We start from the raw sequence: 56,644 nt of genomic DNA on the forward strand, positions 1-56,644 counted from the left end.
TTCGGCCGAGGTAATCCCCAGTTTGCCCAACTGGCTGCGCAGGGCAGGCGACAGACCTTTGATTTCGCTCAAGGGACGCATGCGGTCAAGTCAGGCTTACTGGATGCGCTGCTCCACCTGGTTGCCTTTGACGCGGTTGATACGCACGATCTGCTGGATCTTGCGCAGGTTGCGGATCAAGGTAGCCAGATGCACTCGGTTGTGGACCTGCAAGGTAAAGTTGACGTTGGAGTACTGGCTGCCGTCGCTGGTCTCCACACTCACATTGTCAATGTTGGCTTCTGCATTGGAAATGGTGGCCGCAATCTTGGCCAGCATGCCGCGCTCATCCACCACCGTGATACGCAAGTTGACGCTGAACAGTTTTTTCGGATCCGCATCCCATTCCACATCCAGCCATTTTTCCGGATCCAGCCGGAATTTGCGGATGGCGGGGCAATCATGCGTGTGAATGACCAGGCCTTTATCTTTATTGATAAAGCCCAGAATCGGGTCGCCAGGAATCGGGCGGCAGCAGGGCGCAAACTGAACAGCCATCCCCTCGGAGCCGCGGATGGTAATCGTATCGAGTACCTTGCCGGTTTTATCTTCGGTTTCGGCTGGATGGGCCAGCAGCTGGTGCGCTACCATCAGGCTGTTACGTTTGCCGAGGCCGATATCGGTCAGAATGGCCTGGCGCGTTTTGCTGCCATAGTCATTCATGACTTTTTGCCATTGTTTGTCGCTAATGTCGCCCGGCTCGATATGCATGGCGCGTAACGCCACATTAAGCATACGCTCGCCCAGTTGTGCCGACTCTTCCACCTTGACCGTTTTCAGGTAATGGCGGATATGCGAGCGCGCCTTGCCCGTCACCACATAATTGAGCCAGGCCGGATTGGGTTTGGCCAGCGGTGCAGTAATGATTTCCACATGGTCGCCATTGCGCATTTCACTACGTAGCGGTGCCAGCTCATTATTGATCTTGACCGCGACACAGCTATTGCCCACATCAGAGTGGACGGCATAGGCAAAATCCACCGCCGTCGAGCCACGTGGCAAGGCCATGATGTTGCCTTTGGGCGTAAACACATAGACCTCGTCCGGGAACAGGTCGACCTTGAAGTTCTCCAGAAATTCGTGGCTATCGTCGCTTTCGGTCTGGATTTCCACCAAGCGTTGCAGCCACTGGTGGGTTTGTTGTTGCAGCTTGGTCAGGTGGGCATCGGTGGTTTTATACAGCCAGTGCGCGGCCACCCCGGCATCGGCAATGTTGTGCATCTCCTGGCTGCGGATTTGTACCTCAATCGGCGTGCCAAACGGGCCAAACAGGGTGGTGTGCAACGATTGATAACCGTTGGCCTTGGGGATGGCAATATAGTCCTTGAAGCGGCCGGGAATAGGTTTGTAAAGCGCATGCAGCGCCCCTAACGCCAGATAGCAGGCGGCGTTGTCTTTGACGATGACGCGAAAACCGTAAATGTCGTTGATTTGCGACAATTTCATCGATTTTTCGCTCATCTTTTTGTAAATACTGAACAGATGCTTTTCGCGGCCCTGTACATCGTACTCAATGCCGTATTGCAATAGCTGGTTCTGGATGGCCTCCAGGATCTTGCTGATCACTTCTTTACGGTTACCGCGTGCCAGCCGGATGGCTTTGTCGATCACGTGGTAGCGGTTGGGGTATAAATACTTGAGGCTCAGGTCTTCCAGCTCATGGTAAATCGGGTTCAGGCCCAGCCGGTTGGCAATGGGCGCATAAATATCCAGCGTTTCACGGGCGATGCGCTTTTGCTTTTCTGGCCGCATGGCGTCCAGTGTTTGCATGTTATGCAGCCGGTCGGCGAGCTTGACCAGGATCACGCGGACATCCTGGCTCATGGCCAGCAGCATTTTGCGGAAGTTTTCCGCTTGTGCCTGCATGGCAGTTTGCAACTCGACCTTATCCAGCTTGGTCAGGCCGTCTACTAGGTCAGCCACTTGTTTGCCAAAGCGCTCGGCAATGGCGGCACTGTCGACTTCGGTATCCTCAACCACATCATGCAGCAATGCGGCCAGCAGGGTAGGCAGATCCAGGTGCAGTTTAGCCAGAATACAGGTCACCGCCACCGGGTGCGAGATATACGGTTCACCGGTTTTGCGGGTTTGTCCCGCATGCGCCTGGTCGGCATAGCGATACGCTTGCCAGACCAGTTGCACTTCTTCTTCGTTGAGATATTTGCGGATCAGCTGGGTAAGGGGGGAATCCTCACGGTCAGCGGGGAGCAAGTCCGCTTCGCTCAGCGGCGGTTTGGACTTGCGATGGGCATGGTCGCCTTGGGTGTGGGGCATGGCTGCTTAAGCGTGGCCCTTTTTCTCTAAGATCTCTACACCGATTTTACCGGCAGCAATTTCACGCAAGGCAATCACGGTCGGTTTGTCTTTTTGTGAATAACCACTGACGAGTGGATCGGAACCATTGGCCAATTGTCTGGCGCGATAAGCCGCGACCAGCGTCAGTTGAAAACGGTTAGGGATGTTGTCCAAGCAATCATCGACAGTAATACGTGCCATAAAAACCTCTATCTGTGTGAACCTGAAGTGCGGCGTGCGCCGGCTTAGGTAAGGGATTGAATCAATGACGCGTGGCAGGCTACCTGGCGGTTTAACTGCAAGCGCTGGGCGCGAACAATCGCCATCAGATCCTGCAAGGCCACGTCAAAATTATCATTAATTGTAACATAATCAAACTCATGCACGTGACGCATCTCCTCACGCGCGGCGGACAGCCGTTGTGCAATCACGGCTTCACTGTCCTGGCCGCGGCTGTTGAGGCGGTGCGCCAGCGCTTCGATGGAAGGCGGCAGAATAAAAATAGAGGTCGCGTTGGGGAATAAGGTTCTAATCTGCTGTGCGCCTTGCCAGTCGATTTCGAGGATCACATCGCGGCCGGCAGCCAGGGCGCCTTCGACTTCGCTTTGCGCGGTGCCATAGCGGGCGCTGTGCACATGCGCGCTTTCCAGAAAACCGCCGGCGTCTAGAATCTCCAGAAACGCGGGCTCTGAAACAAAATGATAGTGGATGCCGTCTTCTTCACCCGGACGCGGTGCACGCGTGGTGTGCGAAACAGACAGTTTCAGGATCGGGTCTTGCGCCAGCATGGCGCGCACCAGGCTGGTTTTACCGGCGCCAGAGGCGGCAGAGATAATAAATAAATGGCCGTGACTCATCATGCACACCATTCAGGGTCAGGCAATGAAGAGAACACGGCTTTCAGACCCTCGCTCCAGCCTTTACGGATGCTGGCATAACAAGGGTCATCTTCTGTCAGGCGTTGCCGTTTGCCGGCGCTTAAAGTATCAGTTCGGTATATCATCAAATCAATCGGTAAGGCCACAGAAATGTTACTGCGGATGGTGGAGTCAAAAGAAATCAGCACGCATTTTACCGCATCTGCGACATTGGTTTGATGTTTGATCACGCGATCAATGATCGGCTTGCCGTATTTGGTTTCACCAATTTGCAGGTAAGGCGTATCCGGGGTCGCTTCGATAAAATTACCGGCGGCATACACATTAAACAGCCGTGGCTTTTCGCCCTTGATTTGCCCTGCGACCAGTACGCTGGCACTAAAGTCTATGCCGTGCTCCTTGAGTGCTTTGCCGTCACGCTGATGCACGCTGCGCATGGCTGCACCCACCACGCTGGCGGCTTCAAACATCGAGTGCACATTGTGCAGGTTGGCATGGCCTTCTGCCGACTTGAGTTGTTCGCGGCACAGGTTGACCACGGATTGCGTGATCGCCAGATTGCCTGCGGTCAGCAGCACAATCATACGTTCGCCCGGCACTTCAAACACATGCATCTTGGGTGCAATCGCCACCTGGTCCACCCCGGCATTGGTGCGCGTGTCTGAGGCCAATACCAGACCTTGTTCAAGCAGGATTCCTACACAGTAAGTCATCTCAAGTCAGTCATTTATCAAGTTAACAAATATCATAGCATGCGAGTACTTGCTATTGCTGGGCGGCTTGTGCCTGCTCACGTAATTGCTGTAAGTGTGCCTGCCGTTGCGCTTCGCTCAGCGCTGTCTGGCGGTTGACGCTCACCATGCTGGCCATGCCTTCCTGGCCGCCACCCATACGTGAGCCAGTCACCGGACTGGCACTGCGGTAGTCGAGACCGACCGCCAGTTTGACATGGGTTTCATCCACCGGAATACCATTGGAGACATCCAGCCCCAGCCATGTCTCTTGTTGCCAAACTTCTACCCAGGCATGGGTTTGCATCAGGCTGCCATCCTCGGTAAACAGGTAACCACTCACATAACGAGCGGGCCAGCCCAGGCTGCGGCAGCAAGCGATAAAAGCATGCGCATGGTCCTGGCAGACGCCCTTGCCCAGTTCAAAGGCGAGGGCGGCGGGGGTGTTCACTTCGGTGGCGCCCTTGCTGTATTGCATGCGGTCGCGCAAGGCCTGCATCATCTCTTGCGCGGGCGCATGGGCAAAATCTTTCGCAAAGGCCATGATGGCATCATCGGGCTGGGTGAGGGGCGTGTCTCGCAAAAAAACAGTCACTGGCAAGGTTGCCGTGTCTACGATTGTCGCGGCACCTGTGTCGACCTCACCGCTCACCGTGATCAATAAAGCCTGGTGCGGCTGGTCGACGACCAGCGTGTGCGCCAGGTTGCCAAACGCATCTGCAAACGGGGTCAGCTGCCCGGCTGCCTTGATCTCCCAATGTCTGACTTGCTGGCGAGGGTCGGTGCGGGGTGTCAGGCGCAGTTGCTGTATGGTGTATGGCACCATTTCGCTGTACACATATTGGGTTTGATGTTCGATGGTTAACCGCATGTCGCTTCCCAAATAAAAAAGCGCAGTGCTGTCTTAGAGCAATCTGCGCATGAGGGGTTCATGGCAATCGTGTGTCAGGCGTCAGGCCGTGGCGCTTAAAAAATTACGTTGTATTTCTTCGCCCAGTTTGCGGTTGGCCAGAATAAATTCATCCAGAAAATGGTGTACGCCATCTTTTAAAATATCCAGCATGCGGCCGTAATGCAGTCTGGCATGCATCTGGCCAGCCAGTCGTTCAGCTTCGGTGTGGCGGCTGCCAGCGACCTGGCGCAAAATCGGCATGATCTCGGCGTAACAGGCATGCAGAGACCGCGGCATGTCTTCACGCAGAATCAATAATTCAGACACCTTGGTCGGTTCAATGGCATCGCGGTAGACTTTTTGGTAAGCCTGAAATGCCGAGACCGAGCGCAACACCGCACTCCATTCGTAGTAATCCACCGCGCCGTCATTGGCTTCTTGCATGGGCATCAGGTACTCATACTTCACATCCAGCAGGCGGGCAGTATTGTCTGCGCGTTCCATAAAGGTGCCCAGGCGCACAAAGCTAAAGGCCTCGTCACGCAACATGGTGCCAAAACAGACGCCACGGAACAGGTGCGAACGGCTTTTTACCCATTCGCAAAATTCGCTCAAGCCGGATTGGGTCAGGTCCTGTTTGATATATTGCCCAAACTCAATCCACAGTGTGTTCATGTTTTCCCAGGTCTCGGTGGTCATGGCCACACGCACGGCACGGGCGTTTTCACGCGCACTACGCAATGAGCTGTAAATGCTGGACGGGTTCTGGCTATCCATGACCAGATGTTTGATGACGTTGGCGGCCGACAGTTCTTTGTAATTGCTGTCATAAATGTCGCGGATCCCGGCAATTTCAAGCACGGCATCCCAGAGTTCTGCTTCGTTGCTGCTGTCTGAAGGCAACAGGGACATGTTATAAGTCACGTCCAGCACACGGGCCACGTTTTCAGCACGCTCGATATAACGTGCCATCCAATATAAATGATCTGCGGTACGGCTTAACATATGACGGCCTCTTGCGTTGCTTGTTGGGCAGCCATTTGCGACTGCACGGTTTCTGCACTGACATCGTCCCGCTCCAGCACCCAGGTATCCTTGGTGCCGCCCCCTTGCGAGGAGTTCACCACCAGTGACCCTTCTTTGAGCGCTACCCGCGACAGGCCACCCGGCACCACACTGACCGTTTTGCCAGACAGCACAAATGGCCGTAAATCCACATGACGCGGCGCAATGCCCTGGTCGACCAGCGTCGGGCAGGTTGACAGTGCCAGCGTCGGCTGCGCGATGTAGTTAGCGGGTTTGGAGACAATGCGTAAACGGAATTCTTCAATTTCCTGCTTGCTGGCTGTGGGGCCCACCAGCATGCCGTAGCCGCCTGAGCCCTGCACTTCCTTGACGACCAGCTCGGGCAGATGATCCAGCACATAGGCCAGATCATCTTCCTTGCTGAGTTGATACGTAGGCACGTTCTGCAAGATGGGGGATTCACCCAAGTAGAACTTGATCATCTCCGGCACGTAAATATACGTCGCCTTGTCATCGGCCACGCCGGTGCCTACAGCGTTGGCCAATGTGACGCCACCATTGCGGTAAACGGAGAGCAGACCTGGCACGCCCAACAGGGAATCGGGCTTGAACACCAGAGGGTCGAGGAAGTCGTCGTCAATGCGGCGGTAGATCACGTCCACCCTTTGCGGGCCTTGCGTGGTGCGCATATAGACGGCGTTATTACGGACAAACAAATCCTGGCCTTCCACCAGTTCTATGCCCATTTGCTGGGCGAGGAAGGCGTGTTCAAAGTAAGCGCTGTTGTAAGCGCCGGGTGAGAGCAATACCACGGTCGGGTCAGTGACGCCGGTCTGGGCGACCGAGCGCAGGTTGTTCAGCAGTACACTGGGGTAATGTTCCACAGGGGCAATCGGGTATTTTTTAAACAAATCCGGGAACAGCCGCATCATCATCTTGCGGTCTTCGAGCATGTAAGACACGCCGGAAGGGGTACGCAGGTTGTCTTCAAGCACGTAAAACTGTGACTCGCTGGTGCGGACCAGGTCTATCCCTGCCACATGCGCATACACCTGGTTAGGTACAGTCACACCCACCATTTCCGGGCGGTATTGCGAATTGGTCAGGATGCTGTGCGGGACAATGCCGGCCTTGATGATTTCCTGATCATGATAAATATCATGCAGAAACATATTGAGGGCGCGTACGCGCTGGACGGCACCTTTGGACAAATGCGCCCATTCACTGGCCGAAATCATGCGTGGAATCACATCAAACGGAATCAGGCGCTCGGCACCATCTTCTTCACCATACACGTTAAACGTGATGCCGACGCGGCGGAACAGGACTTCCGCTTCTGCGCGTTTGGCCGCCAGTTGCTGGGTAGGCACATTCGCCAACCAGCGGTTATAGGCCTGGTAAATCGCCCTTACATTGCCCCCATAGCCCTGCATTTCATCAAAAAACTGTTTGGCCGTTTGCGTCATCGTGCTGGACCTTTGCCTTACTTGTAAAATTCATTTAAACAAGAGCAAGCCGTGTGCCAGCCTGTAAAACCCATTTAAATCATGAGTTTATGTTTTATATGAGCGGGTTTCAGAAAGAAAGCGCACCTAAATGGTGCACTCTCGAATCACGGTTTTGGTGCAAACCATGTGTTAAATAGGGCTTATTCAATATTCTGAATCTGTTCACGCATCTGTTCGATCAACACTTTCAGTTGCATAGAGACTTGTGTCGTTTCAATCGCCACCGATTTGGAGCCTAGTGTGTTGGCTTCCCGGTTCATTTCCTGCATCAAAAAGTCCAGCTTTTTGCCCATGGTGCCGCCAGCCGTGAGGATGCGGTCCATTTCAACAATGTGGGCATTGAGCCGCGCCAGCTCTTCATCGACATCAATCCGTTGGGCATAGAGCACGATTTCCTGACGTACGCGGTCATCCTCTGCCTGCATGGCTTCACGCAGTTTGGTGGTCAGTTTATCCTGATATTGGCTGATCAGGGCAGGTAACAGCGGTTTGACGATGCTGATCTGCTCACGGACGCCTTGCAGACGGTCGAGCAGCACTTGCTTGAGTTTTTCACCTTCGCGCTGGCGGGCGGCAATCAGTTCATCAATGGCCTGCGACAAGCCATTGAGCAGGCTCTGCGCCATGGCCTCGGTATCGATGCTCTCCGTTTGGCAAACACCGGGCAGCTTGAGCACTTCAACCAGATTGACTGGTTGCGCCTGCGGAAAATGTTGCTGTAACGCGGCCAGGGTTTGCGAGATCTGCCCGACCATTTCAGGGTTGAGCGTCAGGTTAGCCACCGCGGCATCGCTTTTGAGATTGATGCGACATTCCACCTTGCCACGTCCCAGGCGGGACTGCAGCAATTCACGTACTTGCGCCTCAAACTGGCGCAAGTTGTCATCGATTTTGACATTGAGCTCAAGATAACGGTGGTTGACTGCCCGCAGCTCAATCAGCAGCAGCCCGCCAGTAAAGCGGCTTTCGGTGGCCGCAAAGCCGGTCATGCTCAACATCGGTTGGCTAGCGGGGGAATTTTTTATCGTCATCATCTGGCTCCTGGCAAACTCACTGATTGTATCAAATGCGGTATCGTTATGCGAAAATGGTACAAACAAGGCGGCGCGCAGAACAAATCACAACCTCTGCTGATGCCATGCCCTTAATAAAAGCCATGATTGTGACGTTAAAGCGCTAGTGAAGCTCGCTCATAAATACGATTTTGCCTTGCCGGTAGGCACTGTGCTGCATGACTACACCATTACCAAGGTGCTGAGTCTGGGCGGGTTCAGCTTCGTCTATCTGGCGCAAGATGCGCAGAAAACCACGGTTGCTATCAAGGAATACATGCCGGTGACTTTAGCCGAGCGCGAGGGCGACACGCATATCCGCTCTAATGGCAAAAATGAAGCCGCCTACAAACATGGCATGAAGTGCTTTTTTGAAGAAGGTCTGGCGCTGGCCAATATCGAGCACAAAAACATCGTGCGCGTGAAAAACTTCTTCCGCGCCAACAGCACCGTCTATATGGTCATGAAATATGAGCGTGGCAAATCGCTGCAAGACTACATCATGGCGTTAGCGCAGCCTGTGCCCGAGAATTTTCTGATCCGCATGTTCGTTGAGTTGCTCAATGGATTGCGTGAGGTGCACTCACGCAAATTGCTGCACCTTGATATCAAACCGGCCAATATCTATATCCGCCTGGATGGCTCGCCAGTGCTGCTGGACTTCGGTTCGGCGCGCCAGGCTTTGTCCGAGGTGACGCTGGCGCCCACTTACACGCCGGGCTATGCCCCGCCTGAGCAATATATAGACCGCAAACATCTGGGCCCCTGGAGCGATATTTACAGCATAGGCGCCAGTATGTATGCCTGTCTGCACCGGGCCTCGCCGATCGCGGCCAACCAGCGCCTCAAGCACGATACGCTGGTGCCGGCCGTGGAGTTGGGGCAACAGATCTACTCTGAAAAATTGCTGGCGATTATTGATGAGTGCATGCAGCTGGATTATATGCTCAGACCGCAAAGTGTGTTTTCATTGCAGAAAAAAATGATTGGCATCCATGTGGCTGAAGATCCGCGTGGCTCGCTGGTGGATAAAATTATTAAAGTGTTGACCAAGCCACTATGAAATTCATCCTATGAAATTCACCATTGCACAAGGCAGTCGCCAGGGGCCGCGACCCTATAATCAGGACCGGCTGGCTTACTCTTACCATCGGCATGCCATTTTCATGGTATTGGCAGATGGCATGGGCGGGCACCAGCATGGCGATGTGGCGGCCGAAATCGCGGTCAAAACCATGATCGATGCCTTTCAGCGCGAATCAAAGCCTATGATTGCGCAACCCGCGCAATTTTTGCGCGAGCAGATTGCACAGGTGCATGAGGTGATCGAAAACGTCCGCCTGCAAAAGCGTTTGCAAGAGTCGCCGCGTACCACCATCGTCGTGGCTTTGATTCAACACAACAAACTGTTTTGCGCCCATGTCGGCGATTCCCGCGCCTACCTCTACCGTAACGGCCTGGTCGAGTTTCAAACAGAAGATCATTCTGTGGTGCAATCCTTGTTGCGCGAGGGTAAAATCCGCGCTGACGAGGTCAACCATCACCCGCACCGCAATAAAATTTATAATTGCGTCGGCGGGGATCGTGAACCGCAGGTCGAACTGACTGCGCCGATTCCGTTGCGGGAGGGCGATGTGGTGTTGCTGTGCTCGGATGGCGTCTGGAACGTGGTGTCCGAGATCAGTATGGCGCAACACATGCTGGCGGCGGATATCCATGATGGTGTCACGCGTTTGCTCGACGATGCCGATGCCGCCAGTATTACCGTTGGTGATAACATGAGCGCCATTGCGCTGCAGTGGGGCGAACGCATTGTCACCCCGCTGACGATTTCAACGCTGGATTTACCGCTAGACGTCACCACCACCATGATGAATGAAAGCCCGGCCACGCCCAGTCCGTATGCGTTAGATCTGACTGACGAAGAAATCGAAAAGGCGATTGCCGAGATACAAGAAGCGCTGGGCAGAACCCGGCAATTGATTAAATAAGAGAAAGTAACCATGACCAGACCCAGCCAGCGCGCCAACGACCAGTTGCGTGCCATCGAAATCATTCGCCATTACACCAAGCATGCAGAAGGCTCAGTACTGGTTAAATTTGGCGATACCCAGGTGATTTGTACTGCCAGCGTAGAAGAAAAAGTGCCAGGCTTTTTAAAAGGTAAAGGCCAGGGTTGGGTGACGGCAGAATACGGCATGCTGCCACGTTCTACCGGTTCCCGCATGGACCGTGAGGCCGCGCGCGGCAAGCAAACTGGCCGCACGCAAGAGATTCAGCGCCTGATCGGCCGCAGTCTGCGCGCCATCATCGACCTCGAAAAACTCGGTGAACGCACCATCCACTTTGACTGTGATGTGATTCAGGCAGATGGCGGCACCCGCACCGCCAGTATCACCGGCGCCTATGTTGCCATGGTCGATGCCGTGTCAACCTTGCTGCAAAAAGGCCTGTTGACCGAAACACCGATCAAAGACTCTGTGGCCGCCATTTCCGTCGGCGTTTACCAAGGCACACCCGTGCTGGATTTGGACTATATCGAAGACTCTGACTGCGATACAGACATGAACGTGGTCATAACCGGCAACGGTGGCTTTGTCGAGATTCAGGGCACCGCCGAAGGCGAGCCCTTTGCCCGCGAAACCATGAACCAGATGCTGGACCTTGCCGCCAAGGGCATCAGCGAAATTGCCGTGATTCAGCAAACCGCACTGGCCGCTTAATATGGCCTTGCCGTTTGAAAAACTGGTCATTGCCTCTGGCAACAAAGGCAAACTCCGTGAAATTGCACATTTGCTGGCACCACTCAATCTCGCAGTGCTGCCACAATCCGAGTTTAATGTGCCAGAGTGCCCCGAGCCGTATGGCACCTTTATTGAAAACGCCCTCGCCAAGGCGCGCCATGCCAGCCAACACACTGGCTTACCCGCGTTGGCAGATGATTCCGGCCTGTGCGTGGATGCATTGCAAGGCGCACCAGGCGTAATTTCTGCACGCTATGCCGGGCCACAGCCAGCCAAAAGCCTGCTCACACAAGACGAGCGCAATAACGATAAATTGCTCACAGCCATGGAACGCATCGCCAACCGCCGTGCCTATTTTTACAGCGTGGTTGTGCTGGTGCGCCATCCGCAAGATCCGCAACCGATCATTGCCGATGGCCTATGGCGCGGTGAAATCCTGCGTGAGTTCCGCGGTACCGAAGGCTTTGGCTACGACCCACTGTTTCTGGATACGCAGACGGGCAAAACCGTGGCAGAATTACCGCTTGAGATCAAAAGTCAGTTGAGTCACCGTGGGCAAGCGATGGCCAAACTGCTGCAACAACTGAAAACACTGGGTGAGTAAACAAGACCATGAGCAATGAATGGCCAAAATGGGTACGCGATGACGGTTCGGTGGTGTCCTGCACCGAAAAGGTCAAAGTCATGGCCGAAAATTTTGACGAGCTGAAACAAATTGCCCAGGACGCGCTGGAAGACGGCTTGCTGATGGAAGTCAGCGAAGCGCAGATGCGCAAAGCGTTGCACGAGCTTGTTGACGCCTTAGTTAATCCTTATAACAAGATTTAGGGAAGTGCTGAATAATTGAGCGAGCGGGATAAAGTGCAAGGCGCACGGAGCACAGGAACCGAGACAGTACGCGGTGTACGGCTCGGTTGCGAGCACCGCGCAACGCAGCAATTTGCCCGCGCAGTCAATTATTCAGTGCTTCCTTAGGCTTGCCAAATGGCAACCCTCTCACCGCAACAAATCCTCCAAGACGTTTTTGGTTACAACCAGTTTCGCCAGCAGCAACAAGCCATCGTAGAACATGTCATCAGCGGGCAGGATGCGCTGGTGCTCATGCCCACCGGTGGTGGCAAATCGCTTTGCTATCAAATTCCAGCCTTGGCGCGTGATGGGCTGGCGATTGTTGTCTCGCCGCTGATTGCCCTGATGCAAGACCAGGTCGAAGCCCTGCAACAACTGGGCGTCAACGCCGCCTTCCTCAATTCCAGTTTAAGCGCTGAGGATAACGCCCGTATCACCCGCCAGGTGGTCAGCGGCGAAATCAAATTATTATACGTTGCGCCCGAGCGTTTGATGGTCGGCAGCTTTTTAAGCCTGCTTGATGAAGTGCAGCAACATGTCGGCCTTGCCTTGTTTGCGATTGATGAAGCACATTGCGTATCGCAATGGGGGCATGATTTCCGGCCGGAGTATCGTCAGCTGACGATATTGCATAACCGCTTCCCCGAGGTGCCGCGTATCGCACTCACGGCGACCGCCGATGCACCGACCCGTGCCGAGATCATCAGCCAGCTCAACCTCGAAAACGCCCGCCAGTTCGTTTCCAGTTTTGATAGGCCAAATATCCGCTACCACGTCGGCATCAAAAATAATGCCCGCCAGCAACTGCAAGCATTTTTAGAGCGCGAGCATCCGAATGACGCTGGCATTATTTATTGCCTATCCCGCAGAAAGGTGGAAGAAACCGCTGCCTGGCTGGTTGAAAAAGGCTGGTCAGCGTTGCCTTACCACGCCGGTTTGCCCGCACAATTACGTGAGCTGCATCAGCGGCGTTTTTTGCGAGAAGAGGGCATCATTATGGTGGCAACCATCGCATTCGGCATGGGCATCGATAAACCCAATGTACGCTTTGTCGCACATTTAGATTTGCCAAAAAGCATGGAAGGCTACTACCAGGAAACCGGCCGCGCCGGGCGCGATGGCCTGCAAGCCAATGCCTGGATGGTCTACGGCATGGGTGATGTTGTCTCCATGCGGCAAATGCTCGATAGCGGCGAAGCCTCCGAAGAACGCAAACGGCTGGAACGCCTGAAACTGGATGCCTTGCTAGGTTACTGCGAATCCACCACCTGCCGTCACCAAAGCATTCTGCGCTACTTCGGCGAAAGCCATCCTGGCGCCTGCGGCCAATGCGATAACTGCCTGCACCCGGTCGAAACCTGGCAAGCCACCCAGGTCGCCCAAATGGCACTTTCCTGCGTCTACCGCACCGGCCAAAGATTCGGCGTCGGCCATCTAATTGATGTGCTGATAGGTAAAGTCACCCCGCAAGTCGAGCGCTTTAATCACGATAAAGTCAGCACCTTCGGCATAGGTAAAACCCTCAATCAAAACCAATGGAGCGGCGTCTATCGCCAGCTGATTGCGGCGGGATTACTGGAAGCAGACATGGCTGCCTATGGCGGCTTGAAACTAACTGAAGCTGCAAGGCCAGTATTAAAAGGCGAGCAAGAAGTCTGGTTACGCCGCGATGCCGAACCCGAAAAACGCATGAGCAAAGCTGAACGTAGCGCCCGCGCCAAAGAAGCCTTTGAAGGTGCCAATGATGACCCACTCTGGCAAGCGCTTAAAGCCAAACGGCTGGAACTGGCAAGAGAGCAGGGCGTACCACCGTATGTGATTTTTCACGATAGTACACTGCTAGAAATTCACAACCGCAAACCACAAACCTTGGATGAAATGGGGCAGATTAGCGGGATAGGGCAGGCAAAATTGCAGAAATATGGTGATGCTTTTTTGCAGGTGCTTGAAGAAATGGCTTAAAAACCACGGAGTACTGTGAAAAAAGAACGCCTAAATGATATCCAGAAATTTCGACTGAATTTTAGGATTCACCTTCTGACTTTGATGGGTTAAATTGGCTGTCATTGAGATTTCAGCAATCTCAAGCAAGTTTTTATTGATGGAGACGCCATCTTCTATAAACCAGCGCAGTACAGGCTCCAAATGCCAGATACCACCCGCAGAGCTTTGATGAATCGGGTTAGGAAAGCGCTTTTTGGGGTTGGCGATGATTTTTTGAATATTCTGCCGAGAGCAACCAATCACGCTGGCAATTTCAGTAGGGGTTACCAAGTCAGGGGATACTTCAATCAGTTCTGCCTCAGGTATCGCCTTTTTCACATCTGCAATCGCACTTAAAACGGCTTCATCAGCAGAAGCTGCCTCACGCACAAACTCAAGCGCAATCACCCCTGTTTTACCTACGCCTATCGTCGCATCATCACAGCCAGCTTCAAACAGCGTATTTAAATATTGCGAAGCATCTGCGTTTTCATCAGGCAGGGCATATTTTAAAATAAACTCGTATTCCATCATCACTCACCTATTTTTTACCTTTGGGCAGGGTCTTTGAGGCGTCCTCATCCACTTTCCCTACACACTTATCTACCACACGTCGTAAAGCTTTAGCATGATTCTCTGGGCTTCTGGGCGTGCTCCAAATACTGGTCACACAAAATTCACCGCAGCGGCATTCCTCATCATTAAACGGGCAATACATCTTTCCCCAACAATGCCCACCACCAACAGTGATTTTCCATTGTTTTGAAATGGCATATTCAATGGCCGCATTGATTTCTTTGTTTGGATGCTTGAGTGCCATGTTATTCCTGGTGATGTTGGTTGTCAATCGACAACATACGTGTTTTTTGTTAACAATTGTTAATATATCATCACCATGACAATCAAAAAAAGAGTTTAGAATTATTGAAAACTGCAGATAACGATGGCTCGCCGCTCTTACGAACACTTCAAGCCAAAAGGCTGGAACTGGCAAGGTAACAGGGCATGCCGCCGTATGTGATTTTTCACGATAGTCTCTTGTTGGAAATTCATAACCGCAAACCTTGGATGAAATGGGGCAGATTAGCGGGATAGGACAGGCCAAATTGCAGAAGTATGGTGATGTGTTTTTACAGTTATTGTAAGTTATGGTTTAAAAGACTTTTATACCACTATACTTAGAATTAAAGATTTACAATTTCAGGACGCGCTATGGCTATATCAGAAAAATCAATAAAAATACTATGGGCTAGCGCGGCTGGGAGATGCTCGTTTCCGGATTGCACAGAGAGGTTAACTTCGGTACACACAGAAACCTCACCGCATTACACTCTTGGGCAAATGGCGCATATAAAAGGTAATAAGAAAGGATCAAATCGCTATGATCAAAACCAGCCTAACGAAGAGCGAGATCTATACGAAAATTTGATTCTTCTTTGCCCTAATCATCATTCTGAAATTGATAAACCTGAGAATGAAGGAAAATATTCAGTTGAGTGGTTAATAGACGCAAAGAAAAAGCATGAGGAGTACGTGTTAATGGCTCTTACCCCACAAAACATAACTAACCTTGAAGACTTAAAAGATGCAATCGCTGTGCTCTTAGCGGAGAGTTATCAAGTTTGGAAAAAATATGGACCCAATTCTGAATTGGCAATGATGAATCCGCATAGTGATGAGCTATATAGTTTATGGTTGAATGAACGACTGTCGACAATTGTGCCGAACAACAGAGTTATTGCAAATCTACTCACACAATATAGAAAAATGTTTGCTCGAAGTGAGCAAGAGATCATCAGTCAATTTTTGTTACACGTTAATAGTTATGAAAAATGGGTTACTAATGAATTAGCTTATCAAGCTGTTGAGCGTTTCCCTAACAGTTTCAACGGCCTTATTATGGGAGATGGGGATGCCAGCACACAACAGTGAGTTTCCATGGCTAAGTTATTATGGACATTATCAATTTTTTGAAAATCAATTAAGTAACCATAATAAAGTTTCTAGAATAAAAAAAGTTTCTACAGGGTTATACGACATAACGCTTACTAATGGACAAACTCTTAGGGTTTTTATCTGTGAATGTTATTCATTTGGTGGAGCCGAATATGTTGAAACCTTACAACAGGTTGGTCATGTGGATAGTGTTGTGATTAACTCTAACTGGTGCGGATATTCCTTAGCTCTGAAAATGGAGTGCATGGCAGATAGGGTAGGTATATTTGATATGAAAGGATTCATGGCAGCTATACACAAAAAAAATTACTGGGAATATATGACAGAGGATGAGAAGGAGAGTACCAATAGATGATTGAGCATCAAAATTGCATTGAGGTATATGGTTTTGGGTCATTCTTCAAGGGCAATTGTGCATATCGGGATATTGATTTGCTCTTAATTCATGAAAAGCTGTCGCTAGTATCTTGTAACAGTGCAATAGATTGCAAAAATAAGATTCAGAGTCTGCTGCCTATTGCACATATAACCATGTTGTCAGTAGAAGAGGAAAAGTCATTTTCATTCATATCTAAAAGCCACTCAATTTATCTTGGGCACATTTGCAAATCTAGATTACAAAGAGATATTGAAAGTATATTTTCTGTTATCAGAGTCCAAAAAGAAGCTTATTCTAAGTCCACTGAGCATCTTAGCGATCATTCAAACTTTGTTTAGTTGCAGTAGGGCACTTTGCTGACATTTAGTCTATTTGAAGTGGGATCGTTTGAGTGATAGCTTATTGGTCATTTAGTGGATTTGATATTACTAGATAATAAGGGCTTCAAAGTTGGCCAAACATTCTCCAATATCTTAGGCTGCGCAATCACATTAGGATGCAATCCATCTTCAATCACCAGATCACTGTGACCACTCACACCTTCCAGAAAAAATGGCACAAAGGGTGTTTTGTAGGTTTGCGATAACTCCAGATAAACCTGTTTAAAACCATTAGTATATTTCGGGCCGTAATTCGGTGGAATAAACATACCTAGCAAAACCACTTGCGCATTGGCTTGTTTGCTGGCTTGAATCATTTTCTCAAGGTTATTTTTCATCGCATCCAGCGGTAAGCCGCGTAGGCCGTCGTTAGCGCCTAGTTCTATCACCACAATACTGGGGTTAAACTGCTGAATTGCGGCAGGCAAACGGCTGAGGCCGCCCGCGGTTGTTTCGCCACTGACGCTGGCGTTGGCAACTTCGTAGGGTAATTGCTTGTCTTTTATTCTTTGCGCCAATAAATTCACCCAACCTTTTTCTTTGGGGATGCCATAGGCGGCGGATAAACTGTCTCCAAACACCAGAATCACCGGTTTGGATGTTGTTTCAGCCAGGGCGGCATCGGCAAAAAATAGAGTAGTGCATACGCTTAATATCTTGAGAAATCGGAACATCATTAATGCAAAGTCCTTATGCCGTTGAAGCGGTATCGTTAAGTAAATCGGTTGTGAGCAATGATACAACACTCCCTATTTTGACTGGTTTGAATCTGGCCGTGCCGCAGGGTGAGCGGCTGGCGATTATTGGTAGCTCGGGGTCGGGTAAGTCGACATTGCTAGGATTACTGGCTGGCTTGGACACGGCAAGCAGCGGAAAAGTCCTGATTGCGGGTGAAGATATCGGCCAGATGGATGAAGATGGCCGTGCGGCGATACGTGCCAGATACATGGGATTTGTCTTTCAATCATTCCAATTGCTGGGTTCACTGACCGCGTTGGAAAATGTGATGCTGCCTTTGCAGCTGGCGGGCCAGCGGGATGCGCAGGCGATTGCCATCGCTGCTCTCGACAGTGTAGGTCTGGCAGCACGGGCCACGCATTACCCAAAACAGTTGTCAGGCGGTGAGCAGCAGCGGGTGGCAATTGCCAGGGCATTTGCTGCCAAGCCTTCTATTTTATTCGCCGATGAGCCAACCGGTAACCTGGATGTGGCGACCGGCGAGGCGATTATCAAATTGTTATTCGATTTAAACGCCAAGAGCGGCACCACGCTGGTGCTGGTCACGCACGATATGAATCTGGCAAGGCGTTGCCAGCGCGTGTTGAATTTGCAGGGTGGCGTGCTCAGCGAGATCGCGATAGCCGATACGCAGGCAGGGGCGCATTAATGCTGGCCTTCTCCATTGCCTGGCGTCAGTGCCGCAGCCTGTGGTCTTCGGGTGAAATCCGCGTATTGCTGTTTGCGCTAATCCTTGCGGTCACCGCAACCACCTCAGTCAGCTTTTTCACGGACCGTATCAAAGCCAGCATGCAAACCCAGGGCAATGTGTTGCTTGGGGCGGATCTGGTGGTGAATTCAGACCATGTTCTCCCGGAAAAATATCTTGCCGAGGCACAGCGGCGCCAATACCAGACCACGCAGGCGCTGGAGTTTTCCAGCATGGTGTTGAAAGACGACAGTAGTGAGCTGGCCGAGATCAAGGCGGTGGAAGCGGGGTTTCCGCTACGTGGTCATTTGACCATTAGCAGGCAGTCAGTAACTGCGCCGAAAGAATCTCTTTCAACAGAGATCCCTGCTCGCGGAACGGTGTGGATGGAGCCACGACTGGCGCAAAAGCTTGCGTTGAAGATTGGCGATGAAATTAGCGTCGGTGACAGCCAGTTTATGGTCGCGGCCTTTGTATTGCAGGAGCCATCGCGTGGTGGGGATATGTTCAGCATTGCGCCACGTTTGTTTATGAATAGCGCCGATGTGTCTGCGACCGGCTTGGTGCAGTTTGGCAGCCGTGTGAAATACCAGTTACTGGTGGCTGCCAATACCGATGGCGCAGCGGTAAATCAGGCTATGGAAGACTACGCCGAATGGCTGAAACCGCAATTAGCCCGCGGTGAACGGGTAGACGATATCCGCAGCGCCCGCCCGGAAATGCGTAATGCGCTGAACAAAGCACAACAATTCCTCGGCATTGCCTCCATGGTCGGCGTGATTCTGGCGATGGTGGCCATGTTGCTGGCGAGTATCCCCTATGTGCAAAAGAGCCTGGATTCCTATGCGTTGATGCGCTGCTTTGGCGCGACCAAAAAGCTGATTACGCAGATTTTGCTCTACCAAACCTTGCTGTTGGCATTGGTGGGTAGTGTGATCGGGTGTGTGCTGGGCTTTGCCGCGCAATATGGCTTGGCGATACTTGCTGGCCGCCTGTTTCTCGAAACGTTGCCAGCCCCGGGCTGGATGCCCGTCGTCTTGGGTTTCGCCACTGGCTTTGCTACTTTACTGACGGTGGTGTGGCCGCAATTGCAGCGTTTACGGGCGGTGCCAGCACTGCGTATTTTGCGTCAGGATTTAGAAGGCAATGTGCGCAGCCATGGTCTGATGTTTTTACCCGCATTGCTGGTATTGGCCGGGCTGGTGTTTTGGCATGCGGGGGATATCAAGCTGGCCGGGATTGTATTGGCTGCGCTATTTGGATTGGTCGTGGTGGCTGGTTTGCTGGCTTATGTGGGCATGCGTTTCGTGCAGACGTTCAGTGTGCGAGATTTCGGTGTGATCAAGCTCGGGTTCATGGGCTTAAGACGCCGACCGATGTTGACTATCGCCCAGGTGGTTGGCTTAAGCATGGGCCTGATGGCGATCTTGCTGCTGGCGTTTGTGCGTAATGACCTGCTGAAAAACTGGCAGACCTCGTTACCCGCAGATGCGCCTAACCGCTTTGTCATCAATATCCAGGCCGACCAGATTCCCGGCATCAATGCGCTATTAAGTGCGCATGCTATTCAGCATGCCGATATTTTCCCCATGGTGCGCGCCAGGCTGATCTCGGTAAATGGTAAGCCGCTTAATATTGAAGCGTACAAAGATGATCGCGCCAAGCGTCTGGCTGAGCGGGAGTTTAATTTATCTTGGGCGACAGAAATGCAGGCCGATAACGAACTGGTGGCAGGGCAGTGGTGGCGCGCCGAGGATGCTGGTAAACCGCTGTTGTCGTTAGAGCAAGGGCTGGCCGAGACACTTAATTTAAAGCTGGGCGATAAATTGTCTTACGATGTAGCGGGCACTCAGCTTGAGCTCACCATCACCAGCGTGCGCAAGGTGGAGTGGAACAGCATGCATGTGAATTTCTTTGCGGTCACACCACCCCAGGTGCTGGATCACTATGCTGCCAATTACCTCACCAGCTTTCACCTGCCAGCGGGCAAAGAAGACGCCCTGAATCAACTGGTCAAAACATTCCCCAATTTAACCATCATCAATGTGGCAGCGGTGCTGGAGCAGATTCAAAGCCTGATCAGCAAAATGAGTTACGCGATTGAGTTTGTATTTGGCTTTAGCCTGCTGGCTGGCCTGGCCGTGCTGTATGCCGCGCTGATGGCAACCCGCGAAGAGCGCGTGCGCGAAAGCACCTTGATGCGGGTGCTGGGCGCTTCAAGAAAGCAGGTGGTGCTGGCGATGCTGGTGGAGTTTTTATGCATAGGCCTATTGGCCAGTATCGTTGCCAATATTTTTACCAATATTGCCGCTTATGCCTTGGCGACGCGGGTGCTGGAGATGGACTATCAATTCAACGCCTGGCTGACCACTCAGGCATTGCTGGCGGCGATGGTGCTGGTGCCCTTGTCTGCCTGGCTGGTGGCGCGCAACCAGTTTAACCAGCCACCCAGAGCCTTGTTGCAAAGTGTTTAAGTCCCTGTGCCTGGATGGATACAGGTTAAAATACGCGCATGATTCCGATTTATCCTGCCAATAGCCTGAAAGATGCGCCGCTACAAGGCGACATCACGCTGAGCGGCCTCACCAATCCGCCGCCACTTTCGTTGTATATCCATATCCCGTGGTGCGTGCGCAAATGCCCTTATTGCGACTTTAATTCGCACGAAGCACGGCAGGAAGTCCCGGAAGCCGCGTATGTGGATGCCTTGATTGCCGATCTCGAACAAGCCACGCCACTGGTGTGGGGCCGCAAAATCCGCAGTGTGTTTTTTGGCGGCGGCACGCCCAGCATTTTTTCTGCCGAGTCGATTGATAAGATTTTGAGCCATGTGCGTATGCTCACGCCGCTGGAATATGGCGCTGAAGTCACGCTTGAAGCCAACCCGGGCACAGTGGATATCGCCAATTTCAAGGGTTACCGCCAGGCGGGGGTGAATCGTGTGTCACTTGGCATTCAGAGTTTTCAGCCGCAATATCTCAAATCGCTAGGCCGCATTCATGACCGCGACCAAGCCTTGGCCGCCGCCGAGTTGGCGCTGAGTACCTTTGAAAAGGTTAATCTGGATGTGATGTATGCATTACCAGAACAAAGTCTTGAGGATGCATTGAAAGATGCCGAAACCGCCTGCCAGATCAAGCCTGCACATTTGTCTTTTTATCACCTGACGCTGGAACCCAACACACCGTTTCACCGCACGCCACCGAGCTTGCCCGACGACGATACCAGCGCCACCATGCAGGAAGAAATCGAGAAAATACTTGCTGAGAGTGGGTATCAACATTACGAAACCTCAGCTTTTGCCCAGCCTGGCCAGCAGTGCCATCACAACCTCAATTACTGGGCGTTTGGCGATTACCTGGGCATAGGCGCAGGCGCGCATTCCAAACTCAGCTTTCATGACAAGATCATTCGCCAAAGTCGTCACAAGCATCCGAAAAAGTATCTCGAGTCTATCGTTAGTGGCCAGATGGTGGATAGTGAATGGCAGATTGGGCGTGAGGACCTGGCGTTTGAATTTATGATGAATGCGTTAAGGCTGGTGGATGGGGTAGAGGCTAGTTTGTTTCAGCAACGGACGGGATTGCCATTAAGGACTATTCAGTCGACCTTGCTGGCGGCGCAGCAACAGGGGTTGTTGGCGGAGCAGAGTGAGGTGATTGCACCGACATTGAAAGGGCAGCGGTTTTTGAATGAGTTATTGGGGATGTTTTTGCCATAGTCAGAATTTTTGCTGACTAATAAAGGATCTATTTAGCCTCTTGGCGAGTTACTTTCTGTTGCTTGCCCCACAGAAAGTAACCAAAGAAGAGGGCACCCAGCCATCACGGCCTAACGGCTGCCTTGCGTTGCTCAACAAAGTAAGCGGTCACGAAACTCGCCCTAGCAGCTTGCACACACCGCAAGCTGCCGCGGAGCTCAGACAGTCGCTCCCTTATTTCTTACTTTGTCTCCGCTACTCAGCGTGATGAATGGGATTTGACTCGCCAAACTCACATAGTAGAAATTTGGAGGGTACAAAAACAAAATTCTTTTTATTCAATGCACAATCGATGGTGCTCATGGGTTTTCGGGCCCCTATCTGCCGCGCCGAGTAGCGCAGGCAACAAGCGGAAGCTAGGGTGTCTTGTTCTTTGCCTTCTTTCTTATGGACAAGCATAAGAAAGAACGGTCGCCTAAAGGCGAAAAAGAATGTAATGCAAAGGTTACCGCTTAGGCCGTCGCTCTTCCAAAACACCCCAAACCAAACTCAACACCAGCAACAATAGCGCACTCAATACAATCACCGCCAATTGCGGTGTTTGATAAAGCTTGTTGAGCGGGGTGTTAGCAATCGCTGTTGCATTAGCCTGGTAGGTGTCTACCACATGCGTTCTCACGGCCATGACACGGCGCGTTAAATGATCCACCGAGAAGGAATAGCCTTTAAGTGCCGGTAATTCTGGCAGGTGCACGGTTGGCAGCGAAAGCTTTGGCAAATGCCACCCCGAGCTTTGCTGGGCGCCTTGCGAGAGTTGCACACTCATTACCAGGCCGGGTGTGACAAAGGTTTGCGGATCGACTTCATCGGCTTTTTTGATGCGGTGGGTGATGGTGTGCAGGGTTTGTGCATTGGGCACAGCGATGAGTTGCGCATACTTGGCCGCTTGGTCGGCCTTGAGCAGGATGCCGCGGCTGCGGCTCAGCGTGAGTGATTGCTGCACAAAGCGTTGCTGGAGGACGGGGCTTTGCGGGTAAAGTTTGGCGGCGAGACTGTTGACGCTTTCACCGGGCAGCAAGGGCCAGAGCATGGATTGCTCTTGCTTGGGATTGGCTATGCCAAACGCGGCCTGCACGGGATGGTTAAATAGCCGGAGCATCACGCCGATGACAATCATCAAGCCCGCCATCATCACCAAGTATGATCTGAGATTCCATTGGTGAGGGTGGCGGAGGATCATCAGCGCCCTAACTGTACTCTGGCTTGCGCAATGGCGCGGCGCACTTGTTCTGGGGCGGTGCCGCCAGTGTGGTTGCGGCTGGCGACGGAGCCTTCGAGCGTCAGCACTTCAAACACGTCGTCGCTGATGGTGCTGCTAAATGCTTGTAACTCAGCCAGGCTGAATTCGGCCAGGTCGCGGCCAGATTCCACACCCGCTTTGACGGCATGCGCGACGACTTCGTGCGCATCACGGAACGGCATGCCTTTTTTCACCAGGTAATCGGCGAGGTCGGTGGCGGTGGCAAAACCTTCCAGCGCCGCCTGGCGCATATTGTCGGCCTTGACGGTAATGCCACGCAGCATGTCGGCATAAATCTGCAAGGTCACCAGCAGCGTGTCAGCCACATCAAACAGCGGTTCTTTGTCTTCCTGGTTGTCTTTGTTGTAGGCCAGTGGCTGGCCTTTCATCAGAGTCAGCAGCCCGATTAAATGGCCATAGACGCGGCCGGTTTTGCCGCGCACCAGTTCTGGCACATCCGGGTTTTTCTTCTGCGGCATGATAGACGAGCCGGTACAGAAGCGGTCGGCAATATCAATAAAGCCGAAACGTGGACTCATCCATAGAATCAGCTCTTCGGAGAAGCGCGACAAGTGCATCATGAGCAACGAGGCCGCGGCATTAAATTCAATGGCAAAGTCGCGGTCAGACACGGCATCGAGCGAGTTCTGGCATACGCTGTCAAACCCCAGCAGTTCAGCCACCAGCTCGCGCTTGATCGGGTAGCTGGTGCCCGCCAGTGCGGCAGCGCCCAAGGGCAGGCGGTTGATCCGCTTGCGGGCATCGGCAAAGCGCTCGGCATCGCGGTTGAGCATTTCAAAATAGGCCATCAGGTGGTGGCCAAAGGTCACCGGTTGCGCGACTTGCAGATGGGTAAAGCCAGGCATGATGGTGGCAGCGTTCTGTTCGGCCAAATCTAGCAATGATGTTTGCAGGGCGCGGATACCGGCAATCGCGTCATCGACCACGCTACGCAACCACAGCCGCACATCGGTGGCAACTTGGTCATTGCGTGAACGGCCGGTGTGCAGGCGTTTGCCAGCATCGCCGATTTTCTCGGTCAGGCGTTTTTCGATATTCAGGTGTACGTCTTCAAGATCGAGCAGCCATTCAAATTGGCCTGCTTCAATCTCCGCCAGAATTTCGCCCAGGCCGCGTTTGATCTCTTCTACATCCTGCGCCGAAATGATGCCTTGCGCGCCGAGCATGATGGCGTGGGCAATCGAGCCTTCAATATCAAACCTGGCCAGGCGTTTGTCAAAATCGACCGAGGCGGTATAACGCTTGACCAGCTCTGCCACCGGCTCATTGAAGCGGCCGGACCAGGCTTGGTCTTTTTGATGCAAAGAAGACTGGGTTGTCGGTTTGGGTGCGGTCAAAACAAATTCTTTCTGCCAATAAGGCTGGCTTGCGCGAGAGGCGCTGAATACTTATGATGCTGGAGCCACATTATAAATGAACATCACGCTGTGCGTAAAACTAGCCGCATTCCCAATTTCCGCAATCTGGGCATACACTTACGTGTACTGTTGCTGCATCTGTGTTTGCTGGCGTTGCTGGTGGTCTACGATGGACAGCCGGACGCAAGTATTAGCGCCTGGGTAAACGCACTGACGCAGATCAGTAGCCAGTGGCTGCCGCCATTGTTGCTGGTGATGGGGGCGCTGACCCTGGCTTATCCGTGGATGAGCCGCTGGGCGTATCGCCCGGCCCTGGCAGGGATTGTGCTGCTGGCGGTTGGCCTGACCGCATTGGCCACGGAAGGCTACCATGTGTGGATTGTCCCTTTGCGTGCCGCGCAATGGTGTCAGGTGCTATTGCTCTCTGCTGCCGATGTCCTGCTCTGCCTGTATTACCTCGACCTGTTGCAGCGGGCGTATTCGCCCGCCATCGCCGAGGCCCGGTTGCAGGCCTTGCAGGCGCGCATTCGCCCGCATTTTTTGTTTAATAGCCTGAATGCGGCCTTGTCATTGATCCGCAGCCAGCCACAGCGTGCTGAAACGGCGCTGGAGGATATGGCTGAACTATTCCGCGTGCTGATGGCGGATAACCGTGACTTGGTGCCATTGTCGCAAGAGATTGCCTTGTGCCACCAATACCTCAATATCGAAAAGCTGCGTCTGGATGAACGGCTGCAATGTGACTGGCAATTGTCTGAGCTGCCACCAGAGATGATGATTCCGCCGCTGATTTTGCAGCCTTTGCTTGAGAATGCCATTTATCACGGCATTGAGCCGCAGCCGCAAGGCGGCGTGGTGCATATTGAGATCAAACCCAGCGGCAAAAGCTTGCTGTTAAGGATAAGCAACCCGCTCCCCCCGCCAAGCAACCGGGCGAGTGGCAATAAAATGGCGCTCAAGAATATTCGTGAACGCCTGCGCTTGCATTACGACCTCGAGGCGCAGTTGCGTCAGTACGAAGCGGATCAACGTTATATCGTTGAAATCGTGATCCCGACCCGGCCTTTGTCCGAGGTGGTGCATGGCTAGCCAGCGTCTGTTGATTGTAGACGATGAGCCCTTGGCCAGGCAGCGCTTGCGCGACCTGGTGGGGGATATCGGTGGTTATGAGATTGTTGGTGAGGCAGCCAATGGCGTGGAGGCATTATCGCTGTTGCAGCAACACGCAGCCGAGATTGTGCTGGTGGATATCCGCATGCCCGTGATGGATGGCATTGAGCTGGCCCAGCATTTGCGTGGCCTGGCAACGCCGCCCAAACTGATTTTTACCACGGCTTATGACCATTATGCGCTGCAAGCCTTTGATCTCAATGCGATTGATTATTTGCTGAAACCGATTCGAAGTGAGCGCCTGGCAACGGCCTTGGCCAAAGCGCAGCCTTTGCCAGCGGCGCAGTCACAAGCATTGCAGCCTTTGCAGCAAACCCATGATCATTTAAGCATCCACGAACGTGGCAAAATCATGCTGGTGCCCATTGCCGAGGTGCTTTATTTGCGCGCTGAGCTTAAATACATTACCGTGCGCACGCGCGAAAAAAGTTATTTACTCGAGGGCTCGCTCACACAGCTGGAGCAAAGTTATCCCGATCTGTTCATCCGTATACACCGCAACGCACTGGTGGCACGCGCAGCCATCAGCGGCTTTGAAAAACAACGCATGACCGAGGGCGATGAGGCGGGCGAGGCAGCCTGGGTGGTCTTGCTTAAGGGTATTCCCGAGACCCTGATGGTCAGCCGCCGTCACCAGCACATCATTAAGGCCACTTAAGTAGTGGCCCTATGCCGCTATTTTTTCTTCTGTTGCGCCTGGTCTATCACTTTTGCGGCCCAATCACGGCCACCCAGACCAAAGGCGATGGCTAGCGCTAAAAACACCGCGCCAAACACAATCACAAATAATGAATGTATCAGCTGCATGCCGATGCCTAATTGCTCCAGTGCGATGAAAATCGCCAGGATCTGGATGCAATACTCGGCCGAAGTGCTGATTACCAGTGCCTGATCAAATTTGATGCTGTGCAGCCAGGCAAACACCAGGCGATTGATAAAGCGGGCAAATAGCGTCCCAAAGATCACGACCAAAATCGCCACAATGATGTGTGGCAGATAGCTGGCCAGTTCTTTTAACAGGGCGGCCACTTCACTCAGGCCCAGCGAATTGGCACCGGTAATGACAAACAGCAGAATCACCAGCCAATACACTACCTGGCTGATAATGCCGCTCAGGCTCACTTTGTAATTGGCGCTACGCATAAAGGCTTCCAGGCCTGACTTTTGCGCAAAGGTATCAAAATGCGAGAGTTCCAGAATACGCTTTACGCCCAACCGGACTGCTTTGGCTACCAGCCAGCCAAAAAACAGGATCACCATGGCTGCCAGTAATTTGGGCACAAAATGTACGAGTTCGATCCAGAATTGATTGAGAGAAGAAAGAAAAATTTCGATTTGGTACTGCATGAGTAGTCCTCCTCTTTATGTTTAAAAGCATGACTTTTATCGCCACTTGAGGTGTTTGCCGAATGCTCAGCATAACTCAATCCGACTCCCTTGTGGCTCAAAGGTTCATCTTCGCTGCTTGCGCGGCTATCTGGACATGCCGTGTTAAAATGCGCAGCTTAATCCAGCTAACTTCATCACAGGTTATTCATTTTGAGCACACTGAACTCTCCCGCCAAGTTGGTCATTGCCTCCCGCGAAAGCGCACTTGCCATGTGGCAGGCCAAGCACATCCAGGCCAGATTACAGGCCTTGTATCCACAATGTGACGTCAGTATTTTGGGCATGACAACCATGGGCGATCAGATTTTGGATTCGCCGTTATCGAGAATTGGCGGTAAAGGCCTATTTGTCAAAGAGCTTGAAAACGCGCTGGCAGATGGCCGTGCCGATTTGGCTGTGCACAGTATGAAAGATGTGCCCATGCACCTGCCGGAAGGCTTTACGCTGGTGGCAACCGGCGAGCGCGAGGATCCGCGCGATGCGTTTGTCTCCAATGATTATGCCCGTCTGGAAGACCTGCCCGCTGGCAGTGTGGTGGGCACCTCCAGTTTGCGCAGACAAAGCCAGTTACAGGCGCGTTTTCCCACGCTTAAGATTGAATCCTTGCGCGGTAATCTGCAAACCAGGTTACGCAAGCTGGACGAAGGCCAATATGCCGCGATTATTCTGGCGGCGGCTGGATTGATCCGTCTCGAATTGGGTCATCGCATCCGCCAGTTTATTTCTCCGCAAGAGAGCATTCCGGCAGTGGGTCAGGGTGCCTTGGGCATTGAGATCAATGCCGCGCGGACGGATTTGAAAACTATTCTGGCGCCGCTCAATCACCCCGACACCGAGCTTTGCGTGCTGGCCGAGCGTGGCTTTAGCCGCGCATTGGCGGGGAGTTGCACGGTGCCGCTGGGCGCTTATGCCACCAAGCAAAATGACACCATCACCATGCAGGGATTTGTCGCCAGCGTGGATGGCCAACAAATGCTGAAAGAGACCGTCACGGGATCCGCAGCAGAAGCTGAAAAACTGGGTCAGCAACTGGCCTTGCAACTGGTGGCGCGTGGTGCCGACAAGATTTTGGCAAGCTTGGACGGCGTGAAATGACCTTGCCTTTGGCCGGACGCTGGATTGCCGTCACGCGCCCCCCAGAGCAAGCGACCAAGCTAACGGCCGCCATCGAGGCCGCCGGCGGTGCGGTGATCTCGTTTCCGCTGCTGGATATTCAGGCATTGCCTGATCTCAGTGGCTTTGATCAAGCCATCACGCCCTTGGCCCAGTTTGACTGGGTCATTTTTATAAGCAGCAATGCAGTGCAACATGGCATGCCTTTACTGCAGCAGGCAGGCATCCCACCCAGCCTCAAGTTTGCCGCGATTGGCCCAACGACTGCAGCCAGTTTGCAGGCGTTTGGTATTCCGCAAGTACTGACCCCGCAAGACCGGTTTGATAGTGAGTCGCTGCTGGCATTAGAGGCCTTTCAGGCGATGTCAGCGCAACGCGTATTGATTGTGCGCGGGGTGGGCGGACGCGAAGTGCTGGCCGAGACCTTGAAACAGCGCGGGGCGGAGGTCGTGTTTGGTGAATGTTACCGCCGCGTCAATCCGCAAAGCAGTGCACAAGTGCTGGCGCAGGCTTATGATGAAGGCAAATTGCAGGGTATCGTCGTGACTAGCAGTGAGGCTTTGCGCTTTTTGCTCGACCTGGCGCAGGATGCAGCCTGGCTGCAAGCCACGCCTTTGTTTGTTAACCATGCCCGTATTGCCGAGCAGGCAAGTGCGGCGGGTTTGACGGTTTACTGCAGTGGCGTTTCCGGGGATAGCGCCATGCTGGCGTTATTGCAAAACCATCTTCAGACTTAAAGTGCCTTTCCGCACTGGCGGATTAACAGGCTCTGCGTCTTAATGCCAGCAAGCCCACGCCTAGCAACAACATTGCGCCCGTGTTTGCCTCTGGGACGGATGAAACGCTGATAGCGTTGTTGAGAGTGATAGATTCAGTAGTGGTTAAATGTCCGATGCTAATAGTCGGATTCGAAAATACAATCCCGGTAGTATTCATCATATAAATTCTTCCATTCCCTGTTAGAGGGATCACCGCACTACTATTCGTATTTTGTGAGCTAATTTGAATATTACTACCCGGGTTGAGGCCAAGGTTAAAACTGTTCCAGATGATATCTCGTTTAATCGGTTGCCAACCTATTAGCAACGGCCCACCCCTATGGGCTTGATTTTCCATTGACTGAATGTTCACAGTGCTCGCGATCTGAATCCCCCCTTGGATCGTCGAAAACGAAATTTCTGGTGCCTTCAGATTAAGGTTTTCAAGCAGCAAATCCCCCTCTGCACGAATGAAGATGTTATCGTCAGAGTCTATCCAGCCGCCATTCAAGGTCAAATTGCCTGCACAGCTGAGCGAGGCGCCAGTGAGTGATGAAATCGACAACGCACCACTGCAGCTAGTGCTGGCAAGGTTGATCGCTGCATTGGCATGTGCCGCCACAGGTAGTGCTGCCATCAATGAAAAAAGTGCGGCGTATCGTCCCATTTTTATTCCCTGAATTATTTATGTTTAAATGTTTTAACATAGTGTAATGGCCTCTGTTTTGCGGTAAATGATGATTTAATGAAAACCGGATTAGGGCGGGGACTAAATATTTTGCGGTCAGCGCTTGACAAAATAAACTAAATAACTAATTATTTAGTTATATGAAAACAGTCACTCACATTCCAGAAGCCTGGACAGACATTTCGGCCCTCTTTGAGGCGCTGGGGGATGCGCACAGACAACGGATTTTGCTATCGTTTGAAAAAAACGAGCGGTTGACCATCCTGCAGATTGTGGAAAGCTCTCAATTAAGCCGCACAGCCGTCACCCACCATCTCAAGGTGCTGGAGCGTGGTGGCGCGTTACAGAGTGAAAAAATCGGGCGCGAAGTCTTTTTCTGGGTCAATAAAGCGTTCATGCAACAAGCACTGGAAAATGTGCTGGACTATATAAAAAACGAAATATAAAAGGGTAGGAAGTGAATATGCTAGTCAGTTTATTAAGGGGTATCTGTCGTTTATTGTTCAGGGTGCGTGTTACCGGCCTCGAAAATGTGCCAAACGAAGACCGGTTGTTGATTATTGCCAACCACGAATCTTTTCTGGACGGCCTGTTGCTTGGCCTGTTTCTGCCCAAGCGGGCCACTTTTGTCGTGCATACCGGGGTGTTAAAGCATTTCTTCTTCCGGCTATGGCTGAAGATGACACCGCATTTGTCGGTGGACCCCGCCAGTCCTCTGGCGATGAAAAAAGTCATTCAGCGGCTGAATGCCGGTGAAAACGTGGTGATTTTTCCTGAAGGCCGCATCACGCTGACGGGGGCCTTGATGAAGGTGTATGACGGCCCTGGTTTTGTCGCGGCAAAAACCGGCGTCAAGATTTTGCCCGTGAGGGTAGAGGGGGCGGCGCAGTCTTATTTTGGCCGCTTGTCAGATGCGCATCCACGCAAGCTGTTGCCTAAAGTCACCTTGACCATTTTACCGCCCACCCAGATTCAGATTGAGCCGCATGGGCATCACGCGCCGTTGACGGCCAAGCAGCGCCGCCGCATAGCTGGTGAAGCCATGCGTAATATCATGCAGCACATGCTGTTCAAGACGCAGCGCAGCACCACCCTGTTTGAAGCCATGCTGGATGCCATGGATAAATATGGTGCCAAAACGCGCATCATCGAAGACATGAACCAGGTCGAAGAGACGTATCAGGAAGTGCTCAAACGCAGCCTGGCGCTGGGCCGCATTGCCACCAAAGTCAGTCAGCGGGATGAGGCGGTTGGCGTGTTGATGCCGAATATCACCAATACGCTGGCTTTGCTATTAGGGATGACCGCGTTTAGGCGTGTCCCGGCCATGCTCAATTACACCGCAGGGGCAGAGGGCATGCGTAACGCCTGTATTGCCGCCAATGTCCGCACCATTATCAGTTCGCGAAAGTTTATTGAAGCCGCCAAGCTTGAAGACACCATCGCCAAAATGAGTGATCTGAATATTGTGTATCTTGAAGACTTGCGTGCCCAGTTTGGCATGCTGGATCGCGCCTGGCTCATGGGCTATGCCTTGCATTATCCGCGTGCCGCCATGGAGCCCGCGACAGAAAACGACACCGCAGTCATCCTGTTTACTTCCGGCTCCGAGGGCAAGCCCAAAGGCGTGGTGCATAACCATAAAAGTATTGTGGCGAATACGCACCAGATTCTGGCCATGCTGGATTTCAATCCTACTGATAAATTCATGATGGCATTGCCACTGTTTCATGCCTTTGGCTTTACCGGCACCTTGTTGCCTTTCCTGAATGGCATCCCGATTTTGCTGTTCCCGTCGCCCTTGCAATATAAATTGATCCCGGAAGTCATTTATGACAAGGGCTGCACCGTGTTTTTCTCTACCAGCACCTTTCTGGGCAATTATGCGAAGTTTGCGCACCCCTATGATTTTTACAAGTTGCGCGTGGTGTTTGCCGGGGCTGAAAAACTCAATGAAGAAGTGCGCAAAATCTATCACGAAAAATTTGGTATCCGCATCCTCGAAGGCTATGGCACGACCGAATGTGCCCCAGTACTCGCGGCAAATACGCCGATGGCGAATCGCCATGGCACGGTAGGCCAGTTTTTCCCGGGGATCGAATACCGTTTGGAGCCGGTGCCAGGCATCGAAAAAGGCGGCTTGCTCTATGTCAAGGGCGACAACATCATGCAGGGCTACTATCTGTATGACCAGCCTGGCGTCCTGGTTTCGCCCAAGGATGGCTGGTATGAAACCGGCGATGTGGTAGAGGTCGATACCGAGGGGTTTATCCACATCAAGGGCCGGGTGAAACGCTTTGCCAAAGTGGCCGGTGAAATGGTCTCGCTCGAAGTCGTCGAGAAAATCGCCCATACCGCCGCACCCGAGCATCAGCATGCCGCGACGACGGTCGCCGATGCCAGCCGTGGCGAGAATATCGTGCTGTTCACCACCGATGCCAGACTCAAGCGTGAGGATTTGCAGATTGTGGCCAAAAACCTTGGCTCCCCAGAAATCGCCATTGCCCGTAAGTTGGTGGTGGTGGAGCAGATTCCGGTATTGGGGACGGGTAAAACTGACTACGTCACCCTCAAACAAATGGCGGAAAAAGCGGCATGAAGAGTCCTTTCCAATTACTAAGCCAACAGCGGTTTGGCCCTTTTTTCTGGACGCAGGGTCTGGGGGCGTTTAATGACAATGTGTTTAAAACCGCATTGATTACGCAGGTGGCGTTTAATACCGCCAGCCTGACCACCCTGGATGGCAAGATGCTGGCAACTTTGTTGCCCGGCCTGTTTATCCTGCCGTTTTTCCTGTTTTCGGCGTCGGCCGGGCAATTGGCGGATAAATACGAAAAGTCGCAGTTGATCCGCTGGGTAAAACTATTGGAGATTGGCATCATGCTGTTTGCAGGCATCGGCTTTTTAAGCCGCAGCCTGGTCATGTTGGCCCTGGCCCTGTTTTTAATGGGGGTACATTCAACCCTGTTTGGTCCAGTGAAATATTCCTACCTGCCGCAACATTTGCAAGTGAACGAGTTGACCGCGGGCAATGGCCTGGTCGAGATGGGCAGTTTTGTCGCCATTTTGCTGGGGCAGGTATTGGGGGCGTGGTTAGGCAGTTTGGAGCAACATGCCTTGTTCACCAGCTTGAGTGTGCTGTTGATTGCGATTTCCGGCTATCACTTGAGCCGCAGCATTCCGCTTTCTCCGCCACCGGTGCCCGAGATCCAGGTGAACTGGAACCCCGTGACCGAGACCATCAAGAACGTACGGACCTTTTGGGCGCAGCAAACGTTGTGGGTCGCGATTGTTGCGATCTCCTGGTTCTGGTTTTTTGGCGCGACCTTGCTGGCGCAATTTCCCAACCTGGCCAAGCATGTATTGCAGGGCACGGAGCGTGACTTTATCAGTCTGTTATCGATCTTTTCGGTGGGGGTAGGCGTCGGTTCTGTCTGGTGTGAAAAGCTCTCCAAAGGCAAACAGGAGCTAGGCTTGGTCATGCTGGGGGCGGCTGGCATGTCTGTGTTTGCCTGGGATTTTGCCCATGTGACCGGCGATATCCAGCAGCAGTTATTGGCACATCCGGGCCTGACTTTGCATCGCTTGCCTGGCTGGAGCGATGACCGCATGTTGCTGGATGTGGCTTTGCTCGGCATTTGTGGCGGCTTGTATATTGTGCCCTTGTACGTGTTGCTACAGAGTCGCGCGCAACCGGGCTATCAATCCCGTGTGATTGCGTCTAACAACATCATGAATGCACTGTTTATGGTGCTCTCTGCCGGATTTTCAGTCTTGCTGTTTGGCATGGGTGTCAGCATCCCGCAGTTGTTTGGTATCACGGCCATGCTCAATGTGCTGGTGGCAATTTATTTGTGCTGGCGCCAGCCGGAATATTGGGTCAGTGTGTGCAATTACTTGCGTGTTTGGGAGCGATAGCATGCGGCGTATGGTTGGGGTCGGATTTGGATTCGGCATCGGCCTGATGTCGTCGTTTGTTCATGCGGAGTCCGAAGTGGATAAATTAGGCCCCTATTCCAGCACGCAATTTCAAACGATGCAGTGGGCTTGCCAGCACTGCCAGACGTTGCCGCAAACCTTATGGTATTTCCGCCATGAGACGTTTTCTGTCCCGGCTGATGGCGAGCCAGTAACACGCATCGACACCCAGATGCGTGGAGTCGAGGATGGTGCGGCACTCAATCCTGTGGCTTTACCGTCACTGGTCTGGACCGGCGCAACTCAACGCTGGTCAGAAATGACGCTAACCGCTGCAGGCAGTTCGGTCTCAACCGCAACAGGGGAGCGCTTCCATTTTAAATTGGTTCCCAAACTTGCCAGTAACCGATCTTACTGGAATGCGGATACGAGTGCTTATTTAAGCCAGTCCAAACTGTGGATACGCGGTGAGTTAGAGGGCGAGACCTTGACGGCGCGCACCGTATGGCCACATGCGTTTAAGCTTGATTTAACCGCTGACCCGCAACCGTTGCAAAAGGATGAAACCTTGCAATCCTTGGTACAGTTTGCCAACGGGGGTGCCCGCAGCCCTTATCAAAGCCGACTGTTATGGGAGAAGTCGCCAGGCCTGGCGCAACAGTCGTCAGGCAAAACCGCCGTCGGTATTTTGCTCAATGGTGCACAGGGCGATGATGATGAGGCCCATGGCGGTCACTTTGCCTTGGCTACCGGGATCGTCGGTGCGCAAGGCGAATATGCAAACTGGTTGGTTAATAACTACTATAACCTAGCCATCAATAGTGAAAAGGGCATCATTGCCGGGGTCACGCCTTTCGATAAATACATGGGCGATCTCAATAGTGGGCAAGCATTTTACCGGCCATCTTATATGCTGGTCGCGGTGTTCAGTCAGCCGACGATTCCTCTGCAAGTCCAGGCATTGAATAACCGGGTCATGCAGCATTTTTACCACAATGACTTTGTCTATGATCACGCCAGGGATAACTGTGCTGGCATCAGCATAGATACTTTACGCCAACTGGGCTGGCAAGTGCCCCGGCGAGGAGTCGAGAGCCTGCTCAAGGCCAGTGCCGCTTACTGGTATGTGGCTGCCACGCAGCAGAGTCTGCAAAAAGGCCGTGCCATTTATGATTACCTGAATACTGAAATGACTCGGCTGTTTCCTGCGGTAGCATTTGACGCCATCGGGCATGACCTGCTCAATATGGCTCAAACTGGTGACCGGTCCACATTAACTTCACCGCGTATGGCGCCTCTGGCCGATCAGCTTGAAGCCATTTACTTTGTACGTATTCCGCAAATTCCATCCAGCCGTGAGTTTGGTCTCGCGCCTGTATATAGCTTTGCCGAGTATCTGCAACAAGCGCCAGCGGATCGCAGCCAATGGAAAGTGATTCCAGTGACGCCAAACCGGTTGCCGGCGTCTTTAAAAGAGGGGCTTGCGCGTCAGCCGCAAGCTGTGAGTCTGATTCCATTGCCTGCAATCCTATGTTTGCTTAGTGTGATCGGGGTCTTGGTGCTGTTGGGCATGCAGATGGTGAGATGGTTAAAACACAGAAAACGTTAAGGCATAAAAGGGCAGATGGCCTGGCTAATGCGTGTATAGGCCATGGGCCTGGCTGGCGAACTTGAATTCCCGGCTGAGCGGAGGCGGGCTCTCTGGATCAGCATACTCAAACACGCAGGACGGTTTGCAACTTTTAACGCCTCCGTTGTCACACTTATCATTAAAACAAGCCATTCATTCAGAGGAGTGTGACATGCAAGTTGCGATGAACCGCAAGCTGATACTAACCGCCATCATTTGTTTATTGCTGTATCAGGTAGGGACCTGGATTACGATCGTTGCCGGGGCTATCTGGGGTGCCGGGGCTGCCATTATTGTGGCGCTGGTCACATTTTTTTGTGCGCGTTTGGCCAAACGCGGGGCAAGCAGCACGGTTTGGTTTCTGATTCCCACGCTGTTATTCACGGTCGTACCTTTGTTGGCTAAAGGCTGGAGCCTGTTCACCAGCCAGACCGGCATGGTGGATATGCTGGTGGATTTAGTGCCTTTGCTGGTGGGCTTTGTGATCCCGGTCGCTTTGCTGTCCATGGTCTACCTCGATTTACGTAAAAAATCCTTTTAATCGCACATCTGCAGGCGGATGCTTGCCGGTAGGGCCATAAACGAGATAACCCGTTATAATTCCAAGCTTGATTCAAACAGATTAAGCCTTTATGCAACCTATCTATTTCGGCACGCCTCGCCCGTCTTCAAAACTGTGGAGATTTGCCCACTGGTTTGGCCCTTATGCACCGCTGATTGTCATGTTTATCAGTGGGCTGGTCTTGCTTTCTCTCACTCGCCTGGGGCTGGTGATCTGGAAGTGGGAGCGCGTACAGGCGACCGGTGAACTGTGTCAGATCTTGCTGCAGGGCGTGCGTGTGGATGTCATTCAGCTTGGTTTGCTGGCCTTGATCCCGGTGTTAGTGTCGCCGGTGCTGGCGACCCGTGGCCTGTTCAAGGTTTGGCGCCGATTCACCTTTTGGTGGGTGTTGTTGTCATTGGTGTTATTGGTGTTTTTAGAAGCGGCCACGCCAGGATTTATTCTTGAGTATGATGTCCGCCCCAACCGCATCTTTGTCGAATATCTCAAGTATCCGCATGAAGTGTTTGGCATGTTGTGGCAAGGCTTTAAAGTCGAACTGTTTTTTGGCTTGGCCATGAGCTTGGTGGCTGTTGCACTGGTTGCGCGTTTATTGAAACCCTGGCGTCAAGCCGAGCCTAAATGGAATAATTTGGCGGTATGGCTGGTCTGGCCATTATTGCTGGTGTTGACGATTTTCGGCATCCGCTCTAGCCTGGGCCACCGCCCGGCCAATCCGGCCTTGTTTGCCATTACCCAGGACAGCATGGTCAACAGCCTGATTTTAAACTCAAGCTATTCGGTATTTTATGCCGCCTACAGTTTGCAGCATGAGGCAAAATCCAGTGCCATTTACGGCAAACTGCCGCGCGAAAAAATCTTTGCCTTGACCGGTGCGCAAGATACCGATATCCCGACCCTGACCACGCTGACACCCAGTGTGCAGCGAGACAAACCATTGAACCTGGTGATTTTGCTGCAAGAGAGTCTGGGCGCAGGCTTTGTCGAATCTCTGGGCGGCAAGCCGGTGACGCCAAATCTGGAAAAGCTCAAAGCTGAGGGCATCTGGTTTACGCATCTGTATGCGACCGGGACGCGCTCGGTGCGCGGGATTGAGGCGGTCGTTACCGGTTTTCAGCCGACGCCGTCAGACAGTACCGTCAAGCTGGACTTGAGCCAGAAGAACTTTTTTACGCTGGCTTCGCTATTGTCCAAACGTGGTTACCTGACCGAGTTTATTTACGGGGGGGAATCCCATTTTGACAATATGCGCAGTTTTTTCATGGGCAATGGTTTTCAGCAGATCACGGACCAACCGGATTTCATCAATCCGGTGTTTGTTGCCAGCTGGGGGGCTTCTGACGAAGATTTGCTCAACAAAACGCATGAGCAGCTGATGGCACACCACGCCAGCGGCAAGCCGTTTTTTACACTTGCGTTCAGCTCGTCTAACCACGCACCCTTTGAGTTCCCGGATGGGCGTATCGAGCTGTATGAGCAGCCCAAGGCGACTGACAACAATGCAGTGAAATATGCCGACTACGCCATCGGCGAGTTCTTTAAAAAAGCCAAAGCCAGCCCTTATTGGAACGATACCGTGTTTTTGATTGTGGCCGACCATGACATTCGCGTGCGTGGCGATTCGCTGGTGCCGATCGAACACTTTCATATCCCGGCGTTGATTCTGGGCGGGGCGGTGCAACCTAAAACCGTTGAAGCAATTGCCAGCCAGATTGACCTGCCGGTGACCGTGTTGTCACTGATGGGCATAGACGCCAAGCATCCGATGACCGGGCATGATTTGTCCAATGTGAGCGCTGACTATCGTGGTCGCGCCATGATGCAGTACAACTACAACTTTGGCTGGATGCAGCAAACTGGCCCAACGGTCGCAGATAACGAAGTGGTGGTGTTGCGTGAGGGCAAGGCGCCTGCCTTTGGTCACTACAATCCACTCAGTAAGCAGTTGCAGAATACCGCACCGCCAGCGGATGCCGCGGCATTGGCTGAACGCGCCCTAGCTAACAGCCTGTTGCCTGCCTTGTTGTATCAAGAGCAGCGTTATCGCTTGCCAGAGTAAGGGCTGACTTTGAAAAAACAACCCTCCATGCTGACCCGACAGGTCATTCTTGATGGCTTGAAATATCTGGCCACAGGTGGTTTCTGGCTCAAACACAGCCACTTACCAAAACTCGACCATGCCATCCCTGACGACTTTATCGGGATCTGTGTCGCGAGTAATCAGGATCCTGCCACAGATGATTACGTCTTGACGCAATTGCAGATGCTGGGTGTGACCAGGGTACGGCTGGATATCAGCGATGATGATGCACGCCCCCATCAAGAGCGTTTTTTGCGCCGTTTGTTAGCGGCTGGCCTCTCGGTGACCTTGCATGTGGTGCAGCCATTTGCCGCGGCAAGAAATATGCGCGACGCCAGTGTGCAGCAAGCGTGGGCAACTTTTGTGTCTGAGCTATTGCAAGCCTATGCGGGACGCATTGCGGCGCTGGAGATTGGTAACACGGTCAACCGCAAAAAATGGGCGGGCTATGACATGCCTGGCTTTATGTTAGCCTGGCAGCTGGCTTACGATCTGGCCAGACAATATCAGGTGCGGGTGGTGGGCCCGAATGTGCAGGATTTTGAGCCGCTGTATAACGTCAGTCTGCTGAAAACGCTGGCTCAGACCCGGCGCTTGCCCGATGTGCACAGCAACAACCTGTTTGTGGAACGCGTGATTGAGCCCGAGCTGTCCGATGAGCGCATTTTCAAATATCAGTGGACCCGACACCTCAAGTTTAACCTGATCAAAAAAGCCCGTTTGTTGCAAAAAGTGGGGGAAGATTTTGGTGTACCTGCGCTGGTGTCGCCGGTGGCCTTCTGGGCGATTTACCGCATCAAACGCCACTTGCCGGATGGCGCGCAAAAACAGGCCGATTACGTCGCACGCTACTTTACTTTGTTGGCCGCCTCTGGCGCTTTGCAGCACGCAAACTGGGGCGCCTTCATTTGTCACCGTGAAGGCTTGATCGATGATGGCCTCAAGGATGCAGAGTATCCGGCACTGGAGCGCGTCGCCTATTACAAATCGGCCGATGGCCAGCGCGAACACTATCAGCACAGACCCAGTTTTGCGGCATTTAAAACGGCATGCGACTGGCTGAACGGGGCGCACTATATTGCGCCTGTGAGTACCGGCCATGGACTCGAAATCCACGAATTACAGCAGCATGGGAAAACCGTGCATATCGCCTGGACCGTCAACGGTCAATGTGCAGTGCTCGACCAAGTCTATTCCCCGCATTGCTTGCAGCTCGCGCAAATCTTTGACCGTGACGGCCGGCCGGCACCAGACCGGCAATTAGTGACCGAGTCACCGGTGTATCTGGTGTGGCCAGAGCCGGACCAGATGCTGCTGCGTACGGCGCAACCTGCCTTGAGTGGCACGGTGATTCATGCGCATATAGGCGGTAAGCAGTATTTTCCGGTACATGAAGGCGATTGGCGCGGCTTGATTCTGGCCAAGGATGCGGAAGAAGCCAGACAATTATGGCAGGCCTGGCATCCGGAAACGCTGACTCCGCCTGCCAAACAGCAGGCGTTGCGCCATGCCAGAAATGCGATTTGGTCCTTGCCTGATCCGAGAACTCCCGGTCAGCAAGTGACTGTGAAAAAACCGGTGCGCATGTATTGGCATAAAACGCTACTGGACAGATTTAAACCCAGCAAAGCCAAGCGCAGCTGGAACGGGGCGATGGAATTGCTGCGGCGAGGCGTGGGTACTGCCATGCCTGTCGCATTCATCGAGCATACGCATGACACCACATTGCGCCGCAATTTTTATATCTGTGATTTTGTGCCGCATCAGTTTGCCATTTCCAAGGCGTTTTTGGCTTTTCGCGAGGGCGCGACCGAATACGAGGGCCTGACTGCCGAGCATTTGTATCAGGCCTTTGCCCGGTTTTGCCTGCATATGCACCATTCGGGGATTTATTTCCGCGACTTTTCCGGGGGTAATATTCTGGTGCAGCGTGAAGGGGATCAGTTACAGTTTGTGCTGATAGACACCGCCCGCTTGCATGCGACGCCGAGAGCGACGCCGATGTCAAATCGTCTGGCCGACTTGACGCGCGCCTTGAACAAACTGCATTGGGAAGGCCGCAAGCAGTTTTTGCAAATATATCTCGGCATGAGCGGTCGCCGCCTGAGCTGGCAGTTTTTATGGCCGTTTTACGTCTATGACTTCAAGGTGAGCCTCAAGCGCACCATCGGCCGCAAAGGCATCAGCAAATTGTTGCGCCAGATCAAGTCACGGGCTGATTAAGGGGTATATCAGGCGATACTCATGAAAATCATGAACGCATGTTGCGCAGTTTAATCACGACAATCTTTTAGCCGAGTTTTAATATGGTCACACGTTGATAGCAACTGCTAAGACGAATTTAGGATAAAGGAGAAATGACTATGTGGACTAAACCAGCTGCTACCGAAATGCGTTTCGGCTTTGAAGTAACTATGTACGTTATGAACAAATAATTTGTTCCTGATGGCATGAACGGGCGCTTTAGCGCCCGTTTTCATTTCCGGCTACTCTGTTATCTTGATAAAAGATGCCGCACAAAACTTTTCTGGTCAAGCCTGCTCAAATGCCAGAATCATTTGAGAGAATTCACTATGCCTGGCCTTATGAAATGCCTGACTCAAATCTGCTCCACCCTGGGGTTATGGATGGTCCATGCCACCGTCATTGCCTGTCCGGATGATCAGTCTTTAAAAACGCTGGCAGACAAGGAAATGCATTACATGCTGCAGCGTATCCCACCTGCATTTGCGGATGCAGTGGCTGATCAGCAGGTCAGTGGCAGCATGTCCGTCACCACGACGCAACCTTGTCAGATCCACTGGCAGTTACAATTGCCAGCGGCAGACCTCGCCGAAGCACACGCCTTGTTGCAAGCCGATCCGGCCAAGCAAATCATGTTGGCTGCGCAAGGCTATCAAGTACCTGAGACGACAGACAATCAGGCTGATTTTAGTCTAGATGCGGCCAGCTTGCAGCCGCTGCATCGCGATACCTTGCAGACTGCGCCACTGGGTAAATTGCGCGCCAGCGTGGAACTCATGTATGCGATGTTGACCCAGGCCAGGGCCGATGCAGTATCCACGCCCAAGCCCTGGACGGGTGCGGATCAGCAGGCACTGAAGCAGACTTGCCAGCAGCGCTACCATGCCGACGATATGACGCAGGCCTGCGACTGCTATGCACTCGGTCTTGCGCAAAAGTATAGTTACCGGCAAGTGCGTTACAACCACTATCTTTTGACCAATCCGTATGCCTTTGCGACTGGCAATGGTGCGGCTTACAAGCAACTGGACAAAGCCTTGCAGGCGACATGCGGTCTGCAGACGCTCAAATAATGACTTGTGGGTTCACTTAGTAATTTAACTGGCCTGACAAGTACCAACCGGTCTGGTCGTCCTTGTTGGCGATTCTGCCCAAATCAATATAGGCGCCAGTGATAGACATGTTGCGGTGCGGAAACCAGGTCATGAAAATATCGTGCGCACTGTTTTCTTTGTATACCGACAGGTTGTTCGGTTTATCGCGATATTCAGTGCCGATGAGCCAGTTATCCGAAAGCATGATCGCTGCCGAGACGGCTGGCAGGATACGATAGCGGTCATGCCGGTCCCCGCCAAATCCCAAGAGGCCAAACTGGTTGGCTTTACTGGCATGCAGATTGGCATTGATGAGCAAGTTGTAGCCATTCAGCGCACCCAAAAACAGCTTGCTGGTGGCCACATAATAATCAATGCCATCGCGATCTTTGGCGCCCAGCTCCTTGGGCACAAAGTGGTAGTCCTCGTTATATTTGTATTGGGCCCCCACCGAGATTTGTGGCAGCCAGCTGTCCTGTTCATAGACGGCGTCGCCTATCAGGCGTAATTTTATGCCTAATGTGTTCAGGCGGACTTCCTCGCCAGGCACCGTATCGCTCAAGCCGAACCGCGCCTGGCTGGCACTGAGTTCGATGCGATTGAAAGCACCAATCGCGATCCCAGAGGTATTTAATTTAAAGTCGCCCTTGGTTTGTGCATGCGTATAAAACACCGAGCCGCCAATTTGTTTGTCTGTGCCATAACCGCTAATCACAGCCCAAGGCATCAAGCCACCGCCTGCCGCCCCCTCAATCTGGGTGACGCCACCGGTCGCTAACAGGCGATCGCCTGCGTTGGCTACGAAAGGCAAGGTCATTGCTGTTGCCACTGCAATGCAGCCGATCAGAAGGGGAGAAGAATGCATGGTAACGCTTTCAAAATTTGATCGAATAGCATCATTATCTCGTTTTCGCGATAAGAATCATTGCGAAAATAGCGATTGATTTGATTGGCTTTTTCATGGTTTCAAACTTTTTAAGCTCACGTAATATGCTGATAGTGTGGCAATTTAACGGAGGAAGAAATGCGAAGGTTGATCTGGATTAGCTTGTTGCTGTGCATGGCGGGGTGTCCCGCCCAGCCCAAGCCTGATGCAAGCTTGTTCAGCCGTATCGGCGGCCTGCCGATGCTGAGCCGCTTGTCGAATCAAACTTTGGATATTGTCAGCAAGGATCCACGTACAGCCCGCTCATTTGAAGGGGTGAAAATGGTCACGCTTAAACAGAGTCTGACCAATTTTTTATGTGTTAAAACTGGCGGGCAATGTGAGTATGAGGGCGAAACCATGAAAAATGCGCATGCCGATGCCCATATCACCATGGCAGAATTCGAAATTATGGTTGAGGTATTGCGGGAGCGCATGGATATCAATGGCGTAGGCACCAAAGAAAAGAATGAGCTGTTGAAGATACTGGCGCCCATGAAGCGGGACGTGGTCAGTGATTAAGCTTGCAAAGGATAAGAAGATGCGTTTTTTGAGCAGGCCGCTGCTTGGCGCAGGACTCTGGTTACTCTGTCTGGGGCTGTCTGCGCACGCCGCGGAAGTGACGCTCACTGTGACTGATGCTGCGGGCCGGCCGGTCACCGATGCGGTCGTCGCGTTTTATGACAAGAAAACCCCGGCAATCAGTCCAGCCCCTGGCAAGATCGTGCAAAAAAACAAAATGTTTAACCCCAAGGTAACCGTAATCCAGACCGGTACCAAGGTGAATTTTCCGAATGAAGATACGGTGAGGCACCATGTCTATTCATTTTCACCTGCCAAAAAATTCGAGCTGAAGTTGTATTCCGGCGTGCCAACGGACCCCGTGTTGTTTGATCAGGCGGGATTGGTGACATTAGGATGCAACATTCATGATTCTATGGTAGGGTATATTTATGTCGTCGATACCCCGTTTTTTGTCAAAACGGACGACCAAGGCAAGGCCATGATCAAGCTCAGTGATGGTCAATACAGTTATCAAGCCTGGCTACCAGGACAAAATAAACCTGGTACAGAACAAAAGGTAAATATTGAAGGGGCCGCAACCGAGCTGAAAATTGCGCTTCCCTAACATTCTCACTGCATGATCCAGTTCAAACACATTCGTTCGCGAATTGCTTTTACATTCTTAACCGTGGTCATTGCCATTCAGTTGGCAGGTCTGGTTCCGCTTAAATACGCCCTGGTAAAACATGCCAACCGCCTGGCCGAAGAGCAGATGGAGGTCGGCGAACGGGTATTTGTCAATTTGCTGCAACACAACACGCAAAGTCTCAAACAGGCGACGCAAGTGTTGGCCGCGGATTATGCCTTTAGGGAAGCCGTTGCCACCAACGATGCGGAAACGATTGCCTCCGCACTGGAAAGCTACCAGGGCCGCATCCATGCTCAGGTCGCCTATTTCGTCAGTCAAGATGAAGCGATGGTCATCGGCACCCAGGAAAGCGAGTCTGCCATTTCTGGCAGTGCGGCCCATCAGGAGTTTGTACAGGCCATTATCGAGAATCAAACCGGCACACTCAAGTTTGAACTGGTGGATGGCAAACCTTATCAGTTGATTGCCGTGCCGGTTAAAGCACCCGAAGTGATCGGCTGGGTAGTGATGGGGTTTGCCGTGGATAACCGCCTGGCCGCGCAAATCAAGCAACTGACGCACCTGGATGTCACCTTTGTACAAAAAACCCATCAGCACGATTGGGCGCTGGTTACGGGGACTGCCAACCACGAACTTTCAAACCTGCTGGTCAAAACCGTTTCCGATGTGTATGCGCAGAAGCTGTCTTTACACAAGGTCGACCTGGATGGCATTACCTACCATCTTAAAATACGTTCCTTGCATGAAACCAAGGATGAAGCTTTGCTGGTGGTGCTGCAGGGCTCGGTAGAACCTTACCTGCAGGATTTGAACACGCTTTTTAAAGTGATGATTTTCCTGACCTTGCTTGGTGTGGTCATTTTCGCTGCCTTGATCTGGTATGTTTCGCGCAAAACTACCGAACCGATTGCGACGCTGGTTAAAAATGCCGATGACATTGCCATGGGCAATTATGACAAGCCAATTCAGGTGACCAGTACGGATGAGATCGGATTGCTGGCAACCGCCCTCAACAGCATGCGTGAAGCGGTGTTGCAACGCAGCTTGCGCATCCAGCGGCTGGCATTTAATGATGAGCTGACTGGTCTTTCCAACCGCCTGGCATTTACCCAAGGCGTACATCAGGCCATGCTGGCCCATGCCCAGAGCAATGCCAAGCTGAGTATTCTGGTCATCAATATTCACCGCTTCAAGCCTATCAACAAAACGCTAGGTCGGGATTTTGGCGATGATTTGCTGCGCCACGTCGGTCAGGTGCTCAAACAGCATGTATTGAGTGAGCAAGACATGGTGGCGCGCCTTGATGCTGATGAATTTGCCGTGTTGTTACAGCATGCCGATCAGGCGCAAGCCACCCGCTTTGCAGATGCCATCCAACAGGTATTTGAGCAACCGGTGCAGGTGCAGGGCCAAGCCATTGATGTACAGGCGGGCATGGGGATTGCGCTGTATCCCGAACATGGCATGGACGAAGAATCTTTACTCAACCACGCCGAGACGGCACTGCAAGAATCCAGACTCAAAAAGACGCCCTGGATTGTCTACAATACCTCGCTGGAAATTGACCAGTCCGAGACATTGACCCTGATCTCTGACCTTAAGGAAGCCATCCAGCAAAACCAGTTATTGCTCTACATCCAGCCCAAGGTCGATGTCTCGACCCGCCGTGCGCTGGGCGGTGAAGCCCTGATTCGTTGGGTGCATCCGCAAAAAGGCATGATTTTCCCTGACCAGTTTATTCCGTTTGCAGAACAGACCGGTATTATCAGTGACCTCACGCAATGGATGTTGCGCCGCGCCTGTGAAGCGTTGGCGGATTTCAAAAAACAAGGCTTGCATATCAGCCTGGCGGTGAATCTTTCAACCCGTGACCTCAACAACATGGAGTTGCCGCAACAGATTGCCGATTTGTTGGCCGCACATGGCTTGACCACCAAATCACTCAAGCTTGAAATCACCGAAGGCAGCTTGATGCAGGATCCTGAGCGGGCGGAAATTGTCGTGCGCAAACTGGCGGCTATGGGATTGCATCTGGCCATTGATGACTTTGGTACCGGCTACTCCTCGCTGGCTTATTTGCGTCAACTGCCGGTGCAAGAACTTAAAATTGACCGCTCATTTGTCATGTTTATGGATAAAAACGCCGGCGATGCCAGCATCGTGAAATCGACCATCGATCTGGCGCACAACCTGGGCTTGATCGTGGTGGCCGAAGGCATAGAAAACGAACTGGTGCTCAACCAGTTGGCCAAGCTCGGTTGCAATGAGGGGCAAGGCTACTTTATTGGCAAGCCCATGCCAGAAAAAGACTTTTCGATCTGGCTCGAGCGCTGGCAAGGTCAAAACGACATAGACATTGATATCGGCGATGATTTTAACTATGCCGTCAATCCGCTCGATATCGAGCCGGCGCCTCAAGACCCCTACACGCTGGATAACCTCAATTAATTCAATGCTACGCACCAGGCCTTGATTTCAAGGCAACTGGCCTATCTATAAGAATTATTTATCGATTGAATTAAATAATTCAATTTTATTTAAAAATAAAAGCGTTTTATCATGCACTTCATACATGAAAGGAGCGCAAGATGAGCCAAATCAGAATGCACAAGAAAGCCAACTTCATCATTCACTACATGATGCAGTGGCTGAACAAATAAGATTAAAAAGTTGTTGAAAATATAATAGCACGCGATTTATAATCGCAGTATATGAATAATTCTGCATCAACCCAAACGCCATTGCTTAATGAGCAGTTATGTTTTTCTGTGTATTCGCTGTCGCTGGCGATTAACAAAGTATATCGCCCACTGCTCAAAACGCTGGAATTAACCTATCCGCAGTATTTGGTCATGATGGTGTTATGGGAGAGCGATCAGCGTACCGTCAGTGATATTGGTGAGCAATTGTTTCTGGATTCGGCAACGCTGACCCCTTTGTTGAAAAGGCTGGAAGCTGCTGAATTTTTGCAGCGTGTGCGCTCGACCGAAGATGAAAGGCAAGTGATTATCTGCCTGACGCAGACCGGCCGTCAGCTGAGGCTCAAGGCCGCCGGGATTATGGATGACATGTTGTGTGCCATGGGCTGTTCATTGCAAGAGGTCGGTGAGTTACGCGAGCGCTTAAACGCGCTGCGCAACCATTTGATTCAGCATCAAGCGTAGTAAACATAAACAAATGGTTTATGGTGTTTTAAGTAGTGTGCGATTTAATTTTAAACAATATGAATTTTCATAGAAAGGATTCAACATGAAGATACAAGCGTTAGTTGCCGTGTTATTTGCCACAGCATTGACTGTCTCCAGCCCGTCGGTATTTGCAGAGGAAAAACCGGTGACCGAACAATTGGTGGACACCTTGACCACTTTATCCGGCGGCCCCCATGCCGGCTACCGCGCCAACCATGCCAAAGGCGTGATGGTGGAGGGGACATTTACCCCTTCTGCACAGGCGGCTTCGGTCAGTAAAGCAACACACTTCCAAAAGGCAACGCCGGTGTTGGTCCGCTACTCGAATGCCACCGGCGTGCCAAATATTCCGGATGCCAATGGCAATGCGTTTCCTAAAGGCATTGCGATCCGCTTTCAATTACCGGATGGCACCGCAACGGATATCGTCAGTATCTCGGTGAATGCTTTTCCAACGGCGACGCCAGAAGACTTTCTGGGCTTGCTCAATGCCGTGCGTGACTCTCAGGGCAGTACGGCCAAGCCTAGCCCAGTCGAGCAGTTTTTAGGCAGCCATCCAGCTGCACTCAAATTTGTGACCACACCCAAACCGGCGCCTGTGAGTTTTGCGACGCAACCTTTTTATGGCGTGAACGCGTTTGAGTTTACCAATGCTGCAGGTAAAACCGTCTTTGGCCGGTACCAGATTGTGCCCGTGGCCGGCGCCAAATTTTTGAGCCAGGAAGCGGCTGACAAAGCTGCACCTGACTACCTGATGACCGATATTGTCGAGCGTGTAAAAACAGGCGCGGTGCAATATAAATTATTGCTGCAACTGGCTGACGCCGGGGATGAAGTCAACAACGCGACCGTCGTTTGGCCGGACAGCCGCAAGGTGATTGAGTTAGGAACACTGACCTTGAATAAGGCTGTGGCAGACAGTAAAGCGGCTGAAAAGCCCATCATGTTCAATCCGCTACAGCTGACAGACGGCATTGCGCCTAGCAAAGATCCTATTTTGCTGGCCAGACCAGCGGCTTATGCCGTCAGTTATGGCAGAAGATTGGCGCATTAAGCTTATTCAGCAAAGCATGGCGAGCTGAATCTGAAACGGCGTTGTTTGCGTGAGCAAACCGCGCCGTTTGCTTTTAACGCCGGCCAACTACTGGGCGACAAATGCAATCGCTTTGCCATTAATGCAATAGCGCAGTCCACTCTCTGTTTTGCCATCGGGGAAGACGTGGCCCAAATGCGCATCACACACATTGCACTTCACTTCTACGCGTTGCATGCCATGGCTATCGTCGGCGTAATAAGCAATCGCATTCTTTGCAAGGGGCTGGTCAAAGGAAGGCCAACCTGAGGCAGAGTCAAACTTTTGGCTAGAATCAAACAGCGTTTGCGCGCAACAGGCGCAGGCATAGCGCCCTGGCGTAAACGCCACACACATTTCTGATGAAAACGGCCGCTCGGTGGCACTTAAACGTGTAATGGCAAACACCTCTTCATCCAAAATCTCTCGCCAGGCACGCACGGATTTTTGCAATTTGCGTTCTGGGGGCAGATTCCCTTCGCGCGAGAGTTTAAGTATATCTTTCCATTTAAGCATGGTATCCATCCATCAATTTCCAACCCGGTGACTTGTTACTGTTGAAGGTTCTCATCTTGTTTAGCACTGGGAAAACGGCGTTAAATCATGCATTTCCATGTCTTATCGCCACATTTGCTGCCAGCACTGACAGATAAACTACAAACTATCGAGTATATCACTGGTGTGATAGTTCACCAGATGGGAGACATGCCTTGATTGTTAGACCAAGACCGCACTTGTTTGAACTGTTTTTTATCATCAAAGGTTCTATCGTGCTCAAGATCATGCCGCTGCTGACATTTGTGGCAACACTGTCAGCTGTCGTGGTCTCGATTTATACCTTGAAGCCCGACTGGTTACCCAAGTTTGATGGCGGGCCGTTCGCCTTGCTTGGCATCACGCTGTCTATTTTTCTTGCCTTTAGAAATAACGCCTGTTATGAGCGCTGGTGGGAGGCGAGGAAGGTGTGGGGTGAGTTTATGCTCACCGCGAGAAACCTGGCACGCTTGAGCCAGATACTGGATACCCAGGGTGAACACAGTGCCGCCCGCAAGCAATTGCTGGAATGCAATATTGCTTACGCGCACGCGTTGCTAAAGCAGCTGCGTCCAGGGGATCAACTGCCACGGATCAAGCAACTGTTAGCCGCGCCCGTGGCAGAAGCATACTTGCAGAGCAAAAATCCGCCAGAAGTCATTTTACGTGCCATGGAGCGCATCCTGATACAGGCATTGGCGGAGGGCCGCATCCAGCCTATACAGTTTAATTTGCTCGAAGAATTGATTCAGAAGCTGGCGGCGACGCAAGCCGCCTGTGAACGGATCCAGAACACGCCGATTCCGTTTGGCTACACCTTATTGTTGCACCGCACCGCCTATACTTTTTGTTTTTTGATGCCCTTTTGTTTTGCCAATACCCTGGGCTGGGCCACGCCGTTTGTGACTGCATTGGCAGCTTATACCCTGTTTGGACTCGATGCCCTCGGTAATGAACTCGAAGAGCCTTTTGCCCCGATTGCCAATGCGCTGCCGATCAACGCGCTGACTGAAGTCATAGACATTGAGCTCATGGAAGCCTTGGGGCAAAGTGATTTGCCCGCGTTGCCGACCGCCAAAGAATTTGTACTGATGTAAGTGCACAGACGATTTCTCTACTGAGTGATTTTACTCAGTAGCAGCGATGGCTTGGGTGACCGCGGCTAGAGATAGCGGGAAAGTTGCAGGTCTTGCGTCTCGATGGCCGGTGTCTCCTGCGCCATTAAATCGGCCAGCACTTGCCCGGAGCCGCAAGCCATGGTCCAACCCAGCGTGCCGTGCCCGGTATTGAGCCACACATTGGGGTAAGCCGCGCTTGCCTGGCCGATCAGCGGCGTGCCATCCGGAGTCATGGGGCGTAGCCCCGTCCAGAATTGCGCTTGTGCGACATCCCCGGCATACGGGAACAAGCCGTTGAATACAAATTCCAGCGTGGCCCTGCGGCTTGGGTTGAGGCTTAAATCAAACCCATGCAATTCCGCCATCCCGCCCACCCGGATGCGCTGATCAAAGCGCGTAATGGCCACCTTGTAAGTCTCATCCATCACGGTGGACACGGGGGCGGCTGCAGCGTTGATCAGGGGCACGGTCAAAGAATAGCCTTTTACGGGATAGACCGGCAGATTGAGTCCCAACGCCTGCGAAAGTTGGCGCGAGTAGCTGCCAAGGGCGACCACATAATGGTCTGCCTGCAATACTTCTACGCCATTTGCCGTTTGCACCTCTACGCCAAGCAGCTGGCTTTGCTGTGTCAGTAAGCGGTGTATTTGTGTTTCTTGTCTGAACTTCACCCCAAGCGCTTGCGCCTTGGCTGCCAGTTGCGTGGTAAATAGCTGGCAATCCCCGGTTTCATCCCCAGGCAGATACAACCCACCCAGCAACGCATCTTGTACGTGAATCAGGGCAGGTTCAATGCGTACACAGCCTGCAGCATCCAAATGCTCAAACGGCACGCCCATGCGTTCAAGTACGGCAATATCCTTGGCTTCGGCGGCGAGTTGTTTTTTGGTGCGGAATACTTGTAAGGTCCCTTGACTGCGTTGCTCATAATGCAAGCCCGTCTCTGCGCGCAAACGACGCAGACAATCGCGGCTATACTCGGCCAGACGCACCATGCGCGATTTATTCAATTCATAACGTTCGAGCGAGCAATTGCTTAAAAACTGTGCAATCCAATGACATTGCCAACGCGTGAAATCCGGTTTGAGTGAGAGTGGCGCATGGCGCTGAAACAGCCATTTAAGCGCCTTGAGGGGCACATCCGGGCTGGCCCAAGGGGCGGAATAACCCGGTGAAATTTGCCCTGCATTGGCAAAACTGGTCTCCAGGGCGACCGCTGGTTGACGGTCTATGACCGTGACTTCAAAGCCTTTTAACGCCAGATAATAAGCGCTTGTCACGCCTATCACCCCGGAACCCAGCACTAAGACCCGCATGATGACACTCCTGCAACGATGTGAGGCAGTCATGATGGACTTACCCGCACTGGATGATGTTAACAAAATCGGCTGTCAGCAGGGGGAATATGATCGCGTTAAGGATGAGACGGGCGGTCAGGCCATCTGTTTTTCCAGCGCCTCTACCATCACTCTGGCCGGATCACAGTCTGTTTGTGCCGCAATCTCTACCATGCCAGTCGGGCTGGTGACATTCACTTCGGTCAGGTAGTCGCCAATCACATCCAGCCCGACTAAAAACAGGCCGTGTTGTTTCAGCACACTGCCGACGGTCTCGGCAATTTCTTTGTCACGGGCGCTCAGGGGCTGGGCCACGCCTTTGCCGCCGGCGGCCAGGTTGCCACGGGTTTCGCCGGTTTTTGGGATGCGGGCGAGGGCGTAGGGCAGGGGTTCACCGTTGATGATCAGGATGCGCTTGTCACCTTTGACGATCTCTGGAATATAGCGCTGGACCATGATGGTTTGTGCTTCAAATCGGGTCAGCGTTTCCAGGATGGCGTAAATATTGGGGTCGTCCTGACGCAAGCGGAAAATGCCACTGCCGCCCATGCCATCCAGCGGTTTGACGATGATGTCCTGATGTTCGGCCAGAAAGGCCAGAATTTTGCTTTGCAGGCTGGTGACGATAAACGGCGGGGCAAATTGCGGAAAGCGCGCGACAGATAGTTTTTCGTTCCAGCCGCGAATGGATGACGGGTCGTTAATGATACGTGCCCCTTGCTGTTGCGCCAGCTCAAGCAAATAGGTGCTATACAGGTATTCGTTATCAAACGGCGGGTCTTTACGCATCAGCACCGCATCAAAACTTGCGGGGGCTTGTGTGATTTTGTCACCGGTTTGCCAGTGCCCGTCTGCATTGAATGCAAATGTCTGCGCATCCACCTTGACCTCGGCTTGCTGCAAGTGCCAGTCGTGTTGTTCGCAGACCCATAGCACGTGTCCACGCGCTTGCGCCGCGCGCATGATGGCAAGGCTGGTGTCTTTGTAACTTTTGAGTGAGGCCAGCGGATCAAGAATAAACAGCAGTTTCATGATGAACCTTTGCTATGCGGTGAGCAGGTCGTTTTCCGGCAGGTCCCGCGCTTGCAGCTCGAGGCCAGCCGCTAACAGGGCCAGTCTTGCGACCACGCCATAAGCATAGAAGCGGTTGGGGGGCGCGTCGGGGGCGCCGGCACAGTCGGGCAGGGTGCAGGGTTTTTCAAACGCGAGCGGGGCAAAGTGCATGCCGGGCGCATTCAGGTTCTCATCGACGCCACGGCCGGTGTGCACACGGTAAAAACCGCCAATCACAAAGTGATCCATCATATACACCACTGGCTCGGCTACCGCGTCATTGATACTTTCAAAGGTATAAACGCCTTCCTGGATCATCACTTCAGACACTTGCATGCCTTCTTTGATCACCGACATTTTGTTACGCGCCTTGCGATTGAGGTCGCGTACCTCGTCGGCCGATTTCACGCTCATGATGCCCATGCCATAGGTACCTGCATCGGCTTTGACAATCGCAAACGGTGGCTGCGTGATGCCATATTCGTCGTATTTGGCCTGCGTTTTTTTCAGGATGGCTTCGACCTTATCGGCCAGCAGGTCTTCACCCACCCGGGCGTGAAAGTCCAGGCCGCTGGCGGTATCAAAGTAAGGATTTAGCAACCAGGGGTCAATTTGCAGCAATTGCGAGAATTCATCGACGACAGTGTTATACGCGCTAAAGTGCTGTGACTTGCGTCGGCTGAACCAGCCTGCATGTAACGGTGGAATCAGGGTTTGCTCCAGGCCTTGCAGCAGGTCGGGCACGCCACCGGACAAATCGTTATTGAGCAGAATGGCACAGCTGTCAAAGGCCGGGTATTCCACGCCTTCAAACGTTGCCGCCTTCAGTTGCAGGCGGTTGTTTACGCGCACCAGCGGTTCCAGTACCAGCGGCAAGCCATCATGGGTTTCTAGTTTGGTGATCTCTGTAATCTCTGGCGACAAGCTGCCGACACGGACTTCCATGCCGGCGGTTTTGAGAATGTGACAGAGCTCAACCACATTACGCAGGTAGTACGTGTTGCGGGTATGGTTTTCGGGGATCAGTAGTAAACGGCGCGCATCTGGACAGATTTTCTCGACCGCCATTTGTGCGGCTTGCACAGCCAGGCTCAAAAATTCGGGATTCAGGTTATTAAAGCCGCCTGGAAACAGGTTGGTATCCACCGGGGCAATCTTGAAGCCGGCATTGCGCAGGTCCACGCTGGCATAAAACGGGGCGGGAATCTCCTGCCATTTGGTGCGGAACCAGTGCTCAATATCCGGCATGGCTTGCAAAACGCGTTTTTCCAGTGTGTAGAGAGGGCCGCTTAAAGCCGTGGTTAAGTGTGGAACCATGGTTGCTCCTGTGCTTGTTATTTTATTCACCGGTTATCCGGCACTGCTGATGCAATGATTAGGCGATGACCCCATGCGCCTGCTGGTCGGCATGATAGCTGCTGCGCACCATGGGCCCGCTGGCCGCATTGTCAAAGCCCATGGCATCGGCTTGTTGTTTAAACCATTCAAAACGCTCTGGCGTGACATATCTCAACACCGGCAAGTGATGCACGCTGGGTTGCAAGTATTGCCCCAGGGTAAGCATGCTGACACCATGTGCGCGCAAGTCACGCATGACCTCTAAAATTTCTTCATCCGTTTCACCCAGGCCCAGCATCAAGCCAGATTTGGTCGGCACCGTTGGGTACAGTTCACCAAACTGTTTGAGCAAATCCAGCGAATGCTGGTAGTCAGAACCAGGGCGCGCCTGTTTATACAAGCGCGGCACCGTTTCCAGGTTATGGTTCATGACATCTGGCGGTGCTTCACGCAGAATTTTGAGCGAGATGTCGCGGCGGCCCCTAAAATCTGGCACCAGAATTTCAATTTTAATGGCTGGTGACTGGGCGCGAATGGCGCGGATGCAGTCGACAAAATGCTGCGCGCCACCGTCAGGCAAATCATCGCGGTCTACTGAGGTGACGACCACATAACGCAGTTTCATCTGTGCGATGGTGCGGGCGAGGTTTTCTGGCTCATTTGGATCCGGCGGCAAGGGTTTGCCATGCGCCACATCACAAAACGGGCAACGGCGGGTACAGATATCGCCCAAAATCATAAAGGTCGCTGTGCCGCCACTAAAGCATTCGCCAATATTAGGGCAGCTGGCTTCTTCACAGACGGTATGCAGATTGTTGTCGCGCAGGACTTGCTTGATTTCCTGGAACCGTGCCGAGTCCGGCACTTTCATGCGTATCCATTCGGGCTTGCGCAGCATGGGTTGCGGCACGATCTTGATCGGGATACGCGAGGTTTTTGCTGCGTCGATTTCTTTCACGCCAGCCACTTTCTTGGCCGGGCGGCTGCTTGCATCTATTGGGGTCGAATTATCTGACATGCGTCAGTTTCTCTTTCAATCGGTGGGTTAAATCGGCGGCAATGTCAGGCATTTGCAGCGCAATATTTAATTCCCGGGTTTGCGTCATTTGCATGCCGGCATAACCACACGGGTCTATATCGGCAAACGGCTGTAAATCCATGTCTATATTCAAACTCAGGCCATGGTAGCAGCACTGGTTTTTCAAGCGTAGCCCCAGCGAGGCAATTTTTTTGCCGTCTACATACACGCCAGGGGCATCCGCGCGGGCCACAGCCACCACGCCGTGCGCGGCCAGCCATTCTATCAGGCTGTCTTCCAAGATGGAGACAAGTTGCCGGACATTCAAGTGGCCGCGTGCCAGATCGATCAGGCAATAAATAATGAGTTGGCCAGGGCCGTGGTAGGTGATTTTGCCACCGCGGTCTACATTCACCACCGGAATTGCATTCTGTGGCAGGCGCACGCCGCGGCGGTTGAGGCCTAGCGTATACACAGGCGGATGTTCGGTGACCCAGAGCTGGTCAGGAGTACTGGTCGTGCGTTGGGCAGTGTATGCCTGCATGGCAGCCAGCGTGGCTGCATAATCAGTCAGCCCCAACTGGCGGATTTCCAAGGCAGGCATGATCGAAAAAGGCTTATAGCACAACCTTGACCATGGGGTGAGCGGTCAGGCTGCGGTAAATATCATCCAGTTGTGGCTTGGAGGTGACATACACCAGACAGGTCAGGCTCAGGTATTTGCCATTGCTGCTGCCACGCATTTCAATCAGGTGTGTATCAAAGTCTGGCCAGTGCAACTGGATGGTGCGGGTAATTTCGCTGGCGAAATCATCATGCGTTTCACCCATGACCTTGATCGGGAAATTGGTGGGAAACTCAATCAGGGTCTCTTCTATTTCCGGTAATTGCTCGAACTTGGTCATATGTTACCTACCTTTTAAACAGTGAGTGACGGTCAGCCTGTTTATTGCAAATACAAGCGGACCTGATCGATCATGCGTGAAAAGATATTGCTGGCCTCGACTGCCTGCATGGTGACCAGCGGCACGCTATGCACCACCTTGCCATTGAGGCTGAAATCCACCGCACCAACCGTTTGATGTGCTTTTAACGGCGCTTCAAGCGGTTTGGGCACGCGTAGATTCGCTTTCATATTGGCATATTCACCCTGGGGCAGCGTCAGGTAAACCGGTTTTACCACTGTGAGGTCAACCTGGTTTTCTGTCCCTTTCCATACCTTTTGCCGCGTAATCGCTTTGTCCGCCGCATAAATCAGTCTGGATTCATAAAACTGGAAGCCAAAATTCAGTAATTTTTGACTCTCAGCGGCGCGTACATTGTCAGAGGTGGTGCCAAGTACCACAGAAATCAAGCGGAAGTCATTGCGTTTGGCCGAAGAAATCAGGCAATAACCGGCGGATTCGGTGTGGCCGGTTTTCATGCCATCAACCGTGGGGTCTATAAACAGCAAGCGGTTGCGGTTAGGCTGGGTGATATTGTTATAGGTGTAAGACTTTTGCGAATACAAGCGCGCGTAGTCTTGCGGAAAGTCCCGAATCAGCGCATTGGCCAACATGGACAAGTCACGTGCGGTGGTGACATGGGCCGGGTCTGGCAAGCCTGTCGCATTCATAAAATGGCTATTTTTCATGCCCAGCGCTGCCGCTTTTTTGTTCATCAGCGTGGCGAACAATTCTTCACTGCCCGCAATGCCTTCGGCCAGGGTAATTGCCGCATCATTGCCTGACTGAATAATCAGGCCATGAAGCAATTCATCCACAGTGACGGTCATCGTCGTGTCGATAAACATTTTTGAGCCTTCGACCTTCCAGGCTTTTTGACTTACGGGCAAGGTCTGTGTCAGTGACAAGCGCTTTTGCTTGACCGCTTCAAAGGTCAGGTAAGCGGTCATTACTTTGGTCAGTGACGCAGGTTCCACCGGCATATCGGGGTTGTTCGCAGCCAGCAGATTGCCGGTATTAGCATCGCGCAGCACAAAGGCTTTGGCAGCCAGCGTGGGTACAGGTACATTGCCGGTAATGGCTTCAGCCGCCACCGTCATTAAAGGAATGGAAAGTAGAAAAGCAATACAAGAACGCCACATGGTCATCATTTAACGAGAAAAAATACTTAACGAGAAAACGGTGCTAGCGGGAAAAAACAAGCGCTGGCAACTGCAATTGGTCACGCATCTGATTGGCTGCTTGCGCGGCCATGGCGTGATCAGGATATGGGCCCAGAACAACCTGGAACATCTTGCCATTATACACTTTGTTCAGCAGGCTTTGTGTCTCGGGTACCGCATTGGAAATGCGCTGCTGCAGGCGGTCGGCATTTTCTTCAACGCCAAAGGCGCCGACCTGTACATACACACCGGTGTTGTCGAGTGAGGCAGCTGGTTTTGCCGATGCTTTGGGCATGCTTGCCGGCGCAATGTCTCTGGCGACGCCTGCACTGCTCGGGGCCGCAGCTATCTCCGGCTGGTTGGGGTCAATTAAAGTGATCTCTACCTGGGCCGAGCCATGCTGGGTGATATCGAGTTGTTTGGCCGCGGCATACGATAAATCGATGATGCGGTCGCGGCCAAAAGGGCCGCGGTCATTGACCCTGGCAATCAGGTTTTTGCCATTGCTCAGGTTGGTGACGCGCACATAACTTGGAATTGGCAGTGTGCGGTGGGCGGCGCTGAGTTTATACATGTTATAAGGCTCACCACTGGCGGTACGGCGGCCATGAAATTTTTTACCATACCAGGAAGCGTGT

At 52.5% G+C, this 56,644-nt stretch carries 56 protein-coding genes and 1 pseudogene (2 of these 57 cut by a window edge); 31 read left to right on the forward strand and 26 right to left on the reverse strand.

What is annotated here, in order from left to right:
* The 9 genes from recG to ACT53G_RS10810 form a co-directional block, all read right to left on the reverse strand.
* Positions 1-81, reverse strand: partial view of an ATP-dependent DNA helicase RecG gene (recG, locus tag ACT53G_RS10770; protein ID WP_476169396.1) — the beginning only. 1,983 nt of this gene lie to the left of the window's left edge; 81 of the gene's 2,064 nt are visible here — the first part of the coding sequence; its start codon is at positions 79-81; its stop codon lies beyond the left edge, outside the window.
* Between the two features lie 15 nt (positions 82-96).
* Positions 97-2,313 carry a RelA/SpoT family protein gene (locus ACT53G_RS10775; RefSeq protein ID WP_194749636.1) on the reverse strand — a complete coding sequence of 739 codons (2,217 nt, stop codon included), beginning with the start codon at positions 2,311-2,313 and terminating at the stop codon, positions 97-99.
* Between the two features lie 6 nt (positions 2,314-2,319).
* Positions 2,320-2,535 carry a DNA-directed RNA polymerase subunit omega gene (gene rpoZ / locus ACT53G_RS10780; protein WP_194749635.1) on the reverse strand — a complete coding sequence of 72 codons (216 nt, stop codon included), beginning with the start codon at positions 2,533-2,535 and terminating at the stop codon, positions 2,320-2,322.
* Positions 2,536-2,579: 44 nt separating this feature from the next.
* Positions 2,580-3,191, reverse strand: a complete 612-nt coding sequence (gene gmk / locus ACT53G_RS10785) for a guanylate kinase (protein WP_379076847.1) — start codon at positions 3,189-3,191, stop codon at positions 2,580-2,582.
* A complete protein-coding gene (locus tag ACT53G_RS10790; protein ID WP_379073957.1) occupies positions 3,191-3,925 on the reverse strand; it encodes a proteasome-type protease in 735 nt (244 codons plus the stop codon). Before ACT53G_RS10790 ends, gmk begins: the two co-directional genes overlap by 1 nt.
* 52 nt (positions 3,926-3,977) lie before the next feature.
* Positions 3,978-4,814 (reverse strand): transglutaminase family protein, encoded by an 837-nt coding sequence (locus tag ACT53G_RS10795; RefSeq protein WP_476169397.1) that lies wholly within the window; start codon positions 4,812-4,814, stop codon positions 3,978-3,980.
* A gap of 81 nt (positions 4,815-4,895) precedes the next feature.
* The gene (locus tag ACT53G_RS10800) at positions 4,896-5,840 is read right to left on the reverse strand and encodes an alpha-E domain-containing protein (protein WP_275357416.1); all 945 of its coding nucleotides are present in this window, start codon (positions 5,838-5,840) and stop codon (positions 4,896-4,898) included.
* Positions 5,834-7,327 (reverse strand): circularly permuted type 2 ATP-grasp protein, encoded by a 1,494-nt coding sequence (locus ACT53G_RS10805; RefSeq protein ID WP_194749631.1) that lies wholly within the window; start codon positions 7,325-7,327, stop codon positions 5,834-5,836. The genes ACT53G_RS10800 and ACT53G_RS10805 overlap by 7 nt, the downstream gene beginning before the upstream one ends.
* A 182-nt stretch (positions 7,328-7,509) precedes the next feature.
* Positions 7,510-8,403, reverse strand: coding sequence for a YicC/YloC family endoribonuclease (locus ACT53G_RS10810; protein ID WP_476156148.1), 894 nt, complete (start codon positions 8,401-8,403; stop codon positions 7,510-7,512).
* 145 nt (positions 8,404-8,548) lie between these two features.
* Here ACT53G_RS10810 and ACT53G_RS10815 point away from each other — a divergent pair, with 145 nt between their 5' ends.
* The 6 genes from ACT53G_RS10815 to recQ all read left to right on the forward strand — a co-directional run bounded on the left by ACT53G_RS10815 (position 8,549) and on the right by recQ (position 13,976).
* Entirely contained in the window at positions 8,549-9,484 is a 936-nt protein-coding gene (locus ACT53G_RS10815; RefSeq protein ID WP_275357412.1) for a serine/threonine protein kinase, read from the forward strand.
* 10 nt (positions 9,485-9,494) lie between these two features.
* Positions 9,495-10,412, forward strand: a complete 918-nt coding sequence (locus tag ACT53G_RS10820; protein ID WP_194749629.1) for a PP2C family protein-serine/threonine phosphatase — start codon at positions 9,495-9,497, stop codon at positions 10,410-10,412.
* A 12-nt stretch (positions 10,413-10,424) separates the two neighbouring features.
* On the forward strand, positions 10,425-11,144 hold the full coding sequence (gene rph, locus ACT53G_RS10825; protein ID WP_476169398.1) for a ribonuclease PH: 720 nt from the start codon (positions 10,425-10,427) through the stop codon (positions 11,142-11,144).
* Between the two features lies 1 nt (position 11,145).
* Positions 11,146-11,769, forward strand: coding sequence for an RdgB/HAM1 family non-canonical purine NTP pyrophosphatase (rdgB, locus tag ACT53G_RS10830; RefSeq protein ID WP_476169399.1), 624 nt, complete (start codon positions 11,146-11,148; stop codon positions 11,767-11,769).
* 8 nt (positions 11,770-11,777) lie between these two features.
* Positions 11,778-11,993, forward strand: a complete 216-nt coding sequence (locus ACT53G_RS10835) for a hypothetical protein (RefSeq protein ID WP_275357407.1) — start codon at positions 11,778-11,780, stop codon at positions 11,991-11,993.
* Positions 11,994-12,149: 156 nt separating this feature from the next.
* On the forward strand, positions 12,150-13,976 hold the full coding sequence (gene recQ / locus ACT53G_RS10840) for a DNA helicase RecQ (RefSeq protein WP_476169400.1): 1,827 nt from the start codon (positions 12,150-12,152) through the stop codon (positions 13,974-13,976).
* A 30-nt stretch (positions 13,977-14,006) separates the two neighbouring features.
* On the opposite strand, the gene ACT53G_RS10845 is transcribed toward recQ, so the two are convergent.
* Both ACT53G_RS10845 and ACT53G_RS10850 read right to left on the reverse strand, forming a co-directional pair.
* Entirely contained in the window at positions 14,007-14,531 is a 525-nt protein-coding gene (locus ACT53G_RS10845) for a DNA-binding protein (protein ID WP_476169401.1), read from the reverse strand.
* Between the two features lie 7 nt (positions 14,532-14,538).
* Entirely contained in the window at positions 14,539-14,817 is a 279-nt protein-coding gene (locus ACT53G_RS10850) for a hypothetical protein (RefSeq protein WP_476169402.1), read from the reverse strand.
* A 131-nt stretch (positions 14,818-14,948) separates the two neighbouring features.
* Here ACT53G_RS10850 and ACT53G_RS10855 point away from each other — a divergent pair.
* From ACT53G_RS10855 to ACT53G_RS10865, 3 genes and pseudogenes are all read left to right on the forward strand, one after another.
* Positions 14,949-15,142, forward strand: a pseudogene (locus ACT53G_RS10855) (HRDC domain-containing protein); the annotation flags it as partial.
* A 67-nt stretch (positions 15,143-15,209) separates the two neighbouring features.
* Positions 15,210-15,929: an HNH endonuclease signature motif containing protein gene (locus tag ACT53G_RS10860; protein WP_476169403.1), complete on the forward strand. Its 720-nt coding sequence runs from the start codon at positions 15,210-15,212 to the stop codon at positions 15,927-15,929.
* A complete protein-coding gene (locus ACT53G_RS10865; RefSeq protein ID WP_476169404.1) occupies positions 15,910-16,308 on the forward strand; it encodes a hypothetical protein in 399 nt (132 codons plus the stop codon). The genes ACT53G_RS10860 and ACT53G_RS10865 overlap by 20 nt, the downstream gene beginning before the upstream one ends.
* 430 nt (positions 16,309-16,738) lie before the next feature.
* On the opposite strand, the gene ACT53G_RS10870 is transcribed toward ACT53G_RS10865, so the two are convergent.
* On the reverse strand, positions 16,739-17,389 hold the full coding sequence (locus ACT53G_RS10870; RefSeq protein WP_476169405.1) for an arylesterase: 651 nt from the start codon (positions 17,387-17,389) through the stop codon (positions 16,739-16,741).
* A 2-nt stretch (positions 17,390-17,391) separates the two neighbouring features.
* Here ACT53G_RS10870 and ACT53G_RS10875 point away from each other — a divergent pair, with 2 nt between their 5' ends.
* The 3 genes from ACT53G_RS10875 to hemW are packed head-to-tail and all read left to right on the forward strand — an operon-like array spanning position 17,392 to position 21,859.
* On the forward strand, positions 17,392-18,099 hold the full coding sequence (locus tag ACT53G_RS10875; protein ID WP_476169406.1) for an ABC transporter ATP-binding protein: 708 nt from the start codon (positions 17,392-17,394) through the stop codon (positions 18,097-18,099).
* Entirely contained in the window at positions 18,099-20,612 is a 2,514-nt protein-coding gene (locus ACT53G_RS10880) for an ABC transporter permease (RefSeq protein WP_476169407.1), read from the forward strand. Before ACT53G_RS10875 ends, ACT53G_RS10880 begins: the two co-directional genes overlap by 1 nt.
* A gap of 38 nt (positions 20,613-20,650) precedes the next feature.
* A complete protein-coding gene (gene hemW / locus ACT53G_RS10885) occupies positions 20,651-21,859 on the forward strand; it encodes a radical SAM family heme chaperone HemW (RefSeq protein ID WP_476169408.1) in 1,209 nt (402 codons plus the stop codon).
* A gap of 484 nt (positions 21,860-22,343) precedes the next feature.
* On the opposite strand, the gene ACT53G_RS10890 is transcribed toward hemW, so the two are convergent.
* Both ACT53G_RS10890 and argH read right to left on the reverse strand, forming a co-directional pair.
* Positions 22,344-23,015 carry a hypothetical protein gene (locus tag ACT53G_RS10890; RefSeq protein WP_313985775.1) on the reverse strand — a complete coding sequence of 224 codons (672 nt, stop codon included), beginning with the start codon at positions 23,013-23,015 and terminating at the stop codon, positions 22,344-22,346.
* A gap of 62 nt (positions 23,016-23,077) precedes the next feature.
* Complete coding sequence (argH, locus tag ACT53G_RS10895) at positions 23,078-24,496, reverse strand: argininosuccinate lyase (protein WP_476169409.1); 1,419 nt, start codon at positions 24,494-24,496, stop codon at positions 23,078-23,080.
* Positions 24,497-24,586: 90 nt separating this feature from the next.
* On the opposite strand from argH, the gene ACT53G_RS10900 reads away from it, so the two are divergent.
* Both ACT53G_RS10900 and ACT53G_RS10905 read left to right on the forward strand, forming a co-directional pair.
* Complete coding sequence (locus tag ACT53G_RS10900) at positions 24,587-25,606, forward strand: sensor histidine kinase (protein WP_194749075.1); 1,020 nt, start codon at positions 24,587-24,589, stop codon at positions 25,604-25,606.
* The gene (locus tag ACT53G_RS10905; protein ID WP_275357385.1) at positions 25,599-26,345 is read left to right on the forward strand and encodes a LytR/AlgR family response regulator transcription factor; all 747 of its coding nucleotides are present in this window, start codon (positions 25,599-25,601) and stop codon (positions 26,343-26,345) included. The genes ACT53G_RS10900 and ACT53G_RS10905 overlap by 8 nt, the downstream gene beginning before the upstream one ends.
* A 17-nt stretch (positions 26,346-26,362) precedes the next feature.
* On the opposite strand, the gene ACT53G_RS10910 is transcribed toward ACT53G_RS10905, so the two are convergent.
* Positions 26,363-27,034, reverse strand: coding sequence for a mechanosensitive ion channel family protein (locus ACT53G_RS10910; protein WP_194749073.1), 672 nt, complete (start codon positions 27,032-27,034; stop codon positions 26,363-26,365).
* A gap of 201 nt (positions 27,035-27,235) precedes the next feature.
* Here ACT53G_RS10910 and hemC point away from each other — a divergent pair, with 201 nt between their 5' ends.
* Complete coding sequence (hemC, locus tag ACT53G_RS10915; protein ID WP_275357619.1) at positions 27,236-28,171, forward strand: hydroxymethylbilane synthase; 936 nt, start codon at positions 27,236-27,238, stop codon at positions 28,169-28,171.
* Positions 28,168-28,926: a uroporphyrinogen-III synthase gene (locus ACT53G_RS10920; protein ID WP_476169410.1), complete on the forward strand. Its 759-nt coding sequence runs from the start codon at positions 28,168-28,170 to the stop codon at positions 28,924-28,926. The genes hemC and ACT53G_RS10920 overlap by 4 nt, the downstream gene beginning before the upstream one ends.
* 22 nt (positions 28,927-28,948) lie before the next feature.
* Here the strand turns inward: ACT53G_RS10920 and ACT53G_RS10925 are convergent, their stop codons facing one another.
* On the reverse strand, positions 28,949-29,614 hold the full coding sequence (locus tag ACT53G_RS10925; protein ID WP_476169411.1) for a PEP-CTERM sorting domain-containing protein: 666 nt from the start codon (positions 29,612-29,614) through the stop codon (positions 28,949-28,951).
* A gap of 161 nt (positions 29,615-29,775) precedes the next feature.
* On the opposite strand from ACT53G_RS10925, the gene ACT53G_RS10930 reads away from it, so the two are divergent.
* The 9 genes from ACT53G_RS10930 (at position 29,776) to ACT53G_RS10970 (ending at position 41,142) form a co-directional block, all read left to right on the forward strand.
* Positions 29,776-30,081: an ArsR/SmtB family transcription factor gene (locus ACT53G_RS10930; RefSeq protein WP_194749070.1), complete on the forward strand. Its 306-nt coding sequence runs from the start codon at positions 29,776-29,778 to the stop codon at positions 30,079-30,081.
* 17 nt (positions 30,082-30,098) lie between these two features.
* Positions 30,099-32,234 carry a bifunctional acyl-ACP--phospholipid O-acyltransferase/long-chain-fatty-acid--ACP ligase gene (aas, locus tag ACT53G_RS10935; RefSeq protein WP_476169412.1) on the forward strand — a complete coding sequence of 712 codons (2,136 nt, stop codon included), beginning with the start codon at positions 30,099-30,101 and terminating at the stop codon, positions 32,232-32,234.
* Positions 32,231-33,553 carry an MFS transporter gene (locus ACT53G_RS10940; protein WP_476169413.1) on the forward strand — a complete coding sequence of 441 codons (1,323 nt, stop codon included), beginning with the start codon at positions 32,231-32,233 and terminating at the stop codon, positions 33,551-33,553. Before aas ends, ACT53G_RS10940 begins: the two co-directional genes overlap by 4 nt.
* Before the next feature lies 1 nt (position 33,554).
* A complete protein-coding gene (locus ACT53G_RS10945; protein WP_476169414.1) occupies positions 33,555-35,162 on the forward strand; it encodes a hypothetical protein in 1,608 nt (535 codons plus the stop codon).
* A 193-nt stretch (positions 35,163-35,355) separates the two neighbouring features.
* Positions 35,356-35,724 carry a hypothetical protein gene (locus tag ACT53G_RS10950; RefSeq protein ID WP_194749066.1) on the forward strand — a complete coding sequence of 123 codons (369 nt, stop codon included), beginning with the start codon at positions 35,356-35,358 and terminating at the stop codon, positions 35,722-35,724.
* Positions 35,725-35,815: 91 nt separating this feature from the next.
* On the forward strand, positions 35,816-37,804 hold the full coding sequence (locus ACT53G_RS10955; protein ID WP_476169415.1) for an LTA synthase family protein: 1,989 nt from the start codon (positions 35,816-35,818) through the stop codon (positions 37,802-37,804).
* Positions 37,805-37,813: 9 nt separating this feature from the next.
* Positions 37,814-40,048 carry a lipopolysaccharide kinase InaA family protein gene (locus ACT53G_RS10960; protein ID WP_379073993.1) on the forward strand — a complete coding sequence of 745 codons (2,235 nt, stop codon included), beginning with the start codon at positions 37,814-37,816 and terminating at the stop codon, positions 40,046-40,048.
* 140 nt (positions 40,049-40,188) lie between these two features.
* The gene (pqqA, locus tag ACT53G_RS10965; RefSeq protein WP_081624291.1) at positions 40,189-40,260 is read left to right on the forward strand and encodes a pyrroloquinoline quinone precursor peptide PqqA; all 72 of its coding nucleotides are present in this window, start codon (positions 40,189-40,191) and stop codon (positions 40,258-40,260) included.
* A gap of 150 nt (positions 40,261-40,410) precedes the next feature.
* Complete coding sequence (locus ACT53G_RS10970; RefSeq protein WP_476169416.1) at positions 40,411-41,142, forward strand: hypothetical protein; 732 nt, start codon at positions 40,411-40,413, stop codon at positions 41,140-41,142.
* Positions 41,143-41,158: 16 nt separating this feature from the next.
* On the opposite strand, the gene ACT53G_RS10975 is transcribed toward ACT53G_RS10970, so the two are convergent.
* Complete coding sequence (locus ACT53G_RS10975; protein WP_476169476.1) at positions 41,159-41,980, reverse strand: DUF3034 family protein; 822 nt, start codon at positions 41,978-41,980, stop codon at positions 41,159-41,161.
* Between the two features lie 207 nt (positions 41,981-42,187).
* Here ACT53G_RS10975 and ACT53G_RS10980 point away from each other — a divergent pair, with 207 nt between their 5' ends.
* The 5 genes from ACT53G_RS10980 (at position 42,188) to ACT53G_RS11000 (ending at position 47,483) form a co-directional block, all read left to right on the forward strand.
* Complete coding sequence (locus ACT53G_RS10980) at positions 42,188-42,610, forward strand: group I truncated hemoglobin (protein WP_476169417.1); 423 nt, start codon at positions 42,188-42,190, stop codon at positions 42,608-42,610.
* Positions 42,611-42,629: 19 nt separating this feature from the next.
* Positions 42,630-43,217, forward strand: coding sequence for a methylamine utilization protein (locus tag ACT53G_RS10985; RefSeq protein WP_194749061.1), 588 nt, complete (start codon positions 42,630-42,632; stop codon positions 43,215-43,217).
* Between the two features lie 12 nt (positions 43,218-43,229).
* On the forward strand, positions 43,230-45,689 hold the full coding sequence (locus tag ACT53G_RS10990; protein WP_194749060.1) for an EAL domain-containing protein: 2,460 nt from the start codon (positions 43,230-43,232) through the stop codon (positions 45,687-45,689).
* Positions 45,690-45,952: 263 nt separating this feature from the next.
* The gene (locus ACT53G_RS10995) at positions 45,953-46,405 is read left to right on the forward strand and encodes a MarR family winged helix-turn-helix transcriptional regulator (RefSeq protein ID WP_194749059.1); all 453 of its coding nucleotides are present in this window, start codon (positions 45,953-45,955) and stop codon (positions 46,403-46,405) included.
* An 85-nt stretch (positions 46,406-46,490) separates the two neighbouring features.
* On the forward strand, positions 46,491-47,483 hold the full coding sequence (locus tag ACT53G_RS11000; RefSeq protein WP_194749057.1) for a catalase family peroxidase: 993 nt from the start codon (positions 46,491-46,493) through the stop codon (positions 47,481-47,483).
* Between the two features lie 87 nt (positions 47,484-47,570).
* Here the strand turns inward: ACT53G_RS11000 and msrB are convergent, their stop codons facing one another.
* A complete protein-coding gene (msrB, locus tag ACT53G_RS11005; RefSeq protein ID WP_379074005.1) occupies positions 47,571-48,017 on the reverse strand; it encodes a peptide-methionine (R)-S-oxide reductase MsrB in 447 nt (148 codons plus the stop codon).
* Positions 48,018-48,211: 194 nt separating this feature from the next.
* Between msrB and ACT53G_RS11010 the strand changes: the two genes are divergently transcribed.
* Positions 48,212-49,132: a bestrophin family protein gene (locus ACT53G_RS11010; protein WP_476169418.1), complete on the forward strand. Its 921-nt coding sequence runs from the start codon at positions 48,212-48,214 to the stop codon at positions 49,130-49,132.
* Between the two features lie 65 nt (positions 49,133-49,197).
* On the opposite strand, the gene ACT53G_RS11015 is transcribed toward ACT53G_RS11010, so the two are convergent.
* From ACT53G_RS11015 to ACT53G_RS11050, 8 genes are all read right to left on the reverse strand, one after another.
* Complete coding sequence (locus tag ACT53G_RS11015) at positions 49,198-50,469, reverse strand: D-amino acid dehydrogenase (protein ID WP_476169419.1); 1,272 nt, start codon at positions 50,467-50,469, stop codon at positions 49,198-49,200.
* 117 nt (positions 50,470-50,586) lie between these two features.
* A complete protein-coding gene (gshB, locus tag ACT53G_RS11020; RefSeq protein WP_476169420.1) occupies positions 50,587-51,522 on the reverse strand; it encodes a glutathione synthase in 936 nt (311 codons plus the stop codon).
* 12 nt (positions 51,523-51,534) lie between these two features.
* Positions 51,535-52,860: a glutamate--cysteine ligase gene (gene gshA / locus ACT53G_RS11025; RefSeq protein ID WP_194749049.1), complete on the reverse strand. Its 1,326-nt coding sequence runs from the start codon at positions 52,858-52,860 to the stop codon at positions 51,535-51,537.
* 58 nt (positions 52,861-52,918) lie between these two features.
* A complete protein-coding gene (gene lipA / locus ACT53G_RS11030; protein ID WP_476169421.1) occupies positions 52,919-53,899 on the reverse strand; it encodes a lipoyl synthase in 981 nt (326 codons plus the stop codon).
* A complete protein-coding gene (lipB, locus tag ACT53G_RS11035; RefSeq protein ID WP_476169422.1) occupies positions 53,889-54,503 on the reverse strand; it encodes a lipoyl(octanoyl) transferase LipB in 615 nt (204 codons plus the stop codon). Before lipB ends, lipA begins: the two co-directional genes overlap by 11 nt.
* Before the next feature lie 13 nt (positions 54,504-54,516).
* Positions 54,517-54,804 carry an HP0495 family protein gene (locus tag ACT53G_RS11040; protein WP_194749045.1) on the reverse strand — a complete coding sequence of 96 codons (288 nt, stop codon included), beginning with the start codon at positions 54,802-54,804 and terminating at the stop codon, positions 54,517-54,519.
* Between the two features lie 41 nt (positions 54,805-54,845).
* A complete protein-coding gene (locus ACT53G_RS11045) occupies positions 54,846-55,943 on the reverse strand; it encodes a D-alanyl-D-alanine carboxypeptidase family protein (protein WP_476144942.1) in 1,098 nt (365 codons plus the stop codon).
* Positions 55,944-56,028: 85 nt separating this feature from the next.
* Positions 56,029-56,644: the 3' portion of a septal ring lytic transglycosylase RlpA family protein gene (locus ACT53G_RS11050; protein WP_194749043.1), read on the reverse strand. The gene runs 389 nt beyond the window's last position; only the last 616 of its 1,005 coding nucleotides appear in the window; its start codon lies beyond the right edge, outside the window — the gene reads right to left on this strand; its stop codon occupies positions 56,029-56,031.

Source organism: Methylophilus sp. DMC18 (assembly GCF_056314005.1).

Excerpts from the sequence above, each read along its gene's own strand:
- ACT53G_RS10790 (WP_379073957.1), bottom strand. The coding sequence starts at position 3,925 with ATGACTTACTGTGTAGGAATCCTGCTTGAACAAGGTCTGGTATTGGCC.
- rph (WP_476169398.1), top strand. The coding sequence starts at position 10,425 with ATGACCAGACCCAGCCAGCGCGCCAACGACCAGTTGCGTGCCATCGAA.
- ACT53G_RS10905 (WP_275357385.1), top strand. The coding sequence starts at position 25,599 with ATGGCTAGCCAGCGTCTGTTGATTGTAGACGATGAGCCCTTGGCCAGG.
- ACT53G_RS10890 (WP_313985775.1), bottom strand. The coding sequence starts at position 23,015 with ATGATTGTCATCGGCGTGATGCTCCGGCTATTTAACCATCCCGTGCAG.
- ACT53G_RS10880 (WP_476169407.1), top strand. The coding sequence starts at position 18,099 with ATGCTGGCCTTCTCCATTGCCTGGCGTCAGTGCCGCAGCCTGTGGTCT.
- ACT53G_RS10870 (WP_476169405.1), bottom strand. The coding sequence starts at position 17,389 with ATGATGTTCCGATTTCTCAAGATATTAAGCGTATGCACTACTCTATTT.
- hemW (WP_476169408.1), top strand. The coding sequence starts at position 20,651 with ATGATTCCGATTTATCCTGCCAATAGCCTGAAAGATGCGCCGCTACAA.
- ACT53G_RS10930 (WP_194749070.1), top strand. The coding sequence starts at position 29,776 with ATGAAAACAGTCACTCACATTCCAGAAGCCTGGACAGACATTTCGGCC.
- ACT53G_RS10985 (WP_194749061.1), top strand. The coding sequence starts at position 42,630 with ATGCGTTTTTTGAGCAGGCCGCTGCTTGGCGCAGGACTCTGGTTACTC.
- ACT53G_RS10950 (WP_194749066.1), top strand. The coding sequence starts at position 35,356 with ATGCAAGTTGCGATGAACCGCAAGCTGATACTAACCGCCATCATTTGT.
- lipA (WP_476169421.1), bottom strand. The coding sequence starts at position 53,899 with ATGTCAGATAATTCGACCCCAATAGATGCAAGCAGCCGCCCGGCCAAG.
- ACT53G_RS10775 (WP_194749636.1), bottom strand. The coding sequence starts at position 2,313 with ATGCCCCACACCCAAGGCGACCATGCCCATCGCAAGTCCAAACCGCCG.
- ACT53G_RS10970 (WP_476169416.1), top strand. The coding sequence starts at position 40,411 with ATGAAATGCCTGACTCAAATCTGCTCCACCCTGGGGTTATGGATGGTC.
- ACT53G_RS10975 (WP_476169476.1), bottom strand. The coding sequence starts at position 41,980 with ATGACCTTGCCTTTCGTAGCCAACGCAGGCGATCGCCTGTTAGCGACC.
- gmk (WP_379076847.1), bottom strand. The coding sequence starts at position 3,191 with ATGAGTCACGGCCATTTATTTATTATCTCTGCCGCCTCTGGCGCCGGT.
- ACT53G_RS10860 (WP_476169403.1), top strand. The coding sequence starts at position 15,210 with ATGGCTATATCAGAAAAATCAATAAAAATACTATGGGCTAGCGCGGCT.
- rdgB (WP_476169399.1), top strand. The coding sequence starts at position 11,146 with ATGGCCTTGCCGTTTGAAAAACTGGTCATTGCCTCTGGCAACAAAGGC.
- ACT53G_RS10845 (WP_476169401.1), bottom strand. The coding sequence starts at position 14,531 with ATGATGGAATACGAGTTTATTTTAAAATATGCCCTGCCTGATGAAAAC.
- ACT53G_RS11000 (WP_194749057.1), top strand. The coding sequence starts at position 46,491 with ATGAAGATACAAGCGTTAGTTGCCGTGTTATTTGCCACAGCATTGACT.
- ACT53G_RS10875 (WP_476169406.1), top strand. The coding sequence starts at position 17,392 with ATGCAAAGTCCTTATGCCGTTGAAGCGGTATCGTTAAGTAAATCGGTT.
- ACT53G_RS10955 (WP_476169415.1), top strand. The coding sequence starts at position 35,816 with ATGCAACCTATCTATTTCGGCACGCCTCGCCCGTCTTCAAAACTGTGG.
- ACT53G_RS10995 (WP_194749059.1), top strand. The coding sequence starts at position 45,953 with ATGAATAATTCTGCATCAACCCAAACGCCATTGCTTAATGAGCAGTTA.
- ACT53G_RS11045 (WP_476144942.1), bottom strand. The coding sequence starts at position 55,943 with ATGACGGTGGCGGCTGAAGCCATTACCGGCAATGTACCTGTACCCACG.
- ACT53G_RS10850 (WP_476169402.1), bottom strand. The coding sequence starts at position 14,817 with ATGGCACTCAAGCATCCAAACAAAGAAATCAATGCGGCCATTGAATAT.
- ACT53G_RS10810 (WP_476156148.1), bottom strand. The coding sequence starts at position 8,403 with ATGATGACGATAAAAAATTCCCCCGCTAGCCAACCGATGTTGAGCATG.
- aas (WP_476169412.1), top strand. The coding sequence starts at position 30,099 with ATGCTAGTCAGTTTATTAAGGGGTATCTGTCGTTTATTGTTCAGGGTG.
- lipB (WP_476169422.1), bottom strand. The coding sequence starts at position 54,503 with ATGCCTGCCTTGGAAATCCGCCAGTTGGGGCTGACTGATTATGCAGCC.
- ACT53G_RS10910 (WP_194749073.1), bottom strand. The coding sequence starts at position 27,034 with ATGCAGTACCAAATCGAAATTTTTCTTTCTTCTCTCAATCAATTCTGG.
- rpoZ (WP_194749635.1), bottom strand. The coding sequence starts at position 2,535 with ATGGCACGTATTACTGTCGATGATTGCTTGGACAACATCCCTAACCGT.
- gshB (WP_476169420.1), bottom strand. The coding sequence starts at position 51,522 with ATGAAACTGCTGTTTATTCTTGATCCGCTGGCCTCACTCAAAAGTTAC.
- ACT53G_RS10920 (WP_476169410.1), top strand. The coding sequence starts at position 28,168 with ATGACCTTGCCTTTGGCCGGACGCTGGATTGCCGTCACGCGCCCCCCA.
- ACT53G_RS10820 (WP_194749629.1), top strand. The coding sequence starts at position 9,495 with ATGAAATTCACCATTGCACAAGGCAGTCGCCAGGGGCCGCGACCCTAT.
- ACT53G_RS11040 (WP_194749045.1), bottom strand. The coding sequence starts at position 54,804 with ATGACCAAGTTCGAGCAATTACCGGAAATAGAAGAGACCCTGATTGAG.
- ACT53G_RS10940 (WP_476169413.1), top strand. The coding sequence starts at position 32,231 with ATGAAGAGTCCTTTCCAATTACTAAGCCAACAGCGGTTTGGCCCTTTT.
- msrB (WP_379074005.1), bottom strand. The coding sequence starts at position 48,017 with ATGCTTAAATGGAAAGATATACTTAAACTCTCGCGCGAAGGGAATCTG.
- gshA (WP_194749049.1), bottom strand. The coding sequence starts at position 52,860 with ATGGTTCCACACTTAACCACGGCTTTAAGCGGCCCTCTCTACACACTG.
- recQ (WP_476169400.1), top strand. The coding sequence starts at position 12,150 with ATGGCAACCCTCTCACCGCAACAAATCCTCCAAGACGTTTTTGGTTAC.
- ACT53G_RS10945 (WP_476169414.1), top strand. The coding sequence starts at position 33,555 with ATGCGGCGTATGGTTGGGGTCGGATTTGGATTCGGCATCGGCCTGATG.
- ACT53G_RS10795 (WP_476169397.1), bottom strand. The coding sequence starts at position 4,814 with ATGCGGTTAACCATCGAACATCAAACCCAATATGTGTACAGCGAAATG.
- ACT53G_RS10805 (WP_194749631.1), bottom strand. The coding sequence starts at position 7,327 with ATGACGCAAACGGCCAAACAGTTTTTTGATGAAATGCAGGGCTATGGG.
- ACT53G_RS11015 (WP_476169419.1), bottom strand. The coding sequence starts at position 50,469 with ATGCGGGTCTTAGTGCTGGGTTCCGGGGTGATAGGCGTGACAAGCGCT.
- ACT53G_RS10800 (WP_275357416.1), bottom strand. The coding sequence starts at position 5,840 with ATGTTAAGCCGTACCGCAGATCATTTATATTGGATGGCACGTTATATC.
- ACT53G_RS10990 (WP_194749060.1), top strand. The coding sequence starts at position 43,230 with ATGATCCAGTTCAAACACATTCGTTCGCGAATTGCTTTTACATTCTTA.
- ACT53G_RS10835 (WP_275357407.1), top strand. The coding sequence starts at position 11,778 with ATGAGCAATGAATGGCCAAAATGGGTACGCGATGACGGTTCGGTGGTG.
- ACT53G_RS10865 (WP_476169404.1), top strand. The coding sequence starts at position 15,910 with ATGCCAGCACACAACAGTGAGTTTCCATGGCTAAGTTATTATGGACAT.
- ACT53G_RS10980 (WP_476169417.1), top strand. The coding sequence starts at position 42,188 with ATGCGAAGGTTGATCTGGATTAGCTTGTTGCTGTGCATGGCGGGGTGT.
- ACT53G_RS10925 (WP_476169411.1), bottom strand. The coding sequence starts at position 29,614 with ATGGGACGATACGCCGCACTTTTTTCATTGATGGCAGCACTACCTGTG.